This is a genomic window from Paenibacillus phyllosphaerae, assembly GCF_014192105.1.
Taxonomy (GTDB): Bacteria; Bacillota; Bacilli; order Paenibacillales; family Paenibacillaceae; genus Paenibacillus_Z; species Paenibacillus_Z phyllosphaerae.
Genome location: NZ_JACHXK010000022.1, coordinates 1 through 56,306 on the forward strand (window position 1 = coordinate 1; position 56,306 = coordinate 56,306).

The 56,306-nt window shown below is 55.7% G+C and carries 58 protein-coding genes, 2 tRNA genes, 1 rRNA gene, 1 pseudogene and 3 riboswitches (1 of these 65 running past the window's edge); of the genes and pseudogenes, 50 read left to right on the top strand and 12 right to left on the bottom strand.

Annotation, left to right across the window (positions count from 1 at the left end):
- From rrf to FHS18_RS28790, 13 genes are all read left to right on the top strand, one after another.
- Positions 1 to 79: ribosomal RNA gene (gene rrf / locus FHS18_RS35485) — 5S ribosomal RNA — on the top strand; the annotation flags it as partial.
- A 164-nt stretch (positions 80 to 243) separates the two neighbouring features.
- Positions 244 to 1,482 carry a putative glycoside hydrolase gene (locus FHS18_RS28735; RefSeq protein ID WP_246427977.1) on the top strand — a complete coding sequence of 413 codons (1,239 nt, stop codon included), beginning with the start codon at positions 244 to 246 and terminating at the stop codon, positions 1,480 to 1,482.
- A gap of 124 nt (positions 1,483 to 1,606) precedes the next feature.
- Positions 1,607 to 3,064, top strand: a complete 1,458-nt coding sequence (gene guaB / locus FHS18_RS28740) for an IMP dehydrogenase (RefSeq protein ID WP_183603849.1) — start codon at positions 1,607 to 1,609, stop codon at positions 3,062 to 3,064.
- 138 nt (positions 3,065 to 3,202) lie between these two features.
- Entirely contained in the window at positions 3,203 to 4,510 is a 1,308-nt protein-coding gene (locus tag FHS18_RS28745; protein ID WP_246427978.1) for a D-alanyl-D-alanine carboxypeptidase family protein, read from the top strand.
- Between the two features lie 108 nt (positions 4,511 to 4,618).
- Positions 4,619 to 5,500: a pyridoxal 5'-phosphate synthase lyase subunit PdxS gene (gene pdxS, locus FHS18_RS28750; protein ID WP_183603850.1), complete on the top strand. Its 882-nt coding sequence runs from the start codon at positions 4,619 to 4,621 to the stop codon at positions 5,498 to 5,500.
- Between the two features lie 43 nt (positions 5,501 to 5,543).
- Positions 5,544 to 6,131: a pyridoxal 5'-phosphate synthase glutaminase subunit PdxT gene (gene pdxT, locus FHS18_RS28755; RefSeq protein ID WP_183603851.1), complete on the top strand. Its 588-nt coding sequence runs from the start codon at positions 5,544 to 5,546 to the stop codon at positions 6,129 to 6,131.
- 186 nt (positions 6,132 to 6,317) lie between these two features.
- The gene (gene serS / locus FHS18_RS28760) at positions 6,318 to 7,598 is read left to right on the top strand and encodes a serine--tRNA ligase (protein WP_183603852.1); all 1,281 of its coding nucleotides are present in this window, start codon (positions 6,318 to 6,320) and stop codon (positions 7,596 to 7,598) included.
- A 110-nt stretch (positions 7,599 to 7,708) separates the two neighbouring features.
- A tRNA-Ser gene (locus FHS18_RS28765) sits at positions 7,709 to 7,797 on the top strand.
- A gap of 200 nt (positions 7,798 to 7,997) precedes the next feature.
- Positions 7,998 to 8,345: a hypothetical protein gene (locus FHS18_RS28770; protein WP_183603853.1), complete on the top strand. Its 348-nt coding sequence runs from the start codon at positions 7,998 to 8,000 to the stop codon at positions 8,343 to 8,345.
- 35 nt (positions 8,346 to 8,380) lie between these two features.
- The gene (locus FHS18_RS28775) at positions 8,381 to 8,557 is read left to right on the top strand and encodes a hypothetical protein (protein ID WP_183603854.1); all 177 of its coding nucleotides are present in this window, start codon (positions 8,381 to 8,383) and stop codon (positions 8,555 to 8,557) included.
- A 25-nt stretch (positions 8,558 to 8,582) separates the two neighbouring features.
- Positions 8,583 to 8,738 (top strand): small acid-soluble spore protein P, encoded by a 156-nt coding sequence (locus FHS18_RS28780; RefSeq protein ID WP_183603855.1) that lies wholly within the window; start codon positions 8,583 to 8,585, stop codon positions 8,736 to 8,738.
- 216 nt (positions 8,739 to 8,954) lie between these two features.
- The gene (locus FHS18_RS28785; protein WP_183603856.1) at positions 8,955 to 10,013 is read left to right on the top strand and encodes a hypothetical protein; all 1,059 of its coding nucleotides are present in this window, start codon (positions 8,955 to 8,957) and stop codon (positions 10,011 to 10,013) included.
- A gap of 158 nt (positions 10,014 to 10,171) precedes the next feature.
- Positions 10,172 to 10,642, top strand: a complete 471-nt coding sequence (locus tag FHS18_RS28790; RefSeq protein WP_183603857.1) for a hypothetical protein — start codon at positions 10,172 to 10,174, stop codon at positions 10,640 to 10,642.
- A 248-nt stretch (positions 10,643 to 10,890) separates the two neighbouring features.
- Here FHS18_RS28790 and FHS18_RS28795 read toward each other — a convergent pair.
- Positions 10,891 to 10,967: transfer RNA gene (locus FHS18_RS28795), tRNA-Arg, on the bottom strand.
- A 347-nt stretch (positions 10,968 to 11,314) separates the two neighbouring features.
- Between FHS18_RS28795 and FHS18_RS28800 the strand changes: the two genes are divergently transcribed.
- The gene (locus tag FHS18_RS28800; RefSeq protein WP_183603858.1) at positions 11,315 to 11,503 is read left to right on the top strand and encodes an aspartyl-phosphate phosphatase Spo0E family protein; all 189 of its coding nucleotides are present in this window, start codon (positions 11,315 to 11,317) and stop codon (positions 11,501 to 11,503) included.
- Between the two features lie 19 nt (positions 11,504 to 11,522).
- On the opposite strand, the gene tadA is transcribed toward FHS18_RS28800, so the two are convergent.
- On the bottom strand, positions 11,523 to 11,993 hold the full coding sequence (gene tadA / locus FHS18_RS28805) for a tRNA adenosine(34) deaminase TadA (RefSeq protein WP_183603859.1): 471 nt from the start codon (positions 11,991 to 11,993) through the stop codon (positions 11,523 to 11,525).
- A 369-nt stretch (positions 11,994 to 12,362) separates the two neighbouring features.
- Between tadA and FHS18_RS28810 the strand changes: the two genes are divergently transcribed.
- Genes FHS18_RS28810 through rluF form a run of 3 tightly spaced genes read left to right on the top strand, consistent with a single transcriptional unit; the run spans position 12,363 to position 16,136 of the window.
- Entirely contained in the window at positions 12,363 to 14,669 is a 2,307-nt protein-coding gene (locus tag FHS18_RS28810) for an ATP-binding protein (RefSeq protein WP_343060725.1), read from the top strand.
- 4 nt (positions 14,670 to 14,673) lie between these two features.
- Entirely contained in the window at positions 14,674 to 15,444 is a 771-nt protein-coding gene (locus FHS18_RS28815; protein ID WP_246427979.1) for an NAD(P)H-binding protein, read from the top strand.
- Positions 15,441 to 16,136, top strand: coding sequence for a 23S rRNA pseudouridine(2604) synthase RluF (gene rluF, locus FHS18_RS28820; protein ID WP_183603860.1), 696 nt, complete (start codon positions 15,441 to 15,443; stop codon positions 16,134 to 16,136). The genes FHS18_RS28815 and rluF overlap by 4 nt, the downstream gene beginning before the upstream one ends.
- Positions 16,137 to 16,222: 86 nt before the next feature.
- Here rluF and motB read toward each other — a convergent pair whose 3' ends face one another.
- Positions 16,223 to 17,053 carry a flagellar motor protein MotB gene (gene motB, locus FHS18_RS28825; RefSeq protein WP_183603861.1) on the bottom strand — a complete coding sequence of 277 codons (831 nt, stop codon included), beginning with the start codon at positions 17,051 to 17,053 and terminating at the stop codon, positions 16,223 to 16,225.
- Positions 17,046 to 17,834, bottom strand: coding sequence for a flagellar motor stator protein MotA (motA, locus tag FHS18_RS28830; protein ID WP_183603862.1), 789 nt, complete (start codon positions 17,832 to 17,834; stop codon positions 17,046 to 17,048). The genes motB and motA overlap by 8 nt, the downstream gene beginning before the upstream one ends.
- 204 nt (positions 17,835 to 18,038) lie before the next feature.
- Here motA and FHS18_RS28835 point away from each other — a divergent pair, with 204 nt between their 5' ends.
- The 3 genes from FHS18_RS28835 (at position 18,039) to FHS18_RS35045 (ending at position 20,211) form a co-directional block, all read left to right on the top strand.
- The gene (locus FHS18_RS28835; RefSeq protein ID WP_183603863.1) at positions 18,039 to 18,332 is read left to right on the top strand and encodes a hypothetical protein; all 294 of its coding nucleotides are present in this window, start codon (positions 18,039 to 18,041) and stop codon (positions 18,330 to 18,332) included.
- Between the two features lie 160 nt (positions 18,333 to 18,492).
- Positions 18,493 to 19,752 (top strand): EAL domain-containing protein, encoded by a 1,260-nt coding sequence (locus FHS18_RS28840; RefSeq protein WP_183603864.1) that lies wholly within the window; start codon positions 18,493 to 18,495, stop codon positions 19,750 to 19,752.
- A 211-nt stretch (positions 19,753 to 19,963) separates the two neighbouring features.
- Positions 19,964 to 20,054, top strand: a riboswitch (cyclic di-GMP riboswitch).
- A gap of 34 nt (positions 20,055 to 20,088) precedes the next feature.
- A complete protein-coding gene (locus FHS18_RS35045) occupies positions 20,089 to 20,211 on the top strand; it encodes a hypothetical protein (RefSeq protein ID WP_281378884.1) in 123 nt (40 codons plus the stop codon).
- A 39-nt stretch (positions 20,212 to 20,250) separates the two neighbouring features.
- Here the strand turns inward: FHS18_RS35045 and FHS18_RS28845 are convergent, their stop codons facing one another.
- Positions 20,251 to 20,451, bottom strand: a complete 201-nt coding sequence (locus tag FHS18_RS28845; protein ID WP_183603865.1) for a DUF378 domain-containing protein — start codon at positions 20,449 to 20,451, stop codon at positions 20,251 to 20,253.
- Positions 20,452 to 20,651: 200 nt separating this feature from the next.
- Positions 20,652 to 21,143: a GNAT family N-acetyltransferase gene (locus FHS18_RS28850; protein WP_183603866.1), complete on the bottom strand. Its 492-nt coding sequence runs from the start codon at positions 21,141 to 21,143 to the stop codon at positions 20,652 to 20,654.
- A 217-nt stretch (positions 21,144 to 21,360) separates the two neighbouring features.
- On the opposite strand from FHS18_RS28850, the gene FHS18_RS28855 reads away from it, so the two are divergent.
- From FHS18_RS28855 to FHS18_RS28875, 5 genes are all read left to right on the top strand, one after another.
- Positions 21,361 to 22,212, top strand: a complete 852-nt coding sequence (locus FHS18_RS28855) for a sulfurtransferase (protein ID WP_183603867.1) — start codon at positions 21,361 to 21,363, stop codon at positions 22,210 to 22,212.
- A 540-nt stretch (positions 22,213 to 22,752) separates the two neighbouring features.
- Positions 22,753 to 24,015 carry an MFS transporter gene (locus FHS18_RS28860; RefSeq protein WP_183603868.1) on the top strand — a complete coding sequence of 421 codons (1,263 nt, stop codon included), beginning with the start codon at positions 22,753 to 22,755 and terminating at the stop codon, positions 24,013 to 24,015.
- Between the two features lie 225 nt (positions 24,016 to 24,240).
- A complete protein-coding gene (locus tag FHS18_RS28865) occupies positions 24,241 to 24,834 on the top strand; it encodes a TetR/AcrR family transcriptional regulator (protein WP_183603869.1) in 594 nt (197 codons plus the stop codon).
- Complete coding sequence (locus tag FHS18_RS28870) at positions 24,815 to 25,066, top strand: hypothetical protein (protein WP_183603870.1); 252 nt, start codon at positions 24,815 to 24,817, stop codon at positions 25,064 to 25,066. Before FHS18_RS28865 ends, FHS18_RS28870 begins: the two co-directional genes overlap by 20 nt.
- Before the next feature lie 2 nt (positions 25,067 to 25,068).
- Complete coding sequence (locus FHS18_RS28875; RefSeq protein ID WP_183603871.1) at positions 25,069 to 25,341, top strand: DUF2277 domain-containing protein; 273 nt, start codon at positions 25,069 to 25,071, stop codon at positions 25,339 to 25,341.
- Between the two features lie 150 nt (positions 25,342 to 25,491).
- Here the strand turns inward: FHS18_RS28875 and FHS18_RS28880 are convergent, their stop codons facing one another.
- On the bottom strand, positions 25,492 to 27,168 hold the full coding sequence (locus FHS18_RS28880) for a PucR family transcriptional regulator (protein ID WP_183603872.1): 1,677 nt from the start codon (positions 27,166 to 27,168) through the stop codon (positions 25,492 to 25,494).
- Positions 27,169 to 27,369: 201 nt separating this feature from the next.
- Between FHS18_RS28880 and FHS18_RS28885 the strand changes: the two genes are divergently transcribed.
- The 6 genes from FHS18_RS28885 to FHS18_RS28910 are packed head-to-tail and all read left to right on the top strand — an operon-like array spanning position 27,370 to position 34,607.
- Positions 27,370 to 28,620, top strand: a complete 1,251-nt coding sequence (locus FHS18_RS28885) for an amidohydrolase family protein (protein ID WP_183603873.1) — start codon at positions 27,370 to 27,372, stop codon at positions 28,618 to 28,620.
- 19 nt (positions 28,621 to 28,639) lie between these two features.
- Positions 28,640 to 29,893, top strand: coding sequence for an ABC transporter substrate-binding protein (locus FHS18_RS28890; protein ID WP_183603874.1), 1,254 nt, complete (start codon positions 28,640 to 28,642; stop codon positions 29,891 to 29,893).
- A 25-nt stretch (positions 29,894 to 29,918) separates the two neighbouring features.
- Positions 29,919 to 30,800 (top strand): branched-chain amino acid ABC transporter permease, encoded by an 882-nt coding sequence (locus tag FHS18_RS28895; RefSeq protein ID WP_183603875.1) that lies wholly within the window; start codon positions 29,919 to 29,921, stop codon positions 30,798 to 30,800.
- 30 nt (positions 30,801 to 30,830) lie between these two features.
- Positions 30,831 to 32,651: a branched-chain amino acid ABC transporter ATP-binding protein/permease gene (locus tag FHS18_RS28900; RefSeq protein WP_183603876.1), complete on the top strand. Its 1,821-nt coding sequence runs from the start codon at positions 30,831 to 30,833 to the stop codon at positions 32,649 to 32,651.
- A complete protein-coding gene (locus tag FHS18_RS28905) occupies positions 32,644 to 33,360 on the top strand; it encodes an ATP-binding cassette domain-containing protein (RefSeq protein WP_183603877.1) in 717 nt (238 codons plus the stop codon). The genes FHS18_RS28900 and FHS18_RS28905 overlap by 8 nt, the downstream gene beginning before the upstream one ends.
- Positions 33,361 to 33,386: 26 nt before the next feature.
- Positions 33,387 to 34,607, top strand: a complete 1,221-nt coding sequence (locus tag FHS18_RS28910) for an amidohydrolase family protein (RefSeq protein ID WP_246427980.1) — start codon at positions 33,387 to 33,389, stop codon at positions 34,605 to 34,607.
- Between the two features lie 66 nt (positions 34,608 to 34,673).
- Here FHS18_RS28910 and FHS18_RS28915 read toward each other — a convergent pair whose 3' ends face one another.
- The gene (locus FHS18_RS28915) at positions 34,674 to 35,630 is read right to left on the bottom strand and encodes an ABC transporter substrate-binding protein (RefSeq protein WP_183603878.1); all 957 of its coding nucleotides are present in this window, start codon (positions 35,628 to 35,630) and stop codon (positions 34,674 to 34,676) included.
- A gap of 232 nt (positions 35,631 to 35,862) precedes the next feature.
- Positions 35,863 to 36,654: a TerC family protein gene (locus tag FHS18_RS28920; protein ID WP_183603879.1), complete on the bottom strand. Its 792-nt coding sequence runs from the start codon at positions 36,652 to 36,654 to the stop codon at positions 35,863 to 35,865.
- A gap of 399 nt (positions 36,655 to 37,053) precedes the next feature.
- On the opposite strand from FHS18_RS28920, the gene FHS18_RS28925 reads away from it, so the two are divergent.
- From FHS18_RS28925 to FHS18_RS28945, 5 genes are all read left to right on the top strand, one after another.
- Positions 37,054 to 37,539 (top strand): DinB family protein, encoded by a 486-nt coding sequence (locus FHS18_RS28925; protein WP_183603880.1) that lies wholly within the window; start codon positions 37,054 to 37,056, stop codon positions 37,537 to 37,539.
- 52 nt (positions 37,540 to 37,591) lie between these two features.
- Positions 37,592 to 38,230 carry a DUF975 family protein gene (locus FHS18_RS28930; RefSeq protein ID WP_183603881.1) on the top strand — a complete coding sequence of 213 codons (639 nt, stop codon included), beginning with the start codon at positions 37,592 to 37,594 and terminating at the stop codon, positions 38,228 to 38,230.
- A gap of 185 nt (positions 38,231 to 38,415) precedes the next feature.
- Entirely contained in the window at positions 38,416 to 38,985 is a 570-nt protein-coding gene (locus tag FHS18_RS28935) for an RNA polymerase sigma factor (protein WP_183603882.1), read from the top strand.
- Entirely contained in the window at positions 38,949 to 39,956 is a 1,008-nt protein-coding gene (locus tag FHS18_RS28940) for a hypothetical protein (protein ID WP_183603883.1), read from the top strand. The genes FHS18_RS28935 and FHS18_RS28940 overlap by 37 nt, the downstream gene beginning before the upstream one ends.
- Before the next feature lie 419 nt (positions 39,957 to 40,375).
- Complete coding sequence (locus FHS18_RS28945) at positions 40,376 to 42,799, top strand: S9 family peptidase (protein ID WP_183603884.1); 2,424 nt, start codon at positions 40,376 to 40,378, stop codon at positions 42,797 to 42,799.
- A 215-nt stretch (positions 42,800 to 43,014) separates the two neighbouring features.
- On the opposite strand, the gene FHS18_RS28950 is transcribed toward FHS18_RS28945, so the two are convergent.
- Positions 43,015 to 43,968: an EamA family transporter gene (locus FHS18_RS28950; RefSeq protein WP_183603885.1), complete on the bottom strand. Its 954-nt coding sequence runs from the start codon at positions 43,966 to 43,968 to the stop codon at positions 43,015 to 43,017.
- 86 nt (positions 43,969 to 44,054) lie between these two features.
- A riboswitch (purine riboswitch) is annotated at positions 44,055 to 44,164 on the bottom strand.
- 481 nt (positions 44,165 to 44,645) lie between these two features.
- Here FHS18_RS28950 and FHS18_RS28955 point away from each other — a divergent pair.
- The 13 genes from FHS18_RS28955 (at position 44,646) to FHS18_RS29015 (ending at position 54,017) form a co-directional block, all read left to right on the top strand.
- Entirely contained in the window at positions 44,646 to 45,317 is a 672-nt protein-coding gene (locus FHS18_RS28955) for a pectate lyase (RefSeq protein ID WP_183603886.1), read from the top strand.
- A gap of 408 nt (positions 45,318 to 45,725) precedes the next feature.
- A riboswitch (cyclic di-GMP riboswitch) is annotated at positions 45,726 to 45,818 on the top strand.
- A gap of 88 nt (positions 45,819 to 45,906) precedes the next feature.
- Complete coding sequence (locus FHS18_RS28960; RefSeq protein WP_183603887.1) at positions 45,907 to 46,299, top strand: DUF192 domain-containing protein; 393 nt, start codon at positions 45,907 to 45,909, stop codon at positions 46,297 to 46,299.
- A 12-nt stretch (positions 46,300 to 46,311) separates the two neighbouring features.
- Complete coding sequence (locus tag FHS18_RS28965; protein ID WP_183603888.1) at positions 46,312 to 46,506, top strand: Flp family type IVb pilin; 195 nt, start codon at positions 46,312 to 46,314, stop codon at positions 46,504 to 46,506.
- A gap of 94 nt (positions 46,507 to 46,600) precedes the next feature.
- Positions 46,601 to 46,795, top strand: a complete 195-nt coding sequence (locus FHS18_RS28970; RefSeq protein WP_183603888.1) for a Flp family type IVb pilin — start codon at positions 46,601 to 46,603, stop codon at positions 46,793 to 46,795.
- 97 nt (positions 46,796 to 46,892) lie between these two features.
- A complete protein-coding gene (locus tag FHS18_RS28975) occupies positions 46,893 to 47,087 on the top strand; it encodes a Flp family type IVb pilin (protein ID WP_183603889.1) in 195 nt (64 codons plus the stop codon).
- Positions 47,088 to 47,173: 86 nt separating this feature from the next.
- Positions 47,174 to 47,686, top strand: a complete 513-nt coding sequence (locus FHS18_RS28980; protein ID WP_183603890.1) for an A24 family peptidase — start codon at positions 47,174 to 47,176, stop codon at positions 47,684 to 47,686.
- Positions 47,683 to 48,063, top strand: coding sequence for a TadE/TadG family type IV pilus assembly protein (locus tag FHS18_RS28985; protein ID WP_183603891.1), 381 nt, complete (start codon positions 47,683 to 47,685; stop codon positions 48,061 to 48,063). The genes FHS18_RS28980 and FHS18_RS28985 overlap by 4 nt, the downstream gene beginning before the upstream one ends.
- A gap of 11 nt (positions 48,064 to 48,074) precedes the next feature.
- Complete coding sequence (locus tag FHS18_RS28990; protein WP_183603892.1) at positions 48,075 to 48,992, top strand: pilus assembly protein TadG-related protein; 918 nt, start codon at positions 48,075 to 48,077, stop codon at positions 48,990 to 48,992.
- Positions 48,993 to 49,039: 47 nt separating this feature from the next.
- Positions 49,040 to 49,765 carry a Flp pilus assembly protein CpaB gene (gene cpaB, locus FHS18_RS28995; protein WP_183603893.1) on the top strand — a complete coding sequence of 242 codons (726 nt, stop codon included), beginning with the start codon at positions 49,040 to 49,042 and terminating at the stop codon, positions 49,763 to 49,765.
- Positions 49,766 to 49,810: 45 nt separating this feature from the next.
- Complete coding sequence (locus FHS18_RS29000) at positions 49,811 to 50,650, top strand: CpaE/TadZ family protein (RefSeq protein WP_183603894.1); 840 nt, start codon at positions 49,811 to 49,813, stop codon at positions 50,648 to 50,650.
- Positions 50,651 to 50,682: 32 nt separating this feature from the next.
- Positions 50,683 to 52,113 carry a TadA family conjugal transfer-associated ATPase gene (locus FHS18_RS29005; protein ID WP_183603895.1) on the top strand — a complete coding sequence of 477 codons (1,431 nt, stop codon included), beginning with the start codon at positions 50,683 to 50,685 and terminating at the stop codon, positions 52,111 to 52,113.
- A gap of 7 nt (positions 52,114 to 52,120) precedes the next feature.
- Positions 52,121 to 53,083, top strand: a complete 963-nt coding sequence (locus FHS18_RS29010) for a type II secretion system F family protein (protein ID WP_183603896.1) — start codon at positions 52,121 to 52,123, stop codon at positions 53,081 to 53,083.
- Between the two features lie 4 nt (positions 53,084 to 53,087).
- Complete coding sequence (locus FHS18_RS29015; RefSeq protein WP_183603897.1) at positions 53,088 to 54,017, top strand: type II secretion system F family protein; 930 nt, start codon at positions 53,088 to 53,090, stop codon at positions 54,015 to 54,017.
- A gap of 76 nt (positions 54,018 to 54,093) precedes the next feature.
- Here the strand turns inward: FHS18_RS29015 and FHS18_RS29020 are convergent.
- Positions 54,094 to 54,575 (bottom strand): annotated as a pseudogene (locus FHS18_RS29020) (HPP family protein).
- A gap of 196 nt (positions 54,576 to 54,771) precedes the next feature.
- Here FHS18_RS29020 and FHS18_RS29025 point away from each other — a divergent pair.
- Positions 54,772 to 55,761 carry a GntR family transcriptional regulator gene (locus FHS18_RS29025; protein ID WP_221401507.1) on the top strand — a complete coding sequence of 330 codons (990 nt, stop codon included), beginning with the start codon at positions 54,772 to 54,774 and terminating at the stop codon, positions 55,759 to 55,761.
- Positions 55,762 to 55,829: 68 nt separating this feature from the next.
- Here the strand turns inward: FHS18_RS29025 and FHS18_RS29030 are convergent, their stop codons facing one another.
- Positions 55,830 to 56,306: the 3' portion of an exodeoxyribonuclease III gene (locus FHS18_RS29030; protein WP_183603899.1), read on the bottom strand. Its footprint extends 285 nt past the window's final position; only the last 477 of its 762 coding nucleotides appear in the window; the start codon falls outside the window, past its right edge; its stop codon occupies positions 55,830 to 55,832.

A 56,306-nucleotide genomic window follows, 5' to 3' on the forward strand; every position in this document is an offset into this window, starting at 1 on the left:
CCCGAACACGACCGTTAAGCCTTCCAGCGCCGATGGTACTTGGACCGCAGGGTCCTGGGAGAGTAGGACGTCGCCAAGCACGAATGACCGACCACAGTATGTGGTCGGTCTTTTTGTTGTTTTAAACGAATTTTCCTGATGGGGCTATCACCATCTTTGACCTTCCTTGGTGGTATCTCCTTGACAACTTGGCCGTCATTTACGTTCATACTACAGACCAATGTGAGCGGGAGGTGTACGTTTATGCATCGTTCGGGAACAGTTCATTTCTCATTGTGTATTTTCCTGCTTGTCGCGGTTTGCAGCGGATGTAGTGCGGTCAAGGCACGCGATGAGTCCGTTGCGCCGGAAGTTCAGCAAAGCCAACCTGCGGATATATTGAAGCCATCCGTGGATACGATGGTAAAGCAAAAGCAGACTCGCCTTGCGAGGACCAAGCTTAAGGCAACGCAGAGCAACAAGGCGGCCGTAACTACGCGACCTACAATGACGCAGCCCGTTAGGGGCATATATGTCTCAGGATGGGTCGCAGGAGACAAGAAGCAAATGGCCAAGCTTGTTCGTCTTGTCGATCGTACGGACTTAAATACGATGGTCATTGATGTGAAGAACGATTATGGCAATGTGACCTATCGCTCCCAAGTAGATGAGGTAAAAGCAATCGGCGCTGACGTCAATCCAGCTATTCCGAATATTAAGGGGCTGCTTGCCCAACTTAAAGCAAAGAACATCTACACCATTGGCCGTGTCGTTGCATTCAAAGATCCTTACTATGCCAAGAAGCGGCCGACAATGGCGCTGCAGAAGAAGACAGGCGGCGTATGGAAGGACAAGCAAGGAAACTTGTGGCTTGATCCCTACCAAGCAAAGGTGCGCAGTTATAATATCGCGATCGCCCGAGAGGCGGCTGAGCTCGGATTCGATGAAATTCAATTCGACTATGTGCGGTTCCCGGATAACGGTGCCAAAGTCAACCGACAGGTTCGGTTTGCGCCAACCGGCGGTAAAAACAAACCGGCGATAATAGGCACTTTTTTGCAAGAGGCCAGACTTCAGGTACATCAGGCTGGTGCGAAGTTATCAGCGGACGTGTTCGGGCTTGTAACTTCCTCCAAGGATGATATGGGGATCGGGCAGACTTGGCGTTCCATTGCAAGCACGGTCGATGTTATTTCACCTATGACTTATCCATCTCATTATTCTAGCGGAACATATGGCATCCATAATCCGGACTTATCGCCGGCAGCCATCATACGCCAAGCTATGGCCGATGCCAAGAAAGGCAATGCGACCTTAACTACCATTGGATTGCAGCCTGCACAGATTCGCCCTTGGCTGCAGAGCTTCACGGCTACCTGGATTGAGCCTCATCAGCATTATGGCGCTAATCAGATTCAATCCCAAATCAATGCGGCCCGAAAGCAAGGCGTGACCCAATTCCTTCTATGGAACTCGGAATGCAAATACGATTATCGTTCTTAAATTCCTCATGAAACGGCGTTTGACCTTATCTTGACAGCCTATAACCCCTCTGCTAATATTGCAATAATATGCGTGAGAGGCAACAAATTTTAGAAGGATTTAATGCTAAAGGAGGAACATACTTGTGTGGGAAACCAAATTCGCCAAAGAAGGATTAACCTTTGACGACGTTCTGCTCGTACCTCGTCAATCGGAGGTACTGCCGCGTGAAGTCGATGTATCCATTCAATTGAGCGCAGATGTGAAGCTTAACATTCCACTGTTCAGTGCAGGGATGGATACAGTAACGGAGGCCGCATTGGCGATTGCTATGGCGCGGGAAGGCGGCATCGGAATCATCCATAAGAACATGTCGGTTGCTCAGCAAGCAGAAGAAGTGGATCGCGTTAAACGCTCCGAGAGCGGCGTTATCACGAACCCGTTTGCGCTGACACCTGACCATCACGTCTACGATGCGGAAGAATTGATGGGCAAATACCGGATTTCCGGCGTTCCGGTTGTCGATGAGAATCAGAAGCTTGTCGGCATTATTACGAACCGGGATTTGCGTTTCATTCATGACTACTCGATGAAAATCAGTGAAGTTATGACCCGCGAAGAATTGGTTACCGCACCAGTCGGTACGACGCTTGAGCAAGCTGAAGTGCTCCTGCAGAAGCATAAAATCGAGAAGCTTCCATTGGTCGATGAGACGAACACGCTGAAGGGTCTCATTACCATTAAAGATATCGAGAAAGCGATCCAGTTCCCGAATGCGGCGAAAGATAAGCACGGCCGACTGCTGTGCGGCGCTGCTGTAGGCATTGCGAAGGACACGCTCGAGCGTGCGGAAGCACTGGTTAAATCAGGCGTGGATCTTCTGGTTATCGATACGGCACACGGCCATCACCGTAACGTAGTGGATATGGTGAAGAAAATCCGCGAGGCGCATCCTACACTGACGATCGTGGCAGGCAATGTCGCAACTGGCGACGGTACACGAGATTTGATCGAAGCAGGCGCATCGGTCATTAAAATCGGCATGGGACCAGGCTCGATCTGTACGACACGTATTATCGCTGGTATTGGCGTACCGCAAATCACGGCGATTTATGACTGCGCATCTGTCGCACGCGAATACAACATTCCAGTAATCGCCGACGGCGGCATCAAGTACTCCGGCGACATCTCGAAGGCAATCGCAGCTGGCGCAAGCGCGATTATGATCGGCAGCTTGTTCGCCGGTACGGAAGAAAGCCCAGGCGAATTCGAGATTTACCAGGGCCGTCGCTTCAAGGTATACCGTGGCATGGGTTCGATCGGCGCCATGAAGGAAGGCAGTAAAGACCGTTACTTCCAGGATAACGAGAACAAGCTCGTTCCGGAAGGCATCGAAGGCCGCGTAGCTTACAAAGGACCGCTGGCTGACACGGTTCACCAACTGATCGGTGGTCTTCGTTCCGGAATGGGCTACTGCGGAACGAAGAGTCTGGCAGAATTGCAGAACGACACGCAATTCATCCGGATCACGAACGCAGGTCTGCGCGAGAGCCATCCGCATGACGTACAAATTACGAAGGAAGCTCCGAACTACTCGCTGTAAGCAGGCAGGCGCTTCCTATAGAGATAAGGCAGGGAGAGACAGAAGTGCTGTCGATTCCCTGCCTTGTCTTTTTTCATATAGGATGTGTGTGTTACAATAAATGACGTAAAAAAATTTCAAAGGAGAAGAGGAGATACGTTGAAACGCAACCGAAAGCCGGTAAGTAAGTTGCCGGTCATTGCCGCAATGATGGCTGCTTGGCTGATCATGATGACACTGGGTTCCAGCACAGTAATGGCAGCAGGAGAAAGTACGAACTCATCGAATACAAATTCGCTTGGAATTGATGCCGAGGCTGCAATATTGATTGACGCTGCGACCGGACAAGTATTATATGAACTGAACGCAGACGAGATCCGCCCGCCGGCTAGTATGACGAAGCTGATGACCGAGTATATCGTGCTCGAGGAAATCAAGGCAGGCCGTCAGAATTGGGATACGGTCGTTACGGCTTCGCTAGCGGCGGCTTCTACCCCTCCCGATGGCTCCCAGATCTATTTGGCAGAAGGCGATCAGCACCCGCTGAAGGACCTGTACGTGGCGATGGCCGTAGGCTCGGCCAATGACGCGACGATCGCGCTGGCCGATCATATCGCAGGCAGCGAAGAAGCCTTTGTCGCTAAGATGAATGAAGCGGCCAAGAATCTTGGATTGACTACGGCCCATTTTACCAGTGCAACGGGGCTGCTCGACACGACGGTTATCTCTGCACGGGATTTGGCCAAATTCTCGAGAATTCTGCTAGATTCACACCCAGAGTTTCTCGATTATTCGAAAATCTCGACCTATAAGTTCCGTGAACGCGATACAGATCCGATGGTGAACTGGAACTGGATGCTGGAATCGCACAAGACGAATCCAGATACGCCAAGTATTGCTCAATTCTCTTACCCTGGCGTGGACGGCATGAAAACCGGTTATATTAGTGCGGCGGGATACTGCTTCGCAGGTACGGCGAAACAAGGCGATCTGCGACTGATCTCCGTCGTTATGGGCACCGATTCGAAGGAAGCCCGTTTCCGCGAGACGGCGAAACTGTATAACTACGGCTTCAGCAATTTCGAACACAAAACGGTGGTTGAACCGAAAACCGTCGTAAAAGACGCGGAAACGGTCAAAATAAGCAAAGGCAAAGCGACTACCGTACCGGTGGTTACGAAAACCGACGTTACGTTCCTCGTGAAGAAAGGCGCCGAACCTCAGATCGAGCAAAAGAATCTGACGCTGATGTCGGAAGACGAGCTCGTCGCGCCGATCACGAAGGAGCAGAAGGTCGGAACCGTTACGTATGCATACAAAGATCCAAGCACCGGACAGTCGGTGGAGCAGACGGTGGACCTGATCGCGACTGAAGATGTGAGCAAGGCAGGCTGGTTCCGCCTGATGATGCGCGGTATTGGCGATTTCTTTAGCGGCTTGTTCCAAGGTATCGTCGATCTGTTTTAATGGCAACTGATTTGGTATGAATAATGGTTGTCGATTCCGACAGTATGCTGTAAAATTATTGGTTAGAATTAGTACGGCATTTTGTTAAATTACGGGAGGCTTTCAACAATGGAAACAGGTACTTCGCGCGTCAAACGCGGCATGGCTGAGATGCAAAAAGGCGGCGTCATCATGGACGTCATGAATGCAGAGCAAGCGAAAATCGCGGAAGCGGCAGGCGCAACGGCAGTAATGGCGCTTGAGCGCGTTCCTTCGGATATCCGTGCAGCAGGCGGCGTAGCTCGTATGGCTGACCCGACCGTTCTGGAAGAGGTAATGAAAGTTACTTCGATTCCGGTCATGGCAAAAGCACGGATCGGCCACTTTGTAGAAGCGAAAGTGCTCGAGGCACTGGGCGCAGACTACATCGATGAGAGCGAAGTGCTTACACCAGCGGACGAAGTGTATCACATCGACAAGCGCGATTTCACGGTTCCATTCGTTTGTGGCGCTAAAGACCTTGGCGAAGCACTCCGTCGTATTCAAGAAGGCGCAGCAATGCTTCGTACCAAAGGCGAGCCGGGAACAGGCAACATCGTCGAGGCTGTTCGCCATATGCGTATCATCAACGGCCAGATCCGTAAAGTACAAAACCTGTCGAAGGACGAGCTGTACCATGAAGCGAAGACACTGGGCGTACCTTACGAACTGCTGCTCGGCGTACATGAGTCCGGCAAACTGCCGGTCGTTAACTTCGCGGCAGGCGGCGTAGCTACACCATCCGACGCGGCGCTGATGATGCACCTGGGCGCTGACGGCGTATTCGTAGGCTCCGGTATCTTCAAATCCGAGTACCCGGAGAAGTTCGCTCGTGCCATTGTTGAAGCGACTACGCACTACCAAGATTACAAGCTGATCGCCGAAGTTTCGAAAAACCTGGGCACACCGATGAAAGGTATCGAAATTTCCAAGCTGGACGCTTCGCAGCGCATGCAGGACCGCGGCTGGTAAGAAACGTTAGACCTTTGAAGTATGAAGAAAGAAGGCGTTACGAATGAAGATTGGCGTTTTGGCGCTTCAAGGCGCTGTGGCAGAGCATATCCGGAGCATTGAGGCAGCGGGCGGACAAGGTGTAGCGATCAAGCGCACGGAAGAGCTGGCAGAGCTGGATGGCTTGATCATTCCAGGCGGCGAGAGCACGACGATCGGGAAGCTGATGCGCAAGTACGGCTTCATCGATGCGATCCGCAACTTCTCCGCACAAGGCAAACCGATCTTCGGTACGTGCGCGGGCTTGATCGTGCTTGCCGACCGCATTGACGGCCAAGAAGAAGCGCATCTGGGGCTGATGGATATGACCGTTGCCCGCAATGCGTTCGGCCGTCAACGGGAGAGCTTCGAGACCGACTTGCCGGTTAAAGGCATTGAGGAGCCGGTGCGGGCCGTATTCATCCGTGCGCCGCTCATCAAGGAAGTTGGTTCATCCGTGGACGTCTTGTCCACCTATAAGGATGAGATCGTAACGGCACGTCAAGGGCATCTCTTGGCGTCCTCGTACCACCCGGAATTGACCGATGACTACTCGCTTCATGCTTATTTTCTGAAGATGGCTGAAGAAGCGGCAGCAGCGGCCAGCCGGTAAGAGATAAAGACTGCGGATGACGCAGTCTTTTTTCACGTAGCGCTCGAAATACACTGCCCAAGCGGCATGAGCTTGCGGCAGGTTCGCAGGTATATCCGTTCAGCATATGCGTTAATGCTTAATGTAGGGGCGCACATGCAGGAATGATCCGAATATGTACATAGTATAGAGAGGGGCTCGCCTTTCGTGTTGGATGTTAAATTGCTTAGGAATGAGTTTGAGAAAGTAGAGAACGCTGTCCGCAATCGGGGCAAGTCACTCGATCTGATCGCCGGTTTCCCTGCGCTCGATACGAAGCGCAGAGAGCTGATCCAAGAGTCGGAGTTGCTGAAAAGCCGCCGTAATACGGTATCGCAAGAAGTGGCGAAGATGAAGAAGAGCGGAGAGAACGCCGACGCGCTTATCGTGGAGATGCGCGAAGTAGGCGATCGGATCAAGGAGCTTGACGAAGAGCTTCGCGTACTGGACGAAGAGGTAGACGCACTGACATTGGCGATCCCGAACCTGCCGCATGAGTCGGTTCCGGTCGGCGCTTCGGAAGAAGACAATGTGGAGATTCGCCGCGTCGGCGAGGTGCGTGCGTTTGATTTTGAGCCTAAGGCACATTGGGACGTAGCCCAGCAGCTTGGCATTCTCGATTTCGAATCGGCCGCTAAGGTAACGGGTTCCCGTTTCGTGTTCTACAAAGGGCTAGGCGCTCGTCTGGAGCGTGCGCTGATCAGCTTCATGATGGATCTGCACAGCGATAAGCACGGCTATGAAGAGGTGCTGCCGCCGTATATCGTTAACCGCGATAGCCTTATCGGTACCGGCCAGCTGCCGAAGTTCGAAGAGGATCTGTTCAAGCTTGCCGATTCGGACTATTATCTGATCCCGACAGCTGAAGTGCCGGTAACGAATATCCACCGTGAAGAGATCCTCGATAGCTCGGATCTGCCGAAGCATTATGTCGCTTATAGCGCTTGCTTCCGTTCGGAGGCCGGATCGGCCGGCCGCGATACGCGCGGTCTTATCCGCCAGCACCAATTCAACAAAGTCGAATTGGTCAAGCTGTGCAAGCCGGAGGACTCGTATGAAGAGCTCGAGAAGATGACGCAGAACGCCGAGAAGGTCATGCAGCTGCTCGGATTGCCATACCGTGTTCTTGCGCTCTGCACGGGCGATATGGGCTTCTCAGCAGCAAAGACCTACGACCTTGAAGTCTGGATCCCAAGCGGCGGCACGTACCGTGAAATCTCCTCGTGTTCGAACGTGGAAGACTTCCAGGCGCGCCGTGCAGCGATCCGGTTCCGCCGCGAGCCGAAGAGCAAGCCGGAGTTCGTGCATACGCTGAACGGTTCGGGTCTTGCAGTCGGCCGTACGCTTGCTGCGATTCTGGAGAACTACCAACAGGCCGATGGCTCGGTTATCGTACCGGAAGCGCTCCGTCCTTACATGGGCGGGGTTGAAGTGATCTCGGCCAAATAGGAAGAGATACAAAATTGTTGCACAGGTCAAAAATGGAGTTGCTATTCGTTTTTGGCCTGTGGTACAATTCTTTTTGTCCCCTTCAGTAATAGGAAGCGGGTTTCATATGTGGAGAGGTACCGAAGCGGTCATAACGGGGCGGTCTTGAAAACCGTTAGAGCGCAAGCTCACGTGGGTTCGAGTCCCACCCTCTCCGCCAGTTTATGTATACGACACGCCTTGGCTGATGCCAAGGCGTTTTTTGCATGCTTAAATGCACGTTGATGTAGATTTTGGGGCGGAAAATGGACCGGATAATCAGCATGGACCATGCAATTTTGTCCAGTTGCAAGAGCGTTCTAGGCAAGTATAAGAAGGGCATCGCCTCCACATATTATCGGCATGGAGGTGGGAAGCACGATGACCAACAAGGATCAGATTGGTATTGATCAACAGCAGCTTGTAGAGGCTTGGCAGCGTACGTTGCCAACGACAATAAAAGAAGGTGATCGGGCAACCGTCCAGGCGGACGAGGCCGATCCCAAAGCGATTCGCATTACCATTGAGGCTGCCGGCCACACCATGTACAGCTTTGATTTCAAAGTGACGTATGTAGACAGCCGTGAAGTCCGGACCGAGCTGGTTGATGCAGAGCGGGACGATCGCTCCATCGATGAGCGCGGCGCCATTCCGCAGCAGCTCGTACAAGATTATACGCGTCATATTCATGAGTGCGCACAGGCGCTTCATGGGCTGACGCATGCGTAAAAGTTATCACGCGTAACAGGAAAGGGTGAATGACGATGTCGAAGGCAAAAGGAACGGCGGACAAGAACTTGAGCAATGTCGTCGCCGAGCTGGAGCATAACCCGGTGAACAGTCATCAGGCGCAGCAGCTGAACCAAGATCAGAACGATCGTCGCCACCAGGACGCGCTCAATCATGACGAGCCGACTGATCTGCAAAACCAACGTAGCTAAACGATAACGAAGGAGCGATGCGAAGATGGGCAAGCCGCGTTCAGTACCTGTTCCAGGCGCCGATAACGGCCAGCATGGACGCAAGCAGCATTCGGATCAACGCGAAGGACAAGAGCCGTTGTCCGGCTCGAAGAAGACGAAGAACGAGAACCACTCCCGCCACAATAACGGCGAAGGTTAACGACAACCGCGCCGCTGTTTCAGGCGGCCGTTCATGAATGAAGCCTCTGTTCTCCTCTACGAAGGGGACAGGGGCTTTTTTCGCGGGGAGGCGATATAATTGGGGCAGGCTAAGAATAACATCATAACAACGTTTGGAAGCGGGCAGGACGGTGTTGAAAATAAAGGTTAAGGAGGGATACCTATACGTACACGTAAGCATCTGCCGTCATTCGTTATGCTCATTGCCGCTCTAATGCTGCTGATTACCGGATGCAGTTCGGATTCATCTCCCAAGGAAGCACTGGTCTCCGCCCTTAATCAAATGCAGGAGGCGAAGTCGTACAGCGTAAAAGGGACGCTGAACATCGACGAGCTCAAGGTGCCTGCAGATTCGCCCACGACTGGAGCGAACGGGCAGATGGCCGCCATGATCCTTCAGCTGCTGCAAGGGGCAACGATCGCTTACACGGGGAACGTACAGGCAGAGCCAGCCCGTTCGGAGCTGACGCTCGATATTAAGCTGAACAACCCGATGCTGCCGATGGACATTCGGCTTCCAATAATCGTTACGAAGGAGAAGGCATGGCTGAAGCTATCCCAAGTGCCGCTCTTGTCTCTGCCGGACAATATGGCTGAGCAATGGTTCGAGATCGATCTGGCGGCGATGGCCAAAGAACAAGCGAACTCAGCCGAGGCATTGGATGCACGCGGCATGCAGCAGATGATTCAGGAGCTGACCGGGATTGTCGTTAAGGCCTATGAAGGAGACGATTACTTTACGGCGGAGAAGGCCGAATCGTTACCGAATCTGCCGAGTGACGTGCAACCCGATCAGGTAGTGCGATTCGAGGTGACGCCGGCGAACGGCAAGGCGGCGATCGATACGTTCGCCAGCGACGTGCTGCCGCAATGGGTGGATGTGCTGCTGGAGAAAGAGGCGTATCGCAAGATGCTGCAGCTCGACGAGGCGCAGCTGGAGCGGGTGAAAGCGAATCTTGCGGAGGAAGGGGCGGATTCGCTGCAAGCACAGCTGAAGAACAATGTGACGACGGATGAATTAAGTCTGACTGGTGCCATCAAGGACGATTACCTTGTCTATCAGGAACTGGTCATGAAGCTGGCTTATCAAGACAAGACTTCCGGCACCGGTACTCTAAGTCGAATCGGACTGCGTTCTGCCGCAACCTACGAGCATATTAACGAGGCGTTGCAGTTCGAATACGACCTTCCAACAGAGGCGATACCGCTGGAGAAGCTCGCCGAGCAATTGAATATCGGGATGAGTGCACCGTGAGTGCATGAGCGAGAGCCGCGATTAAGCGGCTCTTTGTGCTGGGCGAGTATCCCTTAAGGGGGCAGCGTAAAATAGGTGACTGGCTAGTTCGTACCTCCCCGGGCATGCGTATATTGATGATGAATGACCACATCGAGTAGAGAAGGGGTTGACCGTTCTTGTCCAAACGTCCGAAGTCGAGCAAATCCGGCAAGTCGAATAAAGCCCGCAAACCCGTATCCACGCGTTCCCTGCTCCCGGGCATTAATATTCCAGGGATTAATATACCGATCGGACCTGGCGGCATCGGCCCAATCGGGCCTGGCGGTATAAGCCCAATAGGTCCGGGTACGCTGCCTCCTATCGGCCCCGGCGGCCCGGGAACCATTCCTCCACCTCCTCCATTCATTCCAGGCGGGGGCCCTGGCGGCGTACCGCCATTCATCCCGGGAGGCAGCGCGGGTCCGATTCTGCAGTTCGTGCCGGGCTGCGTGAACAAATGGACTTATATCACGACGAATAATGGCCAGTCCTTCTTTATGTATATTCAACGCTCGCAACCCTTCGGACAAACCGCCGGCTGGGTCTTCCCGACAATGACGTTCCAGACGATCAATTCGTCTAGTATCGTTAGCGCACAGTGTAACTAATGTAATCTGCGGGCGCTGCGACAGCGGCTGTGGATGGTTAACGAACGAGGAGCTGCGAGGAGGCCGCTCCTTGTTTTGTTTTATGCACAAACCTATGCAGGCAGCTGGGGATAGCGGATCAGCAGACCAAAGCGCGCAAAATGTTCTCCACATGTGGATAATCGATAGCGGCAAGTTACTATACACAACAAAAAACCTCCTGTGCATAACGCCCAGGAGGTTCGTTCGTTAAGTGTAATCGATAAAGCTGGCGCGCCCGAGAGGATTCGAACCTCCGACCTGCAGTTTAGGAAACTGTCGCTCTATCCTGCTGAGCTACGGGCGCGCGGTTTCATCATTGTAGCATGGGAGGCTTGTCGCATGCAACGTGTAACAAGGAATGAATTGCATCTGTTTCCTCCCTATTGTCGTCACTCAGAATCGAATTAGGATTAGGAGGCTAATGCCTAATCTTACATCTGATATACTGAGTAAATATGCATATGTATACAATCAAACTAGGCTATTAGCCCTACGGTATATGTGGAATTACGTCTAAAAATGTCGAAATTATGCAGAATTTACTCGGTTTTCTGTCGACAAGGTTTTACAAAATTCCTCGCCAATTGCGCGTATAATAAAATTGTTACTGATTGTAACCTTCGATGCGATTGGAGCGAATACCGAGGCGACATGAACGACAAAATGAAATTACTTGATGAGCTGAATGCGCTTCGCTTGAAGCTTCAACACATTGCGGAGGTCAGAGGGAGCTTGACTGATCCGGATGTCCTTGCAGCTAGTGAAGCAGCCGATGAGCTGATAGTCAGCTTACAGCGCATGCAAAAAGAAGAGCTGATAAGGCTGCGTACCGGACAATAACTCCCGTTCCAATATATGATTAGGTGCGCCGTCTTAGCTTTCGGAAGAAATTCGTCAGCAGGGCGGCGCATTCTTCTTGGAGAACCCCGCTGACAAGCTCGGTCTCATGATTAAATCGAGGCTCCTGCAGCAAGTTCATAAGTGTGCCTGCGCAGCCGGCCTTCGGGTCGGTCGTACCATAAACGACCTTGTGGATACGACCCTGAACAAGAGCGCCAGCACACATGGGACATGGTTCGAGCGTGACATATAGCGTGCAATCCAGCAGACGCCAAGCTTCCAGCTTGTGACTAGCCTCCCGAATGGCAATCATTTCGGCGTGGGCGGTCGGGTCGGAATTCGTCTCGCGCAGATTATGCCCGCGGCCGATAATCTCCCCGTTCTTCACGATAACGGCTCCGATCGGCACCTCGCCAATCAGCTCCGCTTTCTTCGCCTCCTCTATAGCTTCTCGCATCCAAAGTTGGTCTTCTTCACGTACAAAATTCATTAGTAGTCTCCCATCTATATCATAGAGATATGCATGTGGCGTCTTTCGACACCTTGATGATGTCGTTTTTCATCGAATTGTGCCACGAACAAATATTCGTTGTTAACACGTTGTGCATAACATTGTGGATAACTGAGAGGTTACGCACACAACTATCCACAATTTATTCGAAAAGGTTGTGTATAAAGTGGATAACTTGTGGATAGCACCTTACATACACGGGAATTAGCCGATAACTTACGTATCCCCATGTGTATAGCATCATGAAGAAGGTTATCTAGGCTTTATACCAATAACTCGGGATAATTGCGGAGCTTAACCTGCAGCATCCACAAACTCATCCACATTCCCACAAACGGAGGTATCCGCGTGTCCGTCAAAATGAAGCTAACGTTTATCATTTCACTCATCGTTTCCATTCTACTCGTCTTTAACGTGATTTTGAACGAATATTCCCTGCGGGTCAACCTTCAGGAAGATAACGAGTCCCAGATGGGGCAGCTGGCGAATCAGGCGATCAGCGCGTTAGCGTTATATGAGACGGGCGGTCGCATAATGGATATGTCGCTTGAGGAGAAGATGAAGGCCGCCTCCGCCGCGGCAGCCGTGCGGCTGAATAAGCCGGCAGACCAGATCACCGGCCAAGAGTTGGAGTTAATCGCGAAGCAGTATGGAATAACGGACATGGCGATCATCGTCCGAGATGATAAGGGGGAATATAGCGTCGCGCAATCGTCATCGCATGAGAGCAAGGCATTGACCACGCCTGCATGGGGCAAGTGGCAGCAAGCCATATCGGAGAAAGGCAACGGTACAGGCGGGCAGCCATCCTTCTGGAGCAACCCGATAGCAGCGGTGTCGGAAGGCAGCCAGTTGGCAGAGAAGTGGAGTTATTATGATACGGGGCGGCAAGACTATTGGATCGGCGCTCATGTTGTCGATCCGCTTGCCCTCCAATACAAGACGCTCCTAGGGCCGGATTCGCTGCTAGCCGCGATTATCAATAACCACACGCTTCTGCTTGATATGGCCGTATTCGAACTGAAGGAAGAGGTGTCATCGGCAGATGCGGGCAGCCTAGCAGCGGGGAAAGCGAAGCAGAAGGCCGAGCGGATCTACGGGACTTTCCAGCATCAATCCGCTGCGGATACGCAAGCCATGGTAAGCGCAGCAGGCGGCGATGCGGTACTCGTGGATGGCGATTGGGATGGCAAGCAGGTACGGAAAGGCTTTTTCCGCGTACAGGAAATACAAGATGTGTACGTTGTTGCGCTAGCCTACGATATCGATCCGATGCTGGGCCAAATCAAGCAACAGCGGAATACGCAGCTTTTCTTCGCGCTGCTCCTGCTAAGCGTCATCATATTGGGCAGCTACATGATCGCAGACTGGCTGATGAGACCGATCTCCGACGTGCTGCGGAAGGTCGATGAGGTTGCCAATGGGCGGTTCGGGGAGCCGCTTGAAGTGACGCGCAAAGATGAGATCGGCCAGCTCGCTCAGCACATTAACGAGATGTCGATTAATTTAAGCGTCTATACGAGCAAGCTGACCCAATCGTTCGAGCAGAACCGATCGATGAAAGAATATCTGGAATCGTTCATTAATCATACGACGGATGCGATTCACGTCATGGATCTCGATGGCCGTCTGACGCAGGTGAACCGGGCATTCGAGCAGATGTTCGGCTACGCCGAGGACGAAGCGGTCGGTCGGGAGCTGCCCTTGGTGCCGCCGCATCTGCTGACAGAGGAGCAGGAGGCGCTCGATTGGCTCATCTCCGGTCGGCTGCTGAATACGAGAGAAACGGTACGCGTCACCAAAAGCGGCGAGTGGATCGATGTCAGCGTCACGACATCCCCGATCCGCGATCAGCACGGGAAGCTCCGGGCGCTGGCCAACATTACGAGGGATGTGACCAGCCGCAACAAAATGGAGGAGCTGCTGCGCCGCTCCGAGAAGCTGACGACGGTGGGACAGTTAGCGGCCGGCGTCGCCCACGAGATCCGCAATCCGCTCACGACGCTGCGCGGCTTCCTCCAGCTTCACCAGGAGAAGGGCCAGCTCAATCCGAGGCATATCGATATTATGTTGTCTGAGCTTGACCGCATTAATCTGATCGTCGGCGAGTTCCTGATCCTGGCCAAGCCGCAGGCGACCCGCTTTGAAGTGAAGGATGTGCGATTTATTCTGGGCGATGTCATTTCCCTGCTCGACAGCCAGGCGCATCTGTGCGACATTATGTTTAAGATGGATTACACATCGGAGGTCTGCCAGATCTCATGCGAAGAGAATCAGCTGAAGCAAGTGTTCATTAATATTTTGAAGAATGCGATGGAAGCGATGCCGGAGGGCGGCGAGATCGAGGTGCAGGTGAAGCATGCGGGGCCAGACAAGGTCTCCATCGCCATTATCGATCAAGGAACCGGCATTCCGAGCGAGATGATTCCGAAGCTTGGCGATCCGTTCTTCACGGGCAAAGAGACTGGAACGGGGCTCGGGCTGATGGTCAGCCAGCGGATTATACATAGCCATCACGGCATGCTCGATATTCAAAGCGAGGTTGACGTAGGCACCGTGGTAACCATTACGCTGCCTCTTCGCGAGGAGCGGGGGATCGAATCGCCGCAGGAGCAGGCGCCTCAAGCAACAATAGAAGAAAGGATGCGTACGTGATACGATGCAGATGACGTCCACCCATCAAGCGAAGACGCCCTATCGGGCATTGCTGGCCGGGGCAACCGGCCTTGTCGGATCGGAACTGCTCACGCAATTGCTAGCCGATCCCGCATGCAGCAGCATTACAGTATTAGCTAGGCGTCCACTGTCCAAGGAAGCTTCTCGGAGCGGCTATGCAGCGAAGCTGCGCGTCATCGTCGCTGATTTTGACCGGCTGGAGGAAGCGCTCGACGGGGTGGAGGCAGACGTGGTATTCTGTGCGCTTGGCACGACGATCAAGACGGCGAAGACGCGCGAAGCATTCCGCAAGGTGGATTATGAATATCCGGCCCGTCTAGGTAACTGGGCCAGCGGTCATGGCGACACGCGAATGATCGTCATTTCGGCGGTAGGGGCGAGCTCGGGGTCTAAAGTGTTCTATAGTCGGGTAAAAGGAGAGATAGAGGATTATCTCCGCTCGCTCGGTCTCGCGGAGCTGCATCTGCTGCGCCCATCGCTGCTGCTCGGCAAACGTGCCGAGTTCCGCCTGGGCGAACGGATCGCCGTGCTCATGTCGCCGCTGCTGCGCGTACTGATGGTCGGACCCTTGCGCGTCTACCGGCCTGTGTGGGATGCTCAGGTGGCCGCGGCCATGCGGGCGGCTGCAAGCGGCAGAAGCGGGCTTCCGGGTGGACCTATAGACGGGCCGCAAGTTTATCTCTACGAGAATGATCAGATCGCCGAAGCGGGCAATGCAATGTTAAGGCAAGAAGCAGGAGGAACAGAGGCTTGAGAATCAATAAGTTTATTAGCGAGACAGGGGTATGCTCAAGACGGGAAGCCGATAAGCTCGTGGAGAGCGGCAGAGTTACGATCAATGGCCAAGTCGCGGAGCTGGGCAGCCAGGCGGAGCACGGCGACGATGTGCGCATCGACGGCAATCGGATTGGCGAGCAGAAGAGCCATGTCTATATCGCGCTGAATAAGCCTGTCGGCATTACGAGCACGACGGAAGAGCATGTGGAAGGCAATATCGTCGATTTCGTCGGCCACAAGGAGCGCATCTTCCCGATCGGGCGGCTCGATAAGGACTCCGAAGGTCTTATTCTCATGACGAACGATGGGGATATCGTCAACAAAATTTTACGGGCGGAAGGCAAGCACGACAAAGAATATATCGTCACCGTGGACCGTCCCGTTACGCCGCGCTTCGTCCAAGCGATGAGCGAAGGCGTGCATGTATTAGGGAGCATGACGCTGCCCTGCACGGTGAAGCAGGAGGGCGACCGCGTCTTCCGCATCATCCTGAATGAAGGCCGCAATCGCCAAATACGGCGGATGTGCTCGGCGTTCGGGTATCAGGTGCGCAAGCTGAAGCGGGTGCGCATCATGAATATCGAGCTGGGGTCGCTGGCCACGGGCAAGTGGCGGGATCTGTCCGCTGAGGAGCTTAAGCAGTTATTCGCGGATCTTGATTATCAATAAGCGGTATCTAATCGCACAAAAGCCAGCGTAAATCGACACGAAAGTCGGATTACGCTGGCTTTTTCGGCATACACTAGATTGTAGATCTATTCTTTGGGCGTAGCAGGGACTTGGCTTAAATTCTCCGGGTCAATGAATTTGCGAATGATCGATACTTCAACGCGGCGGTTCTTCGCACGTCCGGCTGCCGTTGTATTCGATATGCCGTCGAGCGGACGGTATTGACCGTAGCCAATGGCGCTGAACAGCTTCGGATCCAGCTTCTTGTTCGACAAGAGAATGTCCATGAAGCGAATGGCGCGCGCCGAGCTGAGATCCCAGTTCGACTTGAATTCCGAGGTCGAGATCGGTTGGTTATCCGTATGGCCGGATACGACGATCTCATAGCCAGGGTACGATACGAGCATCGTGCCGATCGCAACGGCCAGTTTGCGGGAATCCGGCTTGACCGTGGCGCTGCCTGAAGCGAAGAGCGCGTTGTCGCTGATCGTGATCATCAGCTGGGATGCATTGAGCTTCGTATCCAGCTGCGTCGTCAGGCCGTTCGCTTTAATATAATTGTCGACCTTCTTCTTGAGGTCTTCGAGCTGCTTCTGCTCCGCTTCCATCTGAGCTTTACGCTCTTTGTCGGCGGCGCTTGCGCTGGCCGCTTCGTTCTTGTCTTCCGTTTCATTCTTCTTCTTGTCATTGTCCGGTCCGGTCTCAATCGGCGATGTTTGGTCCAAGACGCCGGTTCCGCCGTTCAAGGCGCTATTGAAGGCTTGCGCCATCTCTTCGAACTTCTTGGCATCGACCGAGCTCATCGCGAATAGTACGATGAAAAGCGCCAGGAGCAGCGTAAGCAAGTCGGCATAAGGAATGAGCCAAGATTCATCCACATGCTCTTCATGGTGGGGATGTTTATGCTTTTTACTCACTAGCCGCTGCTCCTTTCTCCATCTTCGCGCGCTCTGTCGGCGTCAGATAGACCGCTAGCTTCTGTTGGATAGCCGTAGTAGAAACACCGGATTGAATGGACAGCAAACCTTCGACCATCATCGTCTTAATCTCCATCTCACGCTTGGAAATACGCTTCAGCTTGTTGGAGATCGGGTGACAGACGACGTAACCGACGAAGATACCGAGCAACGTCGCGATAAAGGCACCTGCGATCGCATGGGCGAGTTTCTCCATATCCGCCATATCCTGCAAGGCCGCGATCAGACCGACCACGGCGCCCAATACGCCGAGCGTCGGGGCGTACGTACCGCCCTGGGTGAAGATCTGAGCACCAACGCGGTGGCGTTCTTCGGTAGCCGTGATATCTTCCATAAGGACATCATGAACCAAGTCCTGATCGTTGCCGTCAATGATCATCCGCATGCCGTTACGCAGGAATCCGTCTTGAATCTCATCGACTTTCGATTCCAGCGCAAGCAAACCTTCGCGGCGTGTTACGGATGCCCAATCTACGAACATCGTAATGAGTTCTTCGCGTTTGATCAGCTTCTGCTCTTTGAAGATCAGCTTCAGCAGCGTCGGGAGTTTCATGACTTCCGACATCGGAAAGGCGATGAAGATCGTTGCGGCGGTACCGCCGATGATAATGAGATAGGCGGCCGGTACCATGAGGGACGCGAGCGGCGCGCCCTTGAGCACCATGCCGACAAAGATCGAGATTACCGCGAGTACGGCACCTATAAGCGTTGATTTTTCCATTCCTACACCCCATCTATTTTTATAGTAAACTTTGCTGACAAAAAGAACGGCAATTCGACAAAAATCATTCTATCTTATTTATCGTCAAAACCGCACCGGAAATTAGAGCTATTCGTATGAAAAACGGGTATAACGTTAAATTTCCATGGAAATCGTGTAGAATAAGTGACAGATACGAGTATGGAAGAAAAGGTGGATGACGCGATGGGCGTGAAGCATGCACGAGAATATAAAGAGATCTTAGAAGAACTGACCGAGGCGATCGGATCGATCGGTGACGGGTACCTGTTCTTCGAGATGGAAGCCGCGGAATGGGAAGGGCTTGAAGTCGAGGAACGCAAGGATGTGCTCGAGGCGCTGGCCGACGATGTTTTCTATGGATTAGGCGAGGATCCGGTCATTAAGGTAGGGGGCGGCATGATCGCCTATCGACCGAAACATCATTGCATCGAGGTATCGGTAGACGGGAAGGAAAGCCGGATTATCCGTTTGGTCTGACCCAACGGGCGTAAGAAAATGGCGATGAATGGCGCGCGAACCGGCCAACGTAAAATAATGGGGGATTGTCGAACAAAGTCGAACTTGTCATCGTTCCGCTGCTCTCGTACAATGATGTTAAGTTATCTAACGCACAATTGTTGGCGAGGAGCGCGGCACAATGGATACGAACTTCACGGCTTGGTTGTCAGCAGAAGCCGCGGACCGTCTAGTCCCCTATTATCAACCTATACTTGCGCTTGATTCGCGCACAATCGTTGGTTACGAGGCGCTAGGAAGATACGTAACGGACGAGGGTGTCCGGAGCGTGGGTCCCTTTTTCGCCGATAAAACCATTCCGATGGAGGAGCAGGTTCGCGTAGACCGGATGCTGCGGGAGAAGGCCATTGCCGATTCCAGCAGCAGAGCCGAGGGAGCGATGCTGTTCCTGAACATAAAACCGTCCTGGATGTACAAGACGTATGTGGAGACCGGGGCCCTGCCGACGCTTGCCTTGCTCGAGAAGTATGGCATCAACCCGAAGCGGGTCGTGATCGAAATTACGGAGGAATCGTTCCGCGAGCCGATGGAGCACCTGCGAACGGTCGTCGATATTTATCGGGAAGCGGGCTGTCTCATCGCGATCGACGATGTCGGCAGCGGCTATAGCGATATGGACCGGATCGCCCAGATTGAACCGCATATCCTGAAGATCGATATTCACATGCTCCAGCGCAGCAAGAGCCATCGCGGCTATTATGCGCTCTTGCATTCGTTCTCGGCGCTCGCTTCCCAGATCGGAGCTTCGCTCCTGGTCGAGGGCGTAGAGACGCAGCAGGATTTCGAGCGGGCTATTCAGGTCGGCGCCCGTTACGTGCAAGGATTCCTGTTCGCGAGGGCGGAGGCGGACTTCCTACCGGCAGGCAGCTTCACATCGCTCATCGAGCAAGGGCTGTGCCAGCGGCGGGACCGCAAAATCGCGGAGGAGCGTCGGTGGAATGCGGAGGCCGAGCAGCTTCGGCTATTGATCGAACAAGCCTTGGAAGTCGGCTCTCTCTATCTGGAGACAATCAAGGAACAAGGCGGCTGTGCGGGTCTGGATGTGGGCGCGGCGGATCGGTTCGTCGAGATGTTGCTCCCTGAGCTGTCGAAGCAGTGCCTGCGCGTGTATCTGTGCAGCGACGAAGGCATTCAGCGCTCGTCCAACTACGAGCAGCGCGTGACAGGCCGTTGGAACCGGGAGGAGCAGTACCGCATGCTCAATTGGAGCTGGCGTCCGTTCTTCGTTCCGCTTGCGCTGCAACTGGGGGACGGATCGGTACAATCGACCGTTTCACGGGCGTATACGGATCTCGGCGGATTCGACCGGATCCGGACGATATCGGTATCGGTGCCGGGCGGAGGCGTCTTGTTCGCCGATTTTCACGAAGGGTATGTGTAAGGGGAAATAGGGAAGTCAGCGTTCTTGCGAGAATCGCATGAGCGAGTGCGCAGATTAGAAAAAGCCCGTTTGGGAGCAAGCCGGGAGGCAAGCTTTCGAACGGGCTTTTTGCGCAAATAAGGGTTAGTTCCTAAGGACTAATGATGAACATATTCCCAGTAGACAATGTGTCCATTTATTCATAGAATAGACACATATACAGCAGCTAACTGCTACTAAATGGCTAACCTGGCGAAAGCCGGCGGCGCAAAACCAAGGGTCTAAAGTCCTGCATAATGGGATCATGACAGCCGGTTGCGATTCACCCACACATCAGGCATAGAGGAGAAATTTATTATGGTGAATGTATTAGCAGTGCTCAAAGGTATCGGACTTGGTGTGGTGGCAATCGGCTTGGTTCCTTTCATGGCAATCAAAGCATTGAGTGAAGCCGCAGAGAGAATGACACCGATGTTATAGGAGGGGGCAACCCCTCCTTTTTTCCTTTTTCAAACCCTGTCAGTCCTCCGACACCTTGCTGAAGAAAGTAAGGGCATACAGCGCTGACAGACCGACCAGAATATAAATGATCTTCGTTACGACCGCATCCGCATCTCCGAAGATTTCCTCGACTAGATTCCATTCGAACAGACCGACGAGCAACCAGTTTAAGCCGCCGATGATGAGAACGATTAGGCTTGCGATGTTCCAACCTTTCATTGGACCGCCTCCCATTAAATCGTCTTGGCGAGCGAAGAGGCTTACGGCTCAGCACCGAACCGCGCAGCGGGCGAATGTTCAGGTCACAGCCCGACATGAACCGCGCTTTTCTCCGCTCACTATAACAGATATGACGGGGGAGGATCGGTTAGAACGATAAATGTAAGCGCTTTATTATAGTAAGGCGCAAAAGCCCGCCTTTACGCATCGGCTGGGCTATACGTCATGCAATGCACCTCAAATGTTGAACCACCCGGGGCAGGGAGCTCATACGTGTCCGTGATCGCGAAGCCTGCCCGCTCGTAGACGCGAATCGCCCGTCTGTTCCAGCTATGCACCTCGAGGTCAATCTCGTGGGATGGGGACCGCCGTAGCGCTTCGGCCACCACAACCCTCACGAGGGCAATGCCGCTGCCTTGTCCGCATAAGTCCGGGCGCAGACCAAGTCCAAGGCGCGTCACTCCGAGGAGGGGGAAGAACTGCGCGAAGCCGACAAGCTGGCCATGTTCGTCTAGCGCGGCCGCATACTGATCCCGCCGGATATCCGGATCGCCGAACTCTCGGCCCTGCGCCTGTATCTCTTCCCAGCTGAGCCAGCGGTAGAAGTCGTACGGCGGCTCGTAGCGCCAGCTGCATAGCGACTCGGCGTGTGCTGCGGTGAGCGGGGCGATGTGATAGGAAACGGTAGACATCGGCTTAAGACTCCTTCTTATGTAATGCCCTCCAGTATAACATAGCAAGATTATGCTGGCTGCCGCTGGACATGAGGCGCCCATTAGCGCTACTGTAGGAATGGAAGAACAATGCGCGGTTGCTTGGCGGCCGCTTAGAGCTTAAATGATGAAGAACGGTGCGACGAATGGCCGATACACGGTTGGCTGGACTCGCAATAATAGAGGAGAGATGAAGATGAATGCAGTTGTACCTGTCAAATGGGTGCTCGCGCGTATGTATGAGCCGGACATCGTGATTGTGGACTGCCGGTTTACGCTCGGCAAGCCGGAATCGGGCCGCGCGGCTTACGAGGAGGCGCACATCCCGGGCGCGATCTATCTGGACCTGGAGCAGGATTTGTCCGGCCCGGTGGAGGCAGACGGCAGCGGCGGACGCCATCCGCTGCCTGACCCGGCTACGCTTGCCGCCAGACTCGGTCGGGCAGGCATCAGCAATGAGTCGCGCGTCGTCGCTTACGACGATCAGGGCGGCGCAATGGCTTCGCGGCTGTGGTGGCTGATGAAATACCTCGGCCACGACAATGTATTCGTCATGGACGGCGGCTTCAAGGCGTGGACGGAAGCGAATTTCCCGGTTACCGCCGAGCAGCGGATCACGATCCCTGCTCAATTCCTCGCGACCGTGCAGCATAACCTGCTGTCCGAGGTATACGACGTGCAGGACGTAGTCGCCGGCACGAAGAGCGCGACGCTGATCGACTCGCGCGAGCCGGCACGCTATCGCGGCGAAGTCGAGCCGATCGACCCAGTGGCCGGCCACATTCCGGGCGCGAAGAATGTCTTGTGGGCCGAAGGCCGCGGCGCGGACGGATTGTGGAAGAGCACGGAGGAGCAGGCCGCTCGCTTCGAGGGCTTAAGCGTAAACAAGGATGACGAGATCATCGTCTACTGCGGTTCGGGCGTCACCGCGACGCCGAACGTGATGGCGCTGCTCGAAGCGGGCTACACGAACGTGAAGCTGTACGCAGGCAGTTGGAGCGACTGGGTGAGCGACAAGGAGAACCCGGTTGCGACCGGAGACGAGTAAGAGGCGAGAGGCCGCGTCGGACGCGGGATAGAGGGCTGTGACAGTTGCCGAAGAGGCAGGCTGCTCACAGCCTTTTTTTGGCGTTCATGCTCGGGTTCATCACTTGGTCCCGCCGCAGATGAACATCCAGAGCTACTAGCAATAGCTTGGCCTAAACTAGATCGCTAACTTGGATGTTTGCTAGATCCGCGGGGCATGGTCGCCACTAAAAAACTTGCGTCAAATCCCCCCGGCTCACCGTATATAGCGGGGGGAATTTCCGTGGGCTTCGCAGAGTCTCCTACGGCAACCTGATTATGCCCGTTGTCGAAGTCGCTCATCGCCCAAGGATCCAAGAAACGAGCAATCGATAAGAAGCCGACCGCCTACGTTCCTGACATAATAGGAGAAGATCAAGCTGCCCGATTACCTGGTTAAGGAGGTGAGCGACGGCCGACTTCACGTTGAATTCATTTCATAGAATATGGATATGACTGATTGATAGGGGGACTTGTTCTAATGGGTCTATCGATTACTGCTATCTGCAGAAAGGATTAAGTGATGACACCTACCGAAGAGAAGAAGCATTGGAAAAGGGATATTACGCTCTTCCTGAGCGGCCAGACCATCTCGTTGTTCGGCTCCGCTCTCGTGCAGTATGCGATCATGTGGTACGTCACGCTCACGACGCAATCCGGCTTGATGATGACGCTGTTCATCATTTGCGGCTTCATTCCTACGTTTCTGTTATCGCCGTTCGCGGGGGTGTGGGCCGACCGCTTCAATCGCAAGCACCTGATTATGCTGGCGGATGCCATGATTGCATCGGTTACGCTGATCCTCGCCATTACCTTCTTCATGGGCTACGATGAGCCATGGCTGTTGTTCGTGATTGCGGCCGTCCGCGCGCTCGGAGCGGGCATTCAGACGCCGGCCGTGGGTGCAATCTTGCCCCAGATCGTCCCGGAAGATAAGCTGACGAAGGTGAGCGGCATCAATGGTACGCTTCAGGCGCTGATGATGTTCGTCGCCCCTATCGTCAGCGCGACGCTGCTGTCCGTTGCTACCATTGAAGTTATTTTCTTCATCGATGTGATTACCGCGGCTATTGCGATCGCGGCGCTATTCTTCTTCCTCAAGATCCCGACCCACCAGAAGGCGTCGGATAACCAGGGGAATAGCTATCTGGATGACTTCAAGCAAGGCATCGCCTACATAAAGACGCATAGCTTCCTGAAGCCGCTCTTTAGCTTCTTCGCTTTCTTCTTTGTGCTGATGGCACCGGCTGCCTTCCTGACGCCGCTCCAGGTGACGCGCAGTTTCGGGGATGATTACTGGCGGTTGACGGCGATTGAAATCGCGTTCTCCGTCGGGATGATGGCTGGCGGAGCGATCATCGCCTCATGGGGCGGATTCCGCAACAAGGTGCATACGATGACGATGGCCAACCTGATGATGGGCGTATGCACCTTCGCATTGGGTATGATTCCGAACTTCTGGATTTACCTCGTCGCGATGGCTGTATTCGGCATTGCCATGCCGATCGCCAATACGCCAACGACCGTTATGCTGCAAGAGAAGGTCGACCCGAATTATTTGGGACGCATCTTCGGCGTATTCGGCATGATCTCGACGTCCATGATGCCGATGGGTATGCTGATCTTCGGCCCGTTGTCGGATGTGATCGAGATTGAATGGCTGCTGGTCGGAACAGGCGTGTTGATCGTGATTCTGGCGTTATTGTTCGTGGGCAATAAACAGTTGTTGGAGGCCGGTCGGCCAGCAGAGAAGAGCGCTTTGCAGGAGAGCGCCGTAGAAGGGTAGAAGAACTAGGAACACGTTGACGAGGGAACCGAGGAAGAGGGGCAAGTGGGTCTTCCAATGACTGCCCTATCTAAGGTCACAGGCAGAGCATGTCGCGATATGGCGGCGCTCTGCTTTTTTCGTCCGATCGTACGAAAAATACTTGTGTGTTTAGCTCGATCGTACTAAAATGAACGAGATAAAGCATTAGCGACCTCAATCGGGAGTCTAGATAACGGAGAGACCATGAAAGAAACCCCACTTAGAATATTGCAGGCCGCTCGGGAATTGCTGGTCAAGCAGGGCTATGCCGGTATGTCGCTTGGCGCGATCGCCGACCATCTGGGCATCAGTAAGGGCGTCGTGACGTACCATTTTCCGCAAAAGGATCTGATCCTGCAGCAGCTCGTCCAGTCCTTCTTCCATGACGCGTCGGCATACATGGCGCAGCATATGGTGCTGGACCGGTCGGCGCCTGAAGCATTGGCCTCCTATCTGGAGTCCAACTTGCGTTTCGTGGCGGGCCATCGCATGCAGACATTGGCGACTACGCAGATTATGGCTAACCACCGGAATAAGGACGGCACATTGGCGTTTGCCGAGGATGAACAGATTTACGAGCCGCTTATAGAGATCTTCCAATATGGGCAAGACGAAGAAAAGAGCTTCCGGTCTTTCCCGCCTAAGCTAATGGCCATATTCGTCAGAAGCATTATCGACCGGGTTAGCGGTCAGATCGCGATGGGTCAGGTTGAGGATGTGAATGGCGCCATTCAGGAGACGATTAACACCTTTAGGCTTGCCACAAGGAGGGAAACTCATGAGTCGGATTCAGAATGACGGGCTGCAGATCCTTGGCATTGTGTTAAGCCTTATTGGCCTGGCCACGATTGCCCAGCCGCTCATCAAAGCGTTGTTCGGCCATCCGCTAACGTACGCGTTTCTAGGCATATTGCCTGAAGGCTGGCCCTCCTTTGCCGTATGGGCGGTTACGCTGGTGACCGGACTAGTGCTCGTATCTATTACGAAGCCGCTTAAGCAGGACAAAAAGAATAAGGGCGAGGGAGTCTGACTATGTGCCGCAATATCAAGACGTTATTCAATTTCGATCCGCCGGCGACTGACCTGGAAGTAACGGCAGCGGCAGTCCAGTTCGTCCGCAAGCTATCCGGGTTCAACGCCCCGTCCAAGGCCAACGAGGCGGCTTTCCAGCAGGCGGTAGAGGAAGTATCGGCAGCGGCGCGGAAGCTGCTCGATTCGCTCGTCACGAATGCGGAGCCGCGCAACCGTGAGGTTGAAGCGGAACGGGCGCGTGAAAGGTCAATCAAGCGGTTCGGGGAACGCTGACCGAACGCTACGCCGTTTGGATGGAACTTGGGCGGATTTCCGCCATGTTGCAGTGAAATGAAAGCCGATAGGAGGAGCGTTGGCCAACCGCCGGTGCTCCTTTTTGGCATGCCGCAATGAAGATAAATCTCCGTTCCGCCGTCACTCCACTTAGACAAGATCCGCATCTCCGCTTGTCTGCAACAGTCGCTCGATAGCGAAGGCAACCCGGAACCGAAGGCTCTCCGCGGGTTCCTTCAGCTTGAGCCCCGTCAGCCGCTCACACTTATCTAAGCGGAAGATGACCGTATTCCGGTGGACGTAAAGCTGCTTGGACGTCTCCACCAACTGGCAATGCGTGTCGTAGAACACGCGCAAGGTGCGCATAAGCTCCCGGCGTTCTTCCTCCTCCAATGCCGCGAAGCACTGGAACGTCTCCTCATAGAATTGCCGCAGCTCCTCGGAAGGAACCCTGCGGAACAGATAGTTGATATCCTTCGAACGATACGATTGGACGAATCGCTTCCGCCCCAGCTGATAGCCGTATTGCAGCGCTTTGCCCGCCTCCGTGAAGGATACGCGAAGATCGAGCACGCTCGTAACCGGCTTCCCCACGCCGAACGATACATCTAGCTGAGACTGTTCATGCAGCTGCTCGGCCACGCTGCCAAGCCCCTTCAAGAATGCCCCTTCGTCCCATTCGCCTTCCCCGACGAACAGCAGGATCCCGAACAGATCATGAATGGTAAACATCCGAAATTCGGCCGCAATGAGCGAGAGATGCCGCTTGATCAGCTCGTAGATGACATCGCGCTGCGAGATGGAGCGTTCATCCGCCCAAGCCGGCTTTATGCTTGAGGGCAGCGGGTTGGCCGGCGTTTCGTCTTGGCGCGCGGCAATCAGAAGCCAAGAACCGCTTATTTTCAAGCCGTACCTGCGGCCGCGATGAAGTGCCTCTTGCTCGGAGGTAATATGCCCGCCCAACAGATCGGCGAAGAACTCGTTCTTGTACCGGCGGGAACGCTCCTTCACGGCTTGCCGCTTCGTCAGCTCCATGCTGATGACATTGGAGGCCTGCTCCAGCGTAAGGCCATATTCGTTCGACGCCGCCTGCTTCGACTGGAACGCCAGCAGGTACCCCTCGTGGCGATACGTATGGATCGGATAGAGCTCCACATGGCGGTACGCGAGCAGCTCGGGATCTAGCAGGCAAAGCTGAGCCGCGGTCTGCCTTGCGGATGTGCCTCGGAGCACCTTCTCGGCAGCTTCCAACAATGGGTGCATCTGGGGCCGCTTGAAGTGCTCGGAGTAATCCGTCACGACAAGCTTGCTGCCGAGCAGCAGCACAGGGGAGTCGAGCAGCTGAGCTAGCGCCCCGATAATCTCCGGAATGCCGTCGCCTTTCATGATCATCGACGAGAATCGCTTATGGATCGTCAGCGCGTACTGCAGCTCATCGTTCCGGTTGTCCAGGATCATGCTCGTGGAACGCTGCAGAATTTCGCCCAAGGAATGCTCGACCGAAGAAATCTCGATAATCGGAAAGCTGATCTTCTCCGCCTCTTGGAGCACCGCATCGGGAATCTCCAAGCCGAACCGTCTCGTCTTGACCGCCAGGCCCGTGCACTGCAGCTCATTCATATGCCGCAGCAGCTGGAGCAGCATGCCGGGATTCTCCTTCATGAAGTACCCGTTGGTCAGCAGCAGCTCCCCGGGACGCAGGAAGTGGATAATGTCCGGCGCATCCATAATGTTCACGTTCTGGACTTGGCGCAACAGCCCTTCACCCCCTGCGATCACGCGCGCATGGCGAAAGACCGGATTGGAGAGCAAATGCTCCAGCAGCATAGGTCGACCCCCTCATCGTTCCTTTATGGTATAAAACCTAACACTGAATCGCTTGACTGTAAAGATACCCTTGGACTATGCATCCAATTGCCCCTCATTTCTTTATACGCATCGTACAATGCTTTCTAATCCTGAAAAAGTTATGCTCTACTCAATGAAAATGATGTTACCAAATATGACGTTGAAAAGGGTGCGGTCGGCATGTGGGATGTCAGAATTACCAATGCGCGGCTTCAAGGCAGATCGGGCTTATTCGCCATTGGCGTGCAAGACGGCTTGATTGCCTCGGTACTGCCGCAGGGGCAAAGTCCCGAAGCGGATGCGGCGCGTACGCTCTATGATGCCGGCGGCGGCATGCTGCTGCCGGGGTTGATCGAACCGCATATCCACCTGGAGAAAGCGCTGCTGCTCTCGCGGATGGAAGAGGATGCCGCCTCGCTGAAAGATGCCATCCGAATGACGGCTGCGATGAAGTACGGCTTCACGCGGGCGGATATGGCGGCCCGTTCGCTGTACGTGATCCGGGAAGCGGTGAAGAACGGCGTCACGCATATGCGCTGCCATGCGGAAGTGGATCCGATTCTGGGCCTGTCGGCCTTCGAAACGATGATGGAGCTGAAGGAGAAGGTATGCGATGTGCTCGATCTCCAGGTCGTCGTCTTCCCGCAAGAGGGCATCTTCCAAAGTCCGGGCACGGCAGAACTCATGGAAGAGGCGCTGCGAATCGGCGGCGACGTCGTTGGCGGCATCACGTATCAGGATCCTTCGCTGGAGGACCATCTGGATGTGGTGTTCCGGCTGGCTGAGAAATACGGCAAGCCGATCGATTTCCATGCCGACTTCTCCGATCGATCGGAGGATGCCGCGATCTTGGACATCGCGGACCGTACGATTGCCGCCGGTATGCAGGGGCTCGTGGCGGCAGGCCACGTCACCTCGCTGGGCTCGATGGAACGCAAGCGGGCAGAGACGGCCGCGCGGCGAATCGGCGAAGCGGATCTGCAGATCATGACGCTGCCTGCGACGGACCTTTTCATTAATGGGAGAGGAGATCGGGAACGTCCGCGCAGAGGACTGACGCCGGTGAAGCTGCTGCAGGAACATGGGGTGAATGTGGTGATCGGCGTCAATAACGTCCGAAACCCGTTCACGCCTTTCGGCAAGGCAGATCCGCTGGAGACGGCTTGGCTGCTGGCGGTGACGGCTTATATGGGCGGCGACGAAGATGCCAAGCAGCTGATCCATATGCTGACCGGCGGCGCCGCCAAGGCGCTCGGCATTCAGCAATATGGCTTGGAGCCGGGAGCTGTAGCGGATATGGTCCTATTCCCGGAAGTGTCTGAGCGGGCGATCCTGCTCGGCAAGCCGGAGCAGCGGACGGTATGGAAGCGCGGTCGCATGACGGCGGAGACCAAGCTGCAGACGCGGATGGATCACATTGTACTTCATTAAATAACTGGGGGAGTGGCACATGATGAAGATGGCAAAAGGGAAACGATGGTTTACGGGTTTAGTGGTCGCCGCAATGGTCGGCGTGCTGGCCGGCTGCGGCGCAAGCGACAATAACGGCGAGAACGGCGGCACCGCAGGAGCGAATGCCCCGGCTGCTACGAGCGAGGCAAGCAGCGATCCGATCCTGATCGGCATGTCGACGGAAGCGACCGGCGATAACGCGATGAACTCGGTTAACCTCTATCAGGGCGTGCAGGTGGCGGTCGATCAGATTAATGCCAAGGGCGGTATTCACGGACGCCAGGTCGAGCTTGTCGTGCGGGATACGGAGCAAAATCCGACGCGGGGGATCAGCATTATCCGCGACTTCAGCCAGAAGGAAAAGGTACTGGCGGCAATCGGCGGCTTCCATAGTACGGTCATGCTCGCGCAATCGCCGGTCATTATGGAAGAGAAGCTGGCCTTCATGGTTGCTACCTCCAATGTTCCGGCTTCCGTAGAATCGGGGATGCCATGGACCTTCGGCGTACGGATGAATGCGAACATTACGGCGCAATATGCCTTGACGTTCATTGAGAAGCATTTCCAGACGAACAAGATTGCGATCCTGCATGAGAACGGCGGTTACGGCAAAGGCGCGGCGGCCGCAATGACCAAGGTGCTGGAGGAGAAAGGGCTTAAGCCAACGGCCGTCGAGACGTTCGACAATGCCAAGGACAAAGATATGACGGCGCAGGTGAACCGGGCGAAGGAGTCGGGTGCCGAAGTCATCTACTTGTTCGGTCAAGGGGCGGCCAACGGTTACGTGCTGCAGGCGATGGATAAGCTCGGCTGGAAGGTGCCGGTCGTCGGCGAGAACGGCACGGCCAACAAAGGCATTCAGGAAGTGGGCAAAGAGCTGGCCAACGGCGTCTATGCGATCCAGACGGCGAACTTCAACGTCGAGCAAACACGCGAGCCTGCCAAAGCCTTCATTACGGATTTCGAGGCCAAATTCGGCCATCTGCCAACGACGTTCGCTTCCGCGGCGCAGGGCTACGATGGCGCGATGCTGCTGTTCCAAGCGATCGAGAAGGCGGGTCTGACCGGTGATCTGGAGAAGGACCGCCAGGCGATACGCGACACGTTGGAGTCGGGAGTCGGCCCCTATAGCGGCGTCATCCGCGATTGGGAACAGGTCTTCACGGCGGAGAACCACGATGCCATCGACGTGAACTCGTACCTCATGTGCGTCTGGAAAGACGGCAAGCTCGTGGTATCGGATCTGCAATAACCCGATGTAAGGAGGAATGATCGGCATGTCCTTGGTACTGCAGCTTATGATTAGCGGACTGGCGGTCGGTTGCTTATATGCCCTGATCGCGCTCGGCTACAGCCTGACTTACGTGGTGAACGGGACGCTCAATATGTCGCAAGGCCAGTTAGTCATGCTCGGTGGCGTGATCATGTTCGGCTTCACGTCGCATGCGCACCTCCCGTTCCTGGTGTCGTTCGCGCTCGCCGCCGCGCTCGTTGCCCTGCTCAATCTGGGCATCGAGCGGCTGGCGATCCGCAAGTTCGATCGCGGCCCGAATGCGATCGAATGGGTGCTGAGCACGATTGCGGTCGGCATCATCATTCAGGACGTCGCCCTCTATTTCAACGGTCCGGATGAAGGGGTCACGCCTTCGCCGGTCGGCGACGGGATGCTGCGGATTATGGGAGCGGGGGTTTACTGGAAGGAATTCGTGTTCTTGCCGGTGGTCGCTTTGCTGCTCGTCGGACTCATCGTGTTCTACAAAAAATCGCACTGGGGGCTGTGGCTGCGGGCGACGGCCGATAACCGGACGGCGATCGAGATCATGGGCGTCAGCAGCAACAAAATCGTCGCTGTCGCTTACGTACTGAGCGGTCTGCTAGCCGGACTCGGCGGCGCGCTCATGTCGACCAACTATGCGGTATCGGTCGATATCGGACTCGCGCTCGGGCTGAAGGCGATCTCCGTGGCGATCCTCGCCGGCGTGAACAACCCCAAAGGGATCGTGGCGGCAGGCCTTATCCTTGGCATCGCCGAGGTGTTCATCGGGCAATACATCTCGACCGCATTCCGCGAGATGTTCGTCTACGGCATGGTCATCCTCGTGCTGTATTGGAAGCCGGCAGGGCTGTTCAACACGAGCAAGACGGTCATTAAAGTCTAACACCCTGTGAGACAAGGAGGCACTTTGCGTATGAATTCGTTCTTGCAACTTGGCTTGCGATACCGCGGGACGGCGGCGGTCACGAGTGCGGCTATCATCGTCGCCCTGCTCGCCGCATGTCCGTGGCTAATGGATACGTATTACTTGAATTTATTGTTCATGATCGGCACCTTCGTCATTACCTGTACCGGCATGAATCTGCTCATCGGCTACTGCGGCATCGTATCGATCGGCCACGCCGGACTCATGGCGACCGGAGCGTACGTATCCTCGTACTTGAGTACCCAGGCGGGGTTGTCCTTCTGGGTGGTGGCATTGGCGGGCATGCTCATGTCGCTGGTCATCGGCAGCCTGATTGCGATACCGACCATCAAGGCCGGCGGCGTGTACCTGTCGATGATCACGATTGCCTTCGGCGTCGTCATTCATGAGGTGCTGATCCGCTGGGATGCCTTCACGGGCGGGCCGCTCGGGATATCCGGTATCCCGAAGCCGGAGCTCGGCGGATACCGCTTCGACCTGAAGAGCATGTATTTGCTCGTCTTGGCGGTGTCGGTGCTGGTCCTTGTCTTGATCCGCAACCTGCGGCGCTCGGCTTGGGGAAGAGCCATGATTGCGACCAAAGAGAACGAGATTGCCGCGGCTTCGCTCGGCATCCGCAAGTTCGCGGTGCAGTATGCGGGATTCGCGTTCAGCGCCGTACTGGCCGGGTTGTCCGGTGCAATCTATGCCCATGCCAACAGCTTCATCAGCCCGGACACGTATCATTTTCAGACGTCCGTGCAGCTTGTGCTGATCGTCATTCTCGGCGGAGCGGGAACCGTGCTCGGTCCGGTCGTCGGCGCGACGATCCTCGTGTTCCTGCCGGAACTGCTGCAGATGGAGAAGCTGCGCATGGCGCTGTATGGCGGGATTATGTTCGCCGTGCTGTTCTTCTTGCCGAAGGGCATTGTAGGGACGGCGGGCCAGCTGTTGGGGAGAAAAATACGCGGTTATGCGAAAACCGGTCCTTCTCCTGCAAGGGAGCGAAATTCCGAGACGCCGCAATTATTCGCACATGCCTCTTCTTCGGGAGCGGTAATGCTGGAGTTAAACGGCATCCACAAGCATTTTGGCGGCCTGCATGCCTTAAAGGATGTTAGTTTCTCCGTCGCGACGGGCGCGGTCCATTCCCTCGTCGGTCCCAATGGCGCGGGCAAAACAACGCTGCTCAACGTTATCTCCGGCCTCTACAGCGCCAATCAAGGGACGTTGTCGCTGCGCGGCAAGTCGCTTAACCCGCGTTCGCTCAGCGACGTTACGATGCTCGGCATCGCCCGGACGTTCCAGCACTCGAGGCTGTTCAAGGAGTTGACCGTGCTCGAGAACGTGATGGTCGGCATGGCCGGGCGACGACGGGTGGGATTCGCCCATGCGCTGCTGCATACGCCGAAACAGCGGCGCGACGAGCGGGTCATGGAAGAGCGGGCTCATCTGCTGCTCGATCTGATCGGGTATGAGGGCGACCGCGATATGCCGGCCAGTCAGCTGCCTTACGGCCATCAACGGATGGTGGAGATTGCCCGTGCGCTGGCTACGGAACCGGACTTGCTGCTGCTCGATGAGCCTGCGGCCGGCATGACCGCCGCCGAGATCGGACAGCTGGAGCAGCTGCTGCGCAAGCTGACCGCTTATGGGCTGACGATCATTCTGATCGAGCATCATATGGATTTCGTCCAACGCATATCCGACACGGTGACCGTGCTCGACTTCGGCAAAGTGATCGGAACCGGCAAGCCGGAGGAGATGCTGACGGATCCGCGGGTCATTCAAGCGTACTTGGGCGCAGAGGAGGTGGCGGCCGGTGCTTAGCATTCAAGGACTGGAAGTGCGTTATGGCGCGATTCAAGCGCTGCGGCGGATTGACCTTGAACTTGCGGCAGGCGAGATCGTAGCCGTCATCGGCTCGAACGGCGCGGGCAAGACAACGCTGCTGCAGTCCATTCTCGGCCTTGTGCGGCCGGATAAAGGGGTCATTACCTTCGACGGGAAGCCCATCACGCAGCTGTCCGCGAGCCGAACGGCGAATCTGGGCATCTCGCTGGTGCCCGAAGGCCGCGAGGTATTCGGGACGCTTACCGTGCTGGAGAATCTCCGACTGGGGCTTAAGAACAAGATTGGCTCCACGTCCAAGGAGCAGTTCGAACGCGAGCTGGCCAGCATCTACGAACGGTTCCCGCGGCTATATGAACGGCGGGATCAACAGGCGATGACGCTCAGCGGCGGCGAACAGCAGATGCTGGTGTTGTCCCGCGCGATGATCAGCAAGCCGAAGCTGCTGCTCCTCGACGAGCCTTCGCTCGGGCTTGCGCCGATTATCGTGAGCGACATTTTCGCCAGCATACAGGAATTGGCGAAGGGTGGAACAGCGGTTTTATTGGTCGAGCAGATGGCGCATAAGGCGCTGTCGATCGCCAGCCGCGGCTACGTTATCGACAACGGCCGCGTCGCGTTCCAGGGAAAATCCTCGGATCTGCTGCAGGATCAGCGCATGATTAAGGCTTACTTGGGCGTTCACTAAAAATGATTGGAAAGCGGCAGGTGACCATGATGAAGGCAACAATTGTTAGGAATGTCCGGATTGGCGGGCAATTATTCGATCTAACCGTGCAGCAGGAGACCGGGACCTTCGGGGAAGTCGTGCCTGCAGGCCAGGCAATACCATCAGGCAGCGCGGATGAGCGTATTCTGGACGCAGCGGGCCTGCTCTATTTGCCGGCTTTGCACGATATGCACATCCACCTGGACAAACATTTTCTGGGGGAGCCTTGGCGGCCGCTGCAGCCTTTCGTCACATTGCCCGGGCAGCTGGCATTCGAGAAGCAGCAGCTGGCGGCATTGCCGACGACCGTGGCTGAACGGGCCCGCAGGCTGATTGGCCTGCTGCTCAGCCATGGCACGACAAAGATCCGTACCCATATCGATGTAGATCCGGTCATCGGCAGTTCCCATATCGAACAGATTGCCCAAATTCAAGACGAGTTCCGCGATGTCATGGAGATCGAGATCGTGGCGTTCCCCCAACAAGGCTTGCTCCGCTCGTCTTCGATTGCGGTCATGAAAGAAGCGATGCGGGCGGGTGCCGCCTATGTCGGCGGCGTTGATCCGGCAGGGCTAGACCGGCAGGTGGACCGCAGCCTCGAGGCCATGTTCGAGCTGAGCGCGGAATTTAATGCCGGCGTTGACCTGCATCTGCACGACCCGAGCCATCTCGGACTGTACACCATCAGCCGCTTCGCCGATCTGACGGTAGCCGCCGGCCAATCGGGGCGTACCGCGGTCAGTCACGCTTATTGTCTCGGACAGGTACCGGAGGCAGACTCGCGGGCGCTTGCCCAGCAGCTCAAGTCGGCGGACGTCGCGATCATTACGAGCGTGCCGATCGATCGCCCGATGCCGCGCGTCGACCAGTTATTGGCCGAAGGCGTGCGCGTCTATGCCGGCTCGGATAATATACTTGATGCGTGGAGTCCGTTCGGCAATGGGGATCTGCTGGCCAGAGGCTCCAGGCTAGCCGAGAAGTTCGGCTGGATTATCGATGGCGACCTGCTCCAGATGTATCCGCTCATAACCGGGGGCGGTCTGGTTCCGGCGAAGGGGGAACGGGCGGACTTCATGCTCGTCAGCGCCCAGAATCCGCAGCATGCGCTTGCGGCCGTCCCTCGGCGCGAAGCGGTCTTCTCGAAGGGCAGGCTGATTGGCGGTCAATGGTTCGAAGGTTCGGGGATTGGCAGCGCGAAGCCGGAAATAACGGCTGAGACGGTGTAATGGAAAAGCAGCAAAGAGGCCCGGTATCCGTTCGTGACGGATACCGGGCCTTTTCTTCATCCCTTTTTACTTGCCTGTGACGAGCTTGCTCTTCATCAATGCTTCGATGAAGGCGATTTTGCTATAAGCCGTGCCGCCTTGCGCATTCGGGTCAACGATGTTGACGAACACGTTGCCGTTCTTCACGGCTTTCAGGCTCTTCCAGATCGCGTTCTTCTGGAGGTCCGTAAGCGCCGAGCTGTTCTTCGGGTTCTCTTCCGGCGAGAACTGGACGAACACGTAGTCCGGGTTAATGGCAGCGAAGCTCTCGAGCGAGATGTTTTGCTGCGATTTGGCCTGGGCTACGGCCTTCGGCACGCTGGCGCCAAGATCAGCGTACAGGGAACGGTTGAAGAACACGTCCTGCGGGTAAATGAACAGGTTGCCGGAGCGAATACGAACGGCTACGACCGTCTTGTTCTTGAAGACCGGCGAGAGCTTTTGTTTGGCAAGCGTCTGCTGCTTGACATAGTTCGAGATGATCTTCGATGCTTCGGCTTGCTTGCCTGTCAGCGTAGCGAGCAGCTTCAGGTTCGGCAGCCAGTCTGTCGCGATATGGGACACGGGGATGGTCGTCGCAATCTTCGCCAGTTTCGCGTTCGTCTCTTCAGGGAACTTCGTGCTGGAGAGGATGATGTCCGGCTTCAGCTTCAGAATGGCTTCCAGATCCGGTTCCGTCTTCTCGCCGATTGCGACAACGCCATCGGTGATTTTCTTGAACAGATCAGGGAAATCGCCGCCTACGGTCAGTGCGCCTTGCGGCTTGAAGTTCAGCAGGAGCGCGTCTTCGAGCGACTCGACAGAGCCTGTGATGACGATCTTGGCCGTCTTGACCGGTACGGTGTACGTCTTGCCGTTGTACGTAATTTGATGCTTGGCTTTACTTGTTGCCGTGGTCGTAGCTGCAGTCGCCGCGCCCACAGCCGAGCCTATGCCCATGACTATCGCGCAGGCGAGTAACAACCCTTTGAATGTTTTTCTCATGCCCCTTATAACACTCCCCAAAACTAATAATGATAATCATTATCATCATAATAGTACGACTTTGTTGGGAAGAACATGGATTATTTCCGGAAAAATATTGGACAAAAAGCAAGATCCCCTTCGATCGCCTCATGTACCTTTTACTCCATACGCCTATCATTTCCGCTAGACACAACAACCCCGCCTCAAGCGAGGCGGGGTTGTTGTGTCTAGCTATGAACGATAAATGGTTTTAAGCGACGGATTGCTGCTTCTCTTCGTTCTTGTCTTTGCCGCCGGAGAGGAACCAGCCGGTTGCGGCGATCACGACGAGCACGATGTAGAAGGACAGCTTCCAACCGGTCGATTCGGCAAAATCATGCGGAATGACATGGACCGAAGGATGGGCTAGCGTATGAACGGCAAGCTTGACGCCCACCCAGCCGACGATGAAGAAGGCTGCAACCTCGAGCGAAGGCCGGCTCTCGAGCAATTTCACGAACAGCGTAGCGGCGAAACGCATGATGACCAAGCCGATGAAGCCGCCGAGGAAAATAACGATAAAGTGTCCGCCGTCCATACCGCCGATATTCGGCAGGTTGGTGGCCGGAAGCGCAACGGCGAGCGCGACGGCTGCCAGAATGGAATCGACCGCGAAGGCGATGTCGGCGACTTCGACCTTGAATACCGTCATCCAGAAGCCGCTTTGCTTCGGCTCCTTGCCGGAGCTCTTGGCTGCGGATTCTTCGCCTTTTTTGACAATGACCTTACGCACAATATGATTCGCGGCTATGAACAACAGATATAGCGCGCCGATCGCCTGTACTTGCCATACATCCACCAGGAACGAAATGACGAACAAGGAAGCGAAGCGGAACACGAATGCGCCGGCCAAACCGTAGAACAGCGCCTTCTTGCGCTCTTGCTCCGGCAGATGCTTCACCATAATTGCAAGGACAAGCGCATTATCGGCTGCGAGCAGCCCCTCCAGCGCGACGAGTACGAGCAGTACCCAGCCATACTCCAATAACATTCCGAAATCCATTTTACGTCCTCCTTTACCAATCTAACGATTTTCCGTTCTCTCAATACGAAGGAACTTGAGGCCTCGTATTGGCAAAGGTCTCGCTAACATTGCCGGCGCCGGCAATGCCAATAAAACCGGAGAACAATGCGTTCTCGTACTGACGACTTTATTGTGGCAGCTACTCCCCTTTGGAGTTTGCGTTTGCGTGCAGGTTTGAAAACCGTGTAACCATACAGTCTTACGTATCGGTTTGGGCTTGGTTTCATTTTTGGATGAGAGAAAGAATGAATAACTAAGGTATCGAAGTCTAGCGGGCCTGCATGAAGCGGCGGTATCTATGAATCTAGGCAGATGAGGCTGTACAAAACATATGTTCGCATTATATAATTTTGTTATTATTTTACAGGGGGTTATGGGATGTCTGAAGGCGGTAAGGTCATTGGAGAATTCCAGACGATGGCGCAATGGGCTGAACGGTTGTATGCGTTGGGAGAGAAGGCGTGGTGTGCGCCTATTGCCGAAGGGAAGGCCTCAATCGCGGAGATTATGGCTCATCTGCTGTGTTGGGACCAACATCTGATCGATCGCGCCGTTCCAGCGGTAACGCGCGGGGAAGGTATTGAATTCCCGGCCTTCGATCCGTTCAACGCGGATGCCTACGCCTATGCCAGGTCGGGCATTAGCCAAGGGCAGCTGCTGGACGAATTCCGTTCCACTCGCGAGGAATTGTGCCGATTGCTAGTGGAATTAGGAGAAGACAAGCTGCGCCAACATACGACTACAGGCGGTGTTTCCTTTTGTCCGCATACGGGGTCGCCTTATTCCCTGCTCTACATTGTTCGTGAATTTATAGACCACGACCAACATCATCGTCATCAAATCGAGTCGGCGTTAATAAGCTAATTCCGCGGTGTCATGTTTGTGACATGGGGAATCAACTTACGGGAGGGATTCAATGACGGCAACGTATTCGGAATTGCGCGCAAGGGCAAGGGAGAGCTTAAGAGGGAACTGGGGCAAGGCTATTGGCGGCTTGGTGATCCTTGGACTCATCTCGGTCGTTCTCAATCTGCTCAATGAGGTCCCCGCACTCGGCCTGATTGCCTCGCTCTTGGTAGGCGGAGCGTTAGGACTCGGCGCGACCTCGTTCTATCTGGGAATCGCCAGAGGGTCGAATCCGCCGGTTAGCGACGTGTTCAGCGGCTTTAAGAATTTCGTGAACGCCTTCGTACTTTATCTGCTGATGGGCATTTTTGTATTCCTCTGGACGTTGCTGTTGATCGTGCCGGGCATTATTGCCTCATTCCGTTACTCGATGGCGTACTATATTATGAAAGAAAATCCCGATATCAGCCCACTGGATGCGATTCGGCAGAGCAAGGAATTGATGGTAGGGCACAAATGGCGCTTTTTCGTGCTGAACCTGACGTTTATCGGCTGGGCGCTGCTGGCGATCGTGACGTTCGGCATCGGATACTTATGGCTTGCGCCGTATATCTACGTGACGCAGGCGCATTTCTACGATGACCTGAAGGCGAGCAAGTCGGTTCCGCCACCGCCGTTGCCGCCATTCGGCTACAATTCGTCTCTGTAATACTGCCGATGGGAAGTGAGATAGGAAGAGGCTGCGAACTTTGCTTCGCGGCCTTTTTGCTATGGTAACAAGGAATTGGGAGCAATCTGGAAAAATATTTAGCAAGAAGCGTCCGGTTTCATCGAACTGAAGTGTTATATAGACAACAATAAGCAAAGGAGGGGGCCACGACGAAAGGCGAAGGATTGGAAGAATGGGTTAGGCAGGCGCAGGCCGGGGACGCGCAGAGCTATCGGCCGATCGTCGAGCAGCTGCAGCAACAGATCTATGTCTATTGCTGCCGGATGTTGGGCCATGCGCAGGAAGCGGAGGATGCCGCGCAGGAGATTCTGATCAAGGGCTATAACGCCATCGCAAGCTATAAGCCTACGGTGAGCTTCACCTCATGGCTGTATGCGATCGCTTATCATCACTGCCTCAACGTGATGCGCCGCAAGCGGCTGCAGCGCCAGTTGATGGGGTGGATGCGTCCGCAGGCCGCGGAGGCGAGCGCCGAGGAGACGTATGAACGGAAGGTGTTCAGCGAGCCGCTGGCCACCGCGCTGGATGAACTAAGCGTGTCGGACCGGAGCCTGCTCATCCTGCATGTGTGCGAGGAACGAACGTATGTGGAGATCGGGCAGATTACCGGGAAAAGCCCGGAGGCAATCCGCAAGAAGGTGATGCGGATTAAAGCGCGGATGAAGCGTGTCATCGAAGCATGGGAGGGGGATGAGCAATGGAGAGTTCCAGCGTTGGCAAGGACGAAGACTTGACGTTAAACAAAGCATATCTAGCTCATGAATATCCGTTCAAGCAGATGGATCTGACAGATAAGGTGATGAGACGCATCGAGCAGGGCAGCGTGAATGAGCGCAAGGCGCGTGAAGCAGGCGGACGGAAGTGGCTGCGGCCGGCGACTGTGTTGACCGGCATGCTGGGGCTCATCCTGTTCGCGTCGGTGAGCGGCTATGCGGCGACGAAGCTGATCGAGATCCGAGACCGGTCGGGACAGGTCGTCATGAAGACGATCGACTACCCGCATTATCCGCCGGATGCGACGATCAGCCAGCAGATGAGCGATTACGACGAGCGGGTGAAAGCTTCCCTCGAGCCGGGCGAATTCGCGGCCTATTACATTAATGATGAAGCGATTAACGAGTACGACAAGTTGAATCCGATCAAGTTCGTTTTCCAGCCGGTGCAGTACAAGACGTATGCGGAGTTTGCCGAGGCACAGACAGCTGCCAAGGGGCCGTCGATTCCGATGCCGGCGTATGTGCCGGAGGGGCTGCATTTGTTATATGGGCAGGTGCATCCTAAGTTGCCTCACAGCGGGGAGGGTGAGAACTCTACCTATAGCCAAGTGAAGCAAAGGCTGATCGAGCGAGCCAGTCAGGCGCCAACAAGCGCGGATAAATTGTTCATGGAGAAACTGGACTGGACGGAATCCGGGCATTCGCAGCTTTATTTTGCCGATGAGCAAGGGAAGATCGTTGGTTACATACTCGCCAGCTTCGCAATGGGCTCCGATGTATGGCCGCAGGACGGGGATGTGGTCGAGAAGGTGAAGATTGGAGAGCAGCAGGAGGGGATCTACCACCAGGTAGCCCGTGAAGACGGACTTCATAGCCTTGCATGGTTTGATAGCCAGCGGAAGATCGCCTATAACTTACTTGTGAAAGCGGACAGCGGATATAGCAAGGAAGAAATGATGCGTATGGCGGCAAGCATGTTGAACGGGTAATCGAAATAACCAAGCCTCTTGAATGGGGACTTGGTTATTTGTCTAGATAAAGCTAAGGACAAGCAGAGATGCAGCGGAACTTGTTCGTTTGTCAGACGGTCAGCGCGAATCCGCGTCATTTCTTCTAGATGAAGAAGCGATTTGAATTCATCAACCAGTTGACGGCTCGAATCTAGCTGGAGGAAGTATGTAGGGGTTAATATGTGCTCTAGTCTTGCTAGCTGCTCATTCGAGATACCGAAATGGTAGGTATCACATAAAAGACAACATGTAGCTGCAATCTGCCCCTATTCGCCATATCTCTCAGCAATCAGACAAGGCTGCTTGTCCAATTCATGACCATTGACGGGTAGATCGACACTCCAACCAGTTGGTAAAATATACAGGTAATTCCAACCTGGGGAGGAGATTCGACGTTTATGTTTTTGCCTAAGAAGCTGCATTCCTTGCTCATTGCCGCACTAGTCGCTACGTCATTGACGATACCATCTGCCGCTTATGCGGAGACCGCTCAACCGCTGCCGCCTGCGCAGTCCCAATCCGAGGAGACGAAGACGCTCGCTGCACTGGGGCTGATCGACGGTACGACGGATGGCATGCTGGAGGACGAGACGCTCATTACGCGCGGACAAGCCGCCATCGTGCTTGATCGGGTGCTTCAGCTCGAGCCGCCTGCGGACCTGACCGGGTTCCTCGATGTGCCAGCCGGACATCCTGCAGCGGAAGCGGTCTATGCGCTGAAGGCGCAAGGCATCGTCAAAGGCGGCGCGGCCGCGGCGTTCCAGCCGGATGCAGCCTTAACCCGCGAGCAGCTGGCGTCGTTGTTCGTGCGCTCGCTGCAGCTCAGCGACAACGGCATTCAAGTGAAGTATACCGATGCCTCGGCTATCGCCGCGTATCATGTGGAGGATGCGGCACGGCTGAAGCAGCATTTTATTATAGACGGCACGGCATTCGAAGGGAAAAAGAAAGTTACGCATGCGGAATTCGGCCAACTGCTCTACCGGGCGCTCAGCCTCGACATCTACGGGCAAGAGGGCGTACTGCCGATCGAGGATTTCATCCGCCAGCCGGCCCAATTCGGTTTCCAGAGCTCGCCGGATGGCAAAAGCACGGCGTTCCTCGCGCCATCCAACAATCGGCTGAACGTCTTCGTGAAGAAGAACGGCGAGAGCGAGGCGAAGCCGGTCACGAATGCGACCGACCGGGATATTGTCGACTTCGCTTGGAAGTCGGACACGACGCTCATCTATGCGCAGGACAATGCCGGGGATGAGAACTATCACGTCTTCAGCATTAACGTCGATGGCACGGGCGCGCAGGATCTGACCCCGTACCCGAATACGCGGGCGATGGCGATCGATATGCTGGACAATCAGCCGGACGAAATTCTCATTGCGATGAACAAGCGGGATGCGCGTTTCTTCGACGTCTACCGCCTCAATGTGAAGACGGGCGAGGCTGAACTCGTGGCGGAGAATCCGGGCACGATTACCGGCTGGATGACGGACCATGACGGCAAGCTGCGGGTCGCGATCTCCTCGGACGGCAACGAATCGGTGCTGCTGTACCGCGATACGGAGGACCAAGAGTTCACCGAACTGCTTAAGGTAGGACTCGGCGATACGTTCATGCCGGCTATGTTCACTTATGACAATAAGCAGCTTTATGCGATGTCCGATATCGGCCGCGATAAGGCGGCGATCGTGCAATTCGACCCGGCGACCAAACAGACGGTGAAGACGCTCTACGAGAATGCGGACGTCGACGTGCTGTCGTTCATTCCTTCCAAAGAAGATGGGACAATCGCGGCGGCGCTCTATGAGACGGACAAACTCCAGTACCACTTCTTCGATGCGGAGCTGGAGAAGATGTACGCCAAGCTCAAGGAGCTCGTGCCGGGCATGGAGATCTCGCTGCAAGAGATTAGCGAGAACGGCGACGTGATGTTCTTCGCTTACAGCGACAAGACGATGGGCGCCTATTATACGTATGATCCGAAGACGCAGAAGGCAGAGCTGCTCGCCGATGTGGCGCCATGGATCGACGAGACGAAGATGGCGGATACGAAGCCGATTACGTTCAAAGCCAGAGACGGACTGGAGCTGCGCGGTTATCTGACGCTGCCCAAAGGCGCCGATCCGAAGGATCTGCCGCTTGTCGTCAACCCGCATGGCGGTCCGTGGGCACGCGACTCGTGGGGATACAATCCGGAGGTTCAATTCTTGGCCAACCGCGGTTTCGCGGTGCTGCAGGTGAATTTCCGCGGCTCGACGGGCTACGGCAAGAAGTTCCTCGAGGCAGGCAACAAGCAGTGGGGCAAAGCGATGCAGAACGATTTGACCGATGGGGTCGAGTGGTTGGTGAAGGAAGGGGTCGTCGATGAGAAACGCGTCGCCATCTATGGCGGTTCCTACGGCGGCTATGCCGCGCTCGCGGGTCTGACGTTCACGCCGGACGTGTATGCCGCAGGCGTCAGCTATGTCGGCCCGTCCAATCTGTTCACGCTGCTCGATTCGCTGCCGCCATACTGGGAGTCGGAGCGGGAGAAGTTCTATACCCGCGTTGGCGATCCGGTAGAAGACAAGGCGCTGCTCGAAGAGATCTCGCCGCTATTCCATGTCGATCAGATGACGGCGCCGCTGTTCGTCGTCCAAGGCGCGAACGATCCGCGCGTCAAGCAAGCCGAATCCGACCAGATCGTCGAAGCGCTGCAGGAGCGCGGCGTCGATGTGCCGTACATGCTGAAGCTTGATGAAGGGCATGGTTTTGCGAACATTGAGAATCAGCTGGACTTCTATTATGCGCTGGAGAAATTCTTGTATCGGTATTTGATGAATTAGGACGTTGAACGGGGAAAGGCCAGGCTGCCGTATGAGCGTAATGCTTCTGCGGCGGCTTTTTTGCCATGTTATGGGAGGGTGAAACGGCCGCGTAGCTTGATTAACGAACCTTGGCATTGCATAACCTAAGACTGCCTAGCTATGCCTGAACTTAAGACTGATGCCCGAGAAAACCGCAAAAAAAATCCGCACCTTCCGGCGCGGATTCCGTACGTTTATTTATAAGACAACGTTCTTGCTTGCGGACGCTGCTTGAACTTATACAGCTCCGGCAGCGCGACGCCGAGCAGGACGAGGATGACGCCGCCCCATTGCAGCGCGCTCACATGCTCGTTCAGGACGAGCGAGGACAGCATGACGGCGACCGGAAGCTCGGAAGCGCCGAGAATGCTGGACATGCCGCCGCCGATATGCGGAACGCCAACGGCGAACAGGATCGGCGGGATGAAGGCGCCGAACAAACCAAGCAGGAAGCCGAACATCATCAGTTGGCTGACAATCTCGCCGTTAAACAGATACGTCGGCGGGAACAGGACGAACACCAGGACAAGACCGCCGGTCAGCATCCATGCGCTGCGATACACCGGATTCGCTTCCGGCACGGCCTTGCCGCTGAATAGAATGAACAGCGAGTAGCTGACTGCGGCCAACAGACCGAACAGGATGCCCATCAGGTTGAAGCCGCCGGTACCTTGCTCCAGTACGCCCGCAGCGAGCAGCGTTCCGCCGAACAGCACGATCAGGGTAATGATCATGACGCCATTCGGACGCTTGCGCTGGCTGGCTGCTTGAATAAGCACGCCGATCCAGGTGAACTGGAACAATAGAATAATGGCCAGCGAAGCCGGGATATAGCGCAGCGAGTGATAGTAGACCAATCCGGTAATCGCGGTAGGCATACCTGCTGCCATCAGCATCAGGCGGTGCTTCCACGTCAATGCAGCCGCTGTAGCGACTGTCGGGTTTGGATCGCCCGCTTGTGCCATCGCCTTGCGATTTTCCTTCCATTTGGTGAACCAAGCAAGTCCCCACGCGAGCAGGAAGCCGGTCAACAGCTGCGTACCGACCACCTCACCCAACGTATAGCCTTGCCCGTATGCTTTCACGACGATCGTCGATAGAATACCGTAACTGACGGCACCTAGAAACACGGATAAAATGTACTTCATATCTTGTCTAACCTCCTTGTTCTCTTAAGTCCCCGCACAAAAAAGGCAATAAAAAATCCTAACCACACTAGAGAATCTCCACTTGCTCTTGGCGATTCCATAGTCGTAGTTAGGAAGTTAAGGCTTCCCGTAGAAACCCTCACCCTTGCGGATTCTTCCGCTGTGAGGTTATACGATCCGTTATATGATTATGATGTCCTTGCGCGAACAACAGGTCAAATATTACATGACAGGTTAGATGCTGTCAATAGGTTATGGCTGGCATCCGGAAGTCTGCTTGGCCCTGCCCTTACCGCTGCAGCTAAGACAAAGGGCTTGTTTCAAGCAGGGGATCTCGCACGAACTGTCCCGGCTTCAAGCAGCAGAGGATGATGGGGGCAGCTCATTTCCTGTAGGATTAGGCTATAAATCGTCGAGAAGCACTCCTATGTAACTATCGTTAATGTAGATGTTACTGAATTAATATAAATAGCTATAAAATCCTATTTATGTAAATAATTAAACCATGATATATTGTAAGCGGATACAACGCAGAGGTGCACATCTGCCGTGTCCGTTTGCAAAGGAGGGACGTTCCTAGGTGATTGGTCCGTGTTCATGATCTAAGATTGGGAATACGGCATTCACCGATAGCGATTACGCAACACTACACTACAATTCGGAAGGCTGGTGCTTTAATGAAAAAGATCGCTTACCTCGCCTTATTATTCGGCTTAGTTACTGCCACTACTCAGGTTCACCCTGCTCCTGCCCATGCAGCTACGACCGTAAGCGCCACGATCGTCGTTCCTGCGGGCACGACGTATGACGGCAAAGGCGCTATCTTCGTCGCCAATCCGAGCACGTTGGGCGATGGCAGCCAAGCGGAAGGCCAGAAGCCGCTCTTCAAGCTGGAAGCGGGCGCAACGCTGAAGAACGTAATTATCGGGGCGCCTGGTGCCGATGGCGTCCACTGTTATGGCAACTGCAATATTACGAACGTAACCTGGCAGGACGTCGGTGAGGACGCCTTGACGCTGAAGGAGTCCGGCACGGTCAACATTACGGGCGGCGCTGCTTATAAGGCGTATGACAAGGTGTTCCAGATCAATGCCGCCGGCACGATCAATATTAAGAACTTCAAGGCCAATGATATCGGGAAGCTGGTCCGTCAGCTCGGCGGCTCGACGTACAAGGTGGTCATGACGGTCGACAGCAGCGACATCTCGAATGTGAAGGACTCGATCCTGCGAACCGACAGCACCGTCAGCACGGGTAAAATCACGAATACGAGGTATTCGTCGGTGCCGACCCTCTTCAAGGGCTTCGCATCAGGCAAAACGAGCCAATCGGGCAACACGGCTTACTAAAGAGCTTAGCGGCTCCAGGCGATAACCGGCACCAATCGAATCGTAGCAGTAAACCATACCAAGGCCGGGAAGCTTCTCTTCATGAGAAGGTTGCCCGGCTTTTTCTGACGAACTCACAGATTAAAATGAGTTACTGAACAATGTGTCCTTTATACTGGGTGCAACAGTAGAACTTACCCGTAGGAAAAAGTTACCTAAGACTTAAGGTCCATGATTGGCGAAAAGAAATACTTGAAGACTATGATGAAAATAAAAGTGACCCTAATTACCTACACTAAACCCCGTAAATGGTCACGAGTTGAGTGCTCTGAATTTAGGGATATTTGTCGGATTACGGGGAAATAGGTCGCCGGGTAAGATGTAATCAAGATATCGGATCGGCGAGTAAGCCATACGAACTCCGCTGAATCTCGATAAAGGCAAAACCGGCGAAAGCCGGTGACGCAAAGCTACAGGGGCTAAGCCGCACATCGAGGCGGGACTTGCCAGCCAGCTGCCGAAAGATTGAGGGGAGTTCTTTTCTTTTGAACCCTCCTTTCGGGACTACAAGGTGGGCTATTTGTCATGAGAAGAGAGGAACAGATCGACAATGAAGCTGATCATTCAGGAGAGCGGCAAACTGCTTGGCGACAACATTGAATGCGCTTACACTTTCTATCGGCGATTGAAAGGCCTGATGGGGAAGACGTCGCTTCCGGACGGGTACGGGCTGCATATCCAGCCTTGCAAAGCCGTTCATACGTTCGGCATGAAGATGGACATCGACGTCTTGCATCTGGATGGGAAGCGCGTGGTCGTCGGCATCGAGCATCGGCTTCCTCCGCGTTCGGCAGGAACCGCGTTCAAAGGGACAAGCTCGGTCGTCGAACTTCCGGCCGGCACGCTTGCAGCAGCTGACGTCAAACCTGGACAGCTCGTCATTCTCGAACATGAGTCTCCTCGGACAACAGCGCACCGTAGGTCAACCCCAACATTCCCTTGAGGAGGAAGCAACATGATGAACAAGATTCGCAAGTTCTGGAACGACGAGCAAGGCCAAGGGATGACGGAGTACGGATTGGTGCTCGGCTTGATCGCAGTGGCGGTCGTCACCTCGCTGATCGCGCTTCGCGGCCATATTATCGGACTGTTCGACAATGCGGAAGATACGGTCAACCAGGGCGTAACCGAGATGGGCGCAACGCCGTAATCCGCAGCTGGCCTTCCGATCGAGCAACACCTTTTCAACTGCACCGGTCTTGAGACCAACCATGACACGAATCCAAACCTAGGGGGCAAACAACATGATGAACAAGATTCGCAAGTTCTGGAACGACGAGCAAGGCCAAGGGATGACGGAGTACGGCTTGGTGCTCGGCTTGATCGCGGTGGCGGTCGTCACCTCGCTGATCGCGCTTCGCGGCCATATTATCGGACTGTTCGACAATGCGGAAGATACGGTCAACCAGGGTGTAACCGAGATGGGCGCAACGCCATAAACCGTAAGGCTCTGCCTTCCCGATAGAGGGACACCTTTCAACTGCACCGATCTTGAGACCAACCATGACACGAATCCAGACCTAGGGGGCAAACAACATGATGAACAAGATTCGCAAGTTCTGGAACGACGAGCAAGGCCAAGGGATGACGGAGTACGGATTGGTGCTCGGCCTGATCGCCGTAGCCGTCGTGACGGCGCTGATCGCGCTTCGCGGCCACATCATCGGGCTGTTCGACAATGCAGAGGATACCGTGAATACGGGCGTCACGCAGATGGGCACCACGCCATAACCAGCGAATTTCGAGAGGGGCCGTGCGTCCACGTGGCGTACGGCCCTTTCTCTAACCATCTAAAGACGAACGGAGGCATCTGAAACATGTGGATCAATGCGCTGCTGCTGGCTGTTCTGAGCATTTGCGTCGTTACCGATATCCGAAGCCGCAAAATCTACAATAACGTTATTCTCCCGGTGTTCGTACTGGCCGTCGTGTTTCAAACGGCGACAAGCGGGTGGGACGGCGCACTGCATGCGCTGGCGGGTTTGGCCGTTGGCTTCGCCATATTGTTCATTCCTTACATGCTCGGAGGCATGGGGGCAGGCGATGTGAAGCTGCTCGCGCTGGTCGGTGCGCTGAAGGGCGTCGGATTCGTACTGGTCGCTTCCTTCTATATGGCGCTGGTCGGAGCCTTGATGGCGCTGCTGATCGTCTTATTCAAAAAAGGGTTCCGTGAACGCGTGCGATTCGTGCAGTATGTGGCCGTATGCATCCGGTTTCGGCTCAAGCTGCCGCTGCAGGGCGCGTTTACGTCAGGCACTTACCCGTACGGAGTCGCCATCGCCGGCGGCTGCCTGTTCGGACTTATGCTGAAGGGATGGGGAGCGGGATGATCAAGGACCAGCGCGGGCAGTCGATTGTCGAGTTTGCGCTGCTGCTGCCGCTGCTCTTGCTGCTCTTGTGCGGGATCGTGGATCTGGGCCGGCTGCTGTTCGCATACTCCAGCCTGCAGATGACCGTTCAGGAAACGGTAAGGCTCGGCGGGCTTGGGCGTAGCGACGCAGAGATGACGACGTATGCCAAAGGGCATCTCCGTGTAGGGGACCCGTCAGGCATGACGGTGACGATCTCGCCGGCGCAGTCCGTACGCAAATCGGGGCAGAATCTGACGGTGACCGTGCATTATTCGCTGCCGCTCATCACGCCGGTCATGACGGCGATCATCCCGGCCCCGGTTCTTTCAGCGAATTCTACCATTCGGGTCGAGTAGGAGGGGAGTTCATGCAGAGGGCGCTAACCGCTTTTCTCCGGGAAGAGCGCGGCAGCACGATTGTGCTGGCCGGCATGTCGATGCTGTTCCTGCTTACGGTAGTCGGGCTCGTCGTGGACGGCGGCACGATGTACGCGGCGAAGAGCCATCTGCAGAAGACGGCGAACGCGGCGGTCTTATCCGGCGCTCAGGAGCTGACCGGGCAATCGGCTGCGGTTACGACGGTCATCGGTTCGATCCTTGCCCAGCATGGCGAGCAGGGCAGCTTGGTTCGGACGGATATTGTACCTCAATCTTCCGTTCGCGTGACGCTGCGCAAGGAGATCACGCTCGGCTTCGCCCGGCTGCTGGGCAAGGATAAGGCGGTCGTGACGGTAGAGGCAGCCGCAGGCATAACGCCGATGGCCAGCGCGGCCGGGGCGGCGCCGCTTGGGATCGACGAATCGATTCCGCTGGAATATTTGAAGCCGTATAAATTGAAAGTAGACAGCTCCGGCGTGGAGTCCGGTTACTTCGGTATCCTGGCGCTCGGCGGTCCCGGGGCCACGACTTACGAGAGCAATCTGAAGTACGGGTATCCAAGCGAGATCAAAGTCGGCGATATTATCGATACGGAGACGGGCAATGTCGCAGGCAAAACACGCGACAGCATCAACTTGCGGCTCGAGCAAGATCTATATCCGGCCGGGGAATATTGGCGTCGCGATTCTACCCGGGTCATTCTGATCCCGGTGTACCGGCCCTATCAATTCTCGTCCAGCCAGCTGAAGTATATCGAGGTTCGCGGATTCGCCTACTTCTATATTCTGGAGCCGATGTCGAGCAAAGATACTTCGATTACGGGAATGTTCATTCAGCGGGCGAATACCGGATTTACTGCGCCCGGCACGATCGACAAGGGAGCATACGCCATCCGGCTGATCGAATAAACGTACGGCCTCACATCACGATTACGCGCTAGGGACAGGTGACGCTCATGAGATCAAAAATCGTTTTGGCCGCCGCGCTTATTATGGGACTTGCGACGACGGCGCTCTTTTTCACTTATATGCGGGATCTGGACCAGAAGGCGGCCTCCGTCAAAGAAACGGTCCGGGTTCTCGCGGCCAAACAGGCGATTGCCGAGAATACGAAGCTGACGGGCGCCATGCTCGAGCTGGTCGACGTGCCGGCCACGGCGATCAACGCTACGGCGCTGCGCGAAGCCGGTTTGGCAGCGGGCAAAATCACGGCCGCACGGCTTGTGCCGGGCGAGGTGCTGCTCCCCCACCATCTGAAGGATCAGCAGGAGGAGGCGCTGTTCGTCTCCAAAAAAATTCGCGAAGGCTACCGGGCCGCGGCCGTCGGCGTCAACCTCGTACAGTCGGTATCGAATCTGATTGAGCCCGGCGACTACGTGGATGTGGTCTACACGGCCGAGGATAAAGCGACGAAGAAGATGACATCCACGATGATCCTGGAGAATGTCCGTGTACTGGCTATCGGACGGCGGATGATAGAAGCGCTCACGGATACGCCCTATGTGGAGTACGCAACCGTAACGCTGGAGGTCAAGCCGGCGGATGGCGTGAAGCTGATCCGGTCGGACGAGGAAGGCACGGTGAGCTTGATGCTGCGGAGCCGGGTGGCGGTTGCGGCAGGAGCGAAAGGCGCAGCGGGAGCGGCGGCACAAACGGATAAGGCGGCCATGACGAAGAAATAAGGCTATGGACGTAAGCAGGGGACGAGAAAGAGGAGGCGCGGCAGCATGAATGAAGCGGATAACAAGGAGAAGGCAGCGGCGGGCGGCAAGCGGGGCGAGATGATCGTCGTCTGCAGCGCCAAGGGCGGTATCGGCCGCACTGTGCTGGCGGTGAATCTGGCGGTCGCGCTGACCAAGAAGAATATCCAGATCGGCCTGCTCGATGCCAGCTTCCAGTTCGGCGACGTCGCGCTTGCACTCGATCTCCACCCGACCTTTACGGTCAAGGATGCCGTCGAAAGTCTGGCGCATATGGATCGTCATACGCTGGCGGGCTATCTCATTCACCATCATAGCGGCGTTAAGGTGTTGGCGGCGCCGGAGCGGCCGGAGCAGGCGGATCTGGTGACCGCCGAAGCGGTCGAGCAGATTTGCGACCTGCTGCTGGCCCATCACGATTACGTCATCGTCGATACGGGCGCCGGTCTGCAAGAGAAGACGCTGCAGCTGCTCGAGAAGGCGGATCATGTGTTCATGATGACTACGCTCGAGATGACGGCGGTGAAGAATACGAAGCTGATGCTCGAGACGCTGGAGGTGCTGGGGCTTCGGGAGAAAACGCAGCTGATCGTGAACCGTGCAACGATGGAGAGCGTGCTGAAGGCATCGGATGTGCCGGATATGCTGGGCATGGAAGGCGCGATATTCGTTCCGAACGATTTTCAGCTCGTCTCGCAATCGCTTAATATCGGCATTCCGTTCGTGCTGAACCAAGCGAAGTCCGAGATGGCCAAGACGGTGTTCAAGATGGCGGAGCAGCTCATATCAAGGCGGGAGATCTCGACGTTCAAACCGAAGGCCGGCTCCTTCTTCCAGCAGCTGTTCGGCCGGGCGGCGAAGGCATAAGCGCGAAGCGGACTTGAAGGAGGATATGGACGATGAGCTTACTGGACAAAATACAGGCGAAAACGGCTGCGGCCGCCGCGGCGAACGAGGTAGACGGCGTCGAGCAGACCGTCAGCGTCGAGCAAGGCAGCAAAACGCAGAAGAAGGATTTGCTGCAGGCCTTTCGCCAGATTCGCGGCACGGACACGCGGCAGAAAGAGCCTCAAGCGGCCATCTCCAAGCACCAGGAGCTCAAGAACAAGCTGCATAAGCAGGTTCTGAGCGACCTCAAGGACGAGGACGTGGAAGCGATCATTCCGAAGATCGATGCGATGGCGATCGAGATCATCATGGAGGATGAGTCGTTCCGCGGCAAGGTGGACCGGAAGAAGGTCGTGGAGGAGCTGCTGCACGACTTGACCGGCTTCGGGCCGATCAACCCGTTGCTGCTCGATCCGGAGGTCAGCGAAGTGATGGTGAACGGGCCGAATCAGGTGTATGTGGAGCGCGGGGGCAAAGTCGAACTCTCCTACGTGCAGTTTCGCGATGACGAGCATGTGATGAACATTATCGAGAAAATCGTGGCCCCGATCGGGCGGCGCGTCGACGAGAGCAGCCCGATGGTCGATGCGCGGCTGCCGGACGGCTCGCGCGTGAACGTCATTATTCCCCCGCTGTCGCTGAAGGGACCGACGATTACGATCCGCAAATTCTCTAAAGATCCGTTCACGATCGAGAACCTGATTGATTTCGGAACGGTCACCCGCGACATGGCGGTCTTCCTCGAAGCTTGCGTCAAGGCGAGGCTGAACATGTTCATCAGCGGCGGCACCGGCTCGGGGAAGACGACGACGCTCAATGTCATCTCGGGCTTCATTCCGAGCGATGAGCGGATCGTGACGATCGAAGACGCGGCGGAGCTACAGCTGTGGCAGGAACATGTCGTGTCGCTCGAGTCGCGTCCGCCGAACATCGAAGGCAAAGGCGCGGTAACCATCCGCGATCTGGTGCGGAACTCGCTGCGGATGCGGCCGGAGCGGATCGTCATTGGCGAGGTGCGCGGCGGCGAAGCGCTCGATATGCTGCAGGCGATGAATACGGGCCACGACGGCTCGCTCGCCACCGGCCACTCGAACAGCCCGCGCGATATGATCTCGCGCCTGGAGACGATGGTGTTGATGGCGGGCATCGAGCTGCCGGTCAAAGCGATACGCGAGCAGATCGCCGGGGCGATTGACGTCATCATCCAACAGTCCCGGCTGAAGGACGGCTCCCGCAAAATCACGAACATTACCGAGGTCCAAGGGATGGAGGGCGATGTGATCGTGCTGCAGGATATTTTCACCTTCAAGCAGACGGGCGTGGACGAACGCGGCCGCATCGCCGGCAAGCTGGCGCCGACCGGCGTTCGGCCGATGTTTTACGAACGGCTGGAGACATCGGGCATTCACATCCCGGCCTCCGTATTCGTGGAAGGGGAGTGAGCGGCGCATGGCCTTGATCCTGTCGGTCATGGTATTTCTGAGCAGTCTGCTGATGTTCACGGCGGTCTTGCAGCGTTTGTTCCTGACGGACAAACGGATGGAGAAGCGGCTTCGGCACTATCTGATGCTCAATGACAAGCGGCAGCTTGGCGGCCGGAAGCTGGATCTGCTGGTCCAATTGCAGCTGTACAAGCAGACCGTCCGCGAGAAGGTGCTGACGAAGAAGAAGAGCGACCGATTGGAGGAAACGCTTAGTTTGGCCGGCCTTCCGATCAAGCCGGAGGAGTATGTGATCTTTCAGTGGATGAGCACGGCGCTCGGCGCGGGCCTTGTCTATTTGCTTACCGGCCAGCCGTTCATGCTCACCGTCGGGGCAGTCGCCGGGTTTCTGGCACCCCGATGGTATGTGGCAAGACGGCGCCGGAAGCGGATTGCGGCATTCAACGACGGCTTGCTCGATATGCTGACGACGGTTATCGGCTCCTTGCGCGCCGGGTTCAGCTTCGTGCAGGCGCTCAAGACGGTCGTGGAGGAAAGCGACGGCCCGATGCGGGAGGAAGCGGATATTGTGCTGAAGGAAATGCAGTACGGCGCGAGCGTCGAGGATGCGCTTGGCAATTGGCGGGAGCGGATGCCGAGCGAAGACCTTGATCTGATGATCCAGGCCATTCTTATTCAGCGTCAGATCGGCGGCAATCTGGCGGTCATTCTCGAGACGATCGTGCAGACGATCCGCGACCGCGGCCGAATCCAACGGCAGGTGACCACTTTAACGGCGCAGGGACGGCTCTCGGGCATGGTCATCGGGCTGCTGCCCTTCGTGCTCGGCGTGCTGATCTATATGATTGAGCCGGACTATATCGGCACGTTGTTCCGCCATCCCATCGGCATCGGACTGATGATCGGAGGGTTCGTCTCCGGCACGGTCGGGTTTGTCCTTATTCGAAAAATGACGATGATCGAGGTGTAGCGTTATGCTGTACGCGGCGTTTTGCTTGACGATAACGCTCAGTCTATACGGTCTGTATGTACTGCGGGAGGAAAGGAGCAGCCGGCTGAAGCGCCGGTTGACGCTGGCGCATATCGGCGGAGTGACGGAGGAGAAGGAGCAGGCGCCTGCCGGGGAAGGGCGTGCGGAAGCCTCGCTCCTGGGACGGCTCTTGCTCCCCAAGTGGCGTGAACTGCGCCGCAGCTTCAGCCGCAGGCTGCAGGAGCCGAAGGAAGCGAGCATCGAGCTGAAGCTGCTGCAGGCCGGAAGGCCGTTCAACATGACCCCGGTCGATTATCGGCTCCTGCAACTTGTGTTGCTCGTCGTGCTTCCGGGGGCGGCCGGGTTGTACGGCTATGTGCTGCAGCTATCCATTGCAGGTTCTGTCCTAATGGGATTCGCCGGCCTTGTCCTCGCGCTCGTGCTGCCCGGTTATTATCTCCGGCTGAAAGCGAAGAGCCGCTGCAAATTCGCCCTGCGAGAATTGCCGGACGTGCTCGATCTGCTGACGGTCAGCCTGGAAGCGGGACTTGGCTTCGACGCCGCGCTCAGTAAGCTGATCGCCAAGAAGGACGGCGTGCTGGCAGGGGAATTCCGCCGCTGCCTGGAGGAGATCAGGCTGGGGAGAACCCGCCGCGAGTCGCTTGCCGGCGTACGCGACCGGCTGCCGCTGGATGAGCTGCGCGTCTTGATCAGCAGCATTCTGCAGGCGGAGAAGCTCGGGATCGGCATGGTCACCGTCCTGCGCGTCCAATCGCAGGAGGTGCGCGAGCGCCGCAAGCAAAGGGCGGAAGAGGAAGCGATGAAGGCCCCGATCAAGATGCTGTTCCCGCTCGTCCTCTTCATCTTTCCCAGTCTCTTTATCGTGCTGCTCGGTCCCGCAGTCATCCAGTTTATCGAGACATTCTCGAAATAAGGTACGGCCCCCTGTCCAAGCCGGATGGGGGGCTGTTGGCATGCGATCCTCCTTGCGCGGTATTACGGGGAATTCATTAGCGCCAGAAGCTGGGGTATTGGCGTTTGGGGTCCAAATTATTCACGATCAGCGCGGCAATGACGATGAGCACCGAGCCTGCGAGCACGGGAGTGACCAGGAACGACCAGCCGCTGCCGGCCATCATCACGACGAGCGGATCCGCGCCAGCCGGCGGATGGGTCGTGCGGGTGAGCATCATCGCCAGAATGGCGAGACCGACGCCAAGAGCCATGCTGAACGTCCCGCCGCCAAGCGTATGGTAGACCGCAAGCCCGGCAAGCGTGGACAGCAGATGCCCGCCGATGATGCTGCGCGGTTGGGCAAGCGGCGATTCCCATAGCCCGAAAGCGAGCACGCAGCTGGCGCCGAAGGGTGCCATAATCCAGGCGTCGGACGAGAGATCCGTGAGCCAAGCGAGCAGGGCAATCGCGAGAAAACCGCCAATCGCGCCCCACGCTGCAAATTGCGCTTCGTCGGATTGACCCCGCTGCCTTTCATTTTGGCCATGAAAGCGGAAAGGATGATGAGAGGGCGATTCATGAGCAATTCCTCCATTAATTAATAAATACCTAGTTAACTAGGTATATTATATAGGGTGCAGTAGCGGTCTGGCAATCTGTATTTGCCGATTTCTCTTGATGTACCTGCCTGCCGAAGTGCATGGTCTAGTGGTACAATGGGTAAATACATCTAGATGACTATGAATAGAGGTGAAGCGATGAGCCGCGAATTCATGCTTAAGGTCGACCCTCAGTTGACATTCTCCGTGCATGTCCAGATTAAGGAGCAACTCAAGTGGATGATCGGGATCGGCCGAATTAAGCCCGGCGATATGCTGCCTGCCGCCAACCAACTGGCGGATCTGCTCGGCATCAATCGGAATACGGTAAACGGCGTCTACATCCAACTTCGTGATGAGGGAATCGTTACGATTCAAAAAGGACGCGGCACGCAAGTGGCGAGCAATCAAGCGGTGGCCAAGCTAAGCGAGCAGCGCCTGCCGATGCATGACCTGCTGACGCGAACGATCGATGAGCTGACGGCCAACCATATCGAGCTCCATGAGTTTTTTACGGCGAGCCTGGCCTATACGCTGCTGCAAGGCAGCAAGCTGCCAGAACGCTCGCGCCTGCTGCTGGTGGAGTGCCGCGATCATGACCATCTGTTCTATCGGGATGAGATCCGGCGCGTGACCGGCAGCGAGGTGAGGACCTGTTTCTTGGAGGATGTGCGGGCAAGCGAGCCCTTGCTTGCAGAGGCAAGCGCTTATGCGAGCGTAGTCGTGACGACGCTTAATCATGCGGATGAGGTGAGGCAGCTATTCCGAGGGAGCGAGGCGAAGATTGTCGTGATCGGAGCGACGGTCGAGACGGCGAGCCTCCTGGCGATTGCCCGTATGGAACCCGGCACGAAGGTAGGCTTCGTCTGCTTGGGTCGCTCAGGCGGGCAGTGGATGGCCAGCCGCGTGGCGGAAGCGGGGATTACGCAGATTACGCCATCCTGCTGCGGGATGAATGAGCCGGATGAGCTTGCCCGGACGCTCGCACAGGCGGATCGCGTCTATGCTTCGGCAGCGGTCTACGACAAGCTGGCCGCGATGCAGCCCGATAAAGTGGCGCTCTACCCGATGCTGCTCGAGAAAAGCAGCGAGAGCTTATTGAGGGACGTGACCCCATCGGTATAACGGCAGATCAAAGGCCGACAACTCTCTTAAGGAGCTGTCGGCCTTTGGCATGGCGATGCATGGTTTGATTAGGTGAGATCGCTGATCTCGAGCACGACCGGGCAATGATCGCTGCCATGGACATGGTCGTGGATATGGGCGTCCACCAGCTTGCCCTTGAGCTGTTCGGAGACGAGGAAATAGTCGATCCGCCAGCCAATATTCCGCTCTCTGACCTTGGCCATATAGGACCACCACGTATAGACGTCGGCCCGGTCCGGGTAGAAGTGGCGGAAGGAATCGATGAAGCCGGAGGCGAGCAGATCGGTCATTTTGCCCCGTTCCTCGAGCGTAAAGCCGGAGTTGCCGAGGTTCGACTTCGGATTCTTCAGGTCGATCTCCGCATGCGCCACGTTCAGGTCGCCGCAGACGATGACCGGCTTCTTGCTGTCGAGCATGAGCAGATAATCGCGGAACCGGTCTTCCCACTCCAGACGGTAATCCAGCCGCGCCAGATCGCGCTTCGAATTCGGCGTATAGACGTTGACGAGATAGAAGGCCTCGAA

Coding starts and splice junctions, on each gene's coding strand:
- FHS18_RS28895 (WP_183603875.1), top strand. CDS start 29,919: ATGTCCTTGGTACTGCAGCTTATGATTAGCGGACTGGCGGTCGGTTGC.
- FHS18_RS28845 (WP_183603865.1), bottom strand. CDS start 20,451: ATGAAAGGTTGGAACATCGCAAGCCTAATCGTTCTCATCATCGGCGGC.
- FHS18_RS28890 (WP_183603874.1), top strand. CDS start 28,640: ATGATGAAGATGGCAAAAGGGAAACGATGGTTTACGGGTTTAGTGGTC.
- FHS18_RS28950 (WP_183603885.1), bottom strand. CDS start 43,968: ATGAAGTACATTTTATCCGTGTTTCTAGGTGCCGTCAGTTACGGTATT.
- FHS18_RS28955 (WP_183603886.1), top strand. CDS start 44,646: ATGAAAAAGATCGCTTACCTCGCCTTATTATTCGGCTTAGTTACTGCC.
- FHS18_RS28930 (WP_183603881.1), top strand. CDS start 37,592: ATGACGGCAACGTATTCGGAATTGCGCGCAAGGGCAAGGGAGAGCTTA.
- FHS18_RS28770 (WP_183603853.1), top strand. CDS start 7,998: ATGACCAACAAGGATCAGATTGGTATTGATCAACAGCAGCTTGTAGAG.
- FHS18_RS28920 (WP_183603879.1), bottom strand. CDS start 36,654: ATGGATTTCGGAATGTTATTGGAGTATGGCTGGGTACTGCTCGTACTC.
- FHS18_RS28835 (WP_183603863.1), top strand. CDS start 18,039: ATGGGCGTGAAGCATGCACGAGAATATAAAGAGATCTTAGAAGAACTG.
- FHS18_RS29000 (WP_183603894.1), top strand. CDS start 49,811: ATGAATGAAGCGGATAACAAGGAGAAGGCAGCGGCGGGCGGCAAGCGG.
- FHS18_RS28775 (WP_183603854.1), top strand. CDS start 8,381: ATGTCGAAGGCAAAAGGAACGGCGGACAAGAACTTGAGCAATGTCGTC.
- FHS18_RS28860 (WP_183603868.1), top strand. CDS start 22,753: ATGACACCTACCGAAGAGAAGAAGCATTGGAAAAGGGATATTACGCTC.
- FHS18_RS28870 (WP_183603870.1), top strand. CDS start 24,815: ATGAGTCGGATTCAGAATGACGGGCTGCAGATCCTTGGCATTGTGTTA.
- FHS18_RS28850 (WP_183603866.1), bottom strand. CDS start 21,143: ATGTCTACCGTTTCCTATCACATCGCCCCGCTCACCGCAGCACACGCC.
- FHS18_RS28960 (WP_183603887.1), top strand. CDS start 45,907: ATGAAGCTGATCATTCAGGAGAGCGGCAAACTGCTTGGCGACAACATT.
- FHS18_RS28880 (WP_183603872.1), bottom strand. CDS start 27,168: ATGCTGCTGGAGCATTTGCTCTCCAATCCGGTCTTTCGCCATGCGCGC.
- FHS18_RS28965 (WP_183603888.1), top strand. CDS start 46,312: ATGATGAACAAGATTCGCAAGTTCTGGAACGACGAGCAAGGCCAAGGG.
- pdxT (WP_183603851.1), top strand. CDS start 5,544: ATGAAGATTGGCGTTTTGGCGCTTCAAGGCGCTGTGGCAGAGCATATC.
- FHS18_RS28800 (WP_183603858.1), top strand. CDS start 11,315: ATGAACGACAAAATGAAATTACTTGATGAGCTGAATGCGCTTCGCTTG.
- FHS18_RS29025 (WP_221401507.1), top strand. CDS start 54,772: ATGACTATGAATAGAGGTGAAGCGATGAGCCGCGAATTCATGCTTAAG.
- FHS18_RS28985 (WP_183603891.1), top strand. CDS start 47,683: ATGATCAAGGACCAGCGCGGGCAGTCGATTGTCGAGTTTGCGCTGCTG.
- FHS18_RS28970 (WP_183603888.1), top strand. CDS start 46,601: ATGATGAACAAGATTCGCAAGTTCTGGAACGACGAGCAAGGCCAAGGG.
- FHS18_RS28815 (WP_246427979.1), top strand. CDS start 14,674: ATGCAGATGACGTCCACCCATCAAGCGAAGACGCCCTATCGGGCATTG.
- FHS18_RS29010 (WP_183603896.1), top strand. CDS start 52,121: ATGGCCTTGATCCTGTCGGTCATGGTATTTCTGAGCAGTCTGCTGATG.
- FHS18_RS28980 (WP_183603890.1), top strand. CDS start 47,174: ATGTGGATCAATGCGCTGCTGCTGGCTGTTCTGAGCATTTGCGTCGTT.
- FHS18_RS29015 (WP_183603897.1), top strand. CDS start 53,088: ATGCTGTACGCGGCGTTTTGCTTGACGATAACGCTCAGTCTATACGGT.
- FHS18_RS28885 (WP_183603873.1), top strand. CDS start 27,370: ATGTGGGATGTCAGAATTACCAATGCGCGGCTTCAAGGCAGATCGGGC.
- FHS18_RS28875 (WP_183603871.1), top strand. CDS start 25,069: ATGTGCCGCAATATCAAGACGTTATTCAATTTCGATCCGCCGGCGACT.
- tadA (WP_183603859.1), bottom strand. CDS start 11,993: ATGAATTTTGTACGTGAAGAAGACCAACTTTGGATGCGAGAAGCTATA.
- FHS18_RS28865 (WP_183603869.1), top strand. CDS start 24,241: ATGAAAGAAACCCCACTTAGAATATTGCAGGCCGCTCGGGAATTGCTG.
- cpaB (WP_183603893.1), top strand. CDS start 49,040: ATGAGATCAAAAATCGTTTTGGCCGCCGCGCTTATTATGGGACTTGCG.
- FHS18_RS28940 (WP_183603883.1), top strand. CDS start 38,949: ATGGAGAGTTCCAGCGTTGGCAAGGACGAAGACTTGACGTTAAACAAA.
- FHS18_RS28945 (WP_183603884.1), top strand. CDS start 40,376: ATGTTTTTGCCTAAGAAGCTGCATTCCTTGCTCATTGCCGCACTAGTC.
- FHS18_RS28735 (WP_246427977.1), top strand. CDS start 244: ATGCATCGTTCGGGAACAGTTCATTTCTCATTGTGTATTTTCCTGCTT.
- FHS18_RS35045 (WP_281378884.1), top strand. CDS start 20,089: ATGGTGAATGTATTAGCAGTGCTCAAAGGTATCGGACTTGGTGTGGTG.
- FHS18_RS28900 (WP_183603876.1), top strand. CDS start 30,831: ATGAATTCGTTCTTGCAACTTGGCTTGCGATACCGCGGGACGGCGGCG.
- motA (WP_183603862.1), bottom strand. CDS start 17,834: ATGGAAAAATCAACGCTTATAGGTGCCGTACTCGCGGTAATCTCGATC.
- FHS18_RS29005 (WP_183603895.1), top strand. CDS start 50,683: ATGAGCTTACTGGACAAAATACAGGCGAAAACGGCTGCGGCCGCCGCG.
- pdxS (WP_183603850.1), top strand. CDS start 4,619: ATGGAAACAGGTACTTCGCGCGTCAAACGCGGCATGGCTGAGATGCAA.
- FHS18_RS28780 (WP_183603855.1), top strand. CDS start 8,583: ATGGGCAAGCCGCGTTCAGTACCTGTTCCAGGCGCCGATAACGGCCAG.
- FHS18_RS28855 (WP_183603867.1), top strand. CDS start 21,361: ATGAATGCAGTTGTACCTGTCAAATGGGTGCTCGCGCGTATGTATGAG.
- FHS18_RS28990 (WP_183603892.1), top strand. CDS start 48,075: ATGCAGAGGGCGCTAACCGCTTTTCTCCGGGAAGAGCGCGGCAGCACG.
- FHS18_RS28975 (WP_183603889.1), top strand. CDS start 46,893: ATGATGAACAAGATTCGCAAGTTCTGGAACGACGAGCAAGGCCAAGGG.
- FHS18_RS28840 (WP_183603864.1), top strand. CDS start 18,493: ATGGATACGAACTTCACGGCTTGGTTGTCAGCAGAAGCCGCGGACCGT.
- FHS18_RS28925 (WP_183603880.1), top strand. CDS start 37,054: ATGTCTGAAGGCGGTAAGGTCATTGGAGAATTCCAGACGATGGCGCAA.
- FHS18_RS28915 (WP_183603878.1), bottom strand. CDS start 35,630: ATGAGAAAAACATTCAAAGGGTTGTTACTCGCCTGCGCGATAGTCATG.
- FHS18_RS28785 (WP_183603856.1), top strand. CDS start 8,955: ATGCTCATTGCCGCTCTAATGCTGCTGATTACCGGATGCAGTTCGGAT.
- FHS18_RS28910 (WP_246427980.1), top strand. CDS start 33,387: ATGATGAAGGCAACAATTGTTAGGAATGTCCGGATTGGCGGGCAATTA.